This is a genomic window from Bacillus sp. FSL M7-1345, assembly GCF_038006985.1.
In the GTDB taxonomy this organism is placed as follows: Bacteria; Bacillota; Bacilli; order Bacillales; family Bacillaceae_G; genus Bacillus_A; species Bacillus_A cereus_U.
Map to the genome: position 1 here is coordinate 204370 of NZ_JBBOWG010000001.1, position 40631 is coordinate 245000.

Sequence of the window (40631 nt, forward strand, 5' to 3'; positions counted from 1 at the left end):
CAATTCCAAACCGTTTATCAGAAGGTGGAATCATCGGTCTAACGGTTGTTACTTATTATTTATTTGGATGGTCACCAGGAATTACGAATCTTGTTTTGAATGCAATTTTATTAGCTATTGGTTATAAATTTTTTGATAAGAAAACGATGGTTTATACAATTTTAGGGATTGTAGAAACATCTTTGTTTTTATATGTTACAGAACATATTCAGTATCAAGTAAACAGCGATACGCTATTAGCCGCTTTATTCGCGGGTGTATTTGTAGGTATCGGATTAGGGTGTATGTTCAAAGCTGGAGGTACATCAGGAGGATCAGCCATTTTAGCACAGTTAGCAAATCAATATTTAGGTTGGAGTGTTGGAAAAGGCGTACTTATTATTGATATTATTGTAATTGCTGGTTCTGTATTTATAATAGGACAAGAAAAGGCAATGTATACGCTTGTTGCTGTATTTGTCGGAGCGAAAGTGATTGATTTCATCGTGGAAGGTATGGATACAAAAACAGCTGTTACGATTATTTCAAATCAACCAGACTTAATTCGAGAGACTATTACGAAAAACATGACACGCGGTGTCACTGTATTAGAAGGACGCGGCGGATATACTGGTAAAAATAAAGAAGTATTATATGTCGTTATTAATAAACAAGAGCTTGTTAAGTTAAAGCAAGTTATTAGTAGAGTTGATGAAGATGCCTTCGTTGTCATTCACGATGTGCGTGATGTACTTGGCGGTGGCTTTAAAGCAAGCTAAAAGATGAACGAGAAAATTCGTTCATCTTTTTTTTATCCCGCATTAACGGGCAGTAGAACTCCCACCTCAAAATTCAGCTGGAGCAAAGAAGTTAGGTGGGAGATCAACTGCCCGTAAACGCCCGATTGGTTCAACTAATAATCAGTGGGGGGATGAACAAAACCCCCACTGATTAAAGTTTCACTTTATTCTTACAAAAATGTAAGGGTAATGTAATGGGATTGAATGGTAGATTAAATTCCTGCTCTTTAGAATGGATGTATAAGTATCCTGCAGAGGAGGAAGATCAGTATTATGAAGAAAAAAATGATTACTACTGTGATAGCTATGGTGACGATAGTAGTAGTATTGCTACCTACAAAACTTGGACCGGTTATCGATAAATATAATCCGCTTTATACGACGAAAGAATACTATACAATTGTGGATACGATTGGTCAGCATGTCGGTGATGAATGGTATGAATATGAATTTATTGCATTTGATGAACGTGGAAGAGAACAAAAAATAAAGAAAACTGTTAAACATATGTTAAAGAGAGACGAAGCGTTAAAGGTGTTCGCAAAAGGGCGTTACGGTGAGTCAATTGAAGAGATTGAGACTACAAGTATTCCTATAAATGCGAAGAGTAAACTTTTGGTGATGAGATAGCGAAAATATACCCCCATCTATTTTTTGTCGAAAGGAAAAATACTAGGTGGGGGTATATTTTTGACTCATAAAAAAACCCCCTAGTTCGTATAAACTAGGGGGTTTTTTATATAAAGGGGAAGGGGACACATTGCAGTAATAAAAATGAAAGTATAAGAAGATTGGGCTACCGGCAATGTAATTTGGTTATGTGAGTATGCTTCTTATTTGGCTTACTTTCTAACCTTATTGTACGAGATATAGGTAAGGGAAACTATCGAATTACATTACACATATCTTACAAACATGTAAGTATCCTGTAATGTAATTCGATAGTTAGAAGATAGTGAATATAATATATTATAACTAGAAAGTCTTACTGTATTACTTTCTGATTCGTAATGTTAATGAAGAACGAAAAACCAACTAACTTTGAATAGCCCTCATCTTAGCTTAAGGTGAGGGCTTTTTTTAAACCTTACAATATTGTAAGGTTTACGTAAGTTAATTCGATAGTAATTTTGTCATATTTTTTGCATAATAGATACAAATAGATAAAAAATAATTAGGGATATATTAAGAAGGGAGAAAACTGGGATGCGTAAAGAAGAAGTAGTGAAGTTTCCAATTAAAGATTTCTGTAGCTACTTTACTGTTGCCATAGTATGTATTGGATTATTTGATATAATAACAAATTTAATTGTTAACTAATATAGATGATAAAACAAGAAGGGAGACCCTTTCTTGTTTTTTTTATGGGGGCATAAAGATGAAATGGATTGATAGCCATATACATGTTGATCAATATGAGAATGAAGAGAAAAGTAGATTACTTATAGATGTGGAAAACAGTAAAGAGATACAAGGGCTTATTGCAGTATCTATGAATTATCAATCATGTCTAGAAACTCTATCTTTAGCAAAGCAATATCCTTTTATACATCCAGCAATAGGTTTTCATCCGGAACAGCCAATTAATAAAGCGGAATGTGAGAAAATTTATAAATTAATTGAAGATCATGTTGAGGGAATCGTTGCAATTGGTGAAGTGGGATTACCATATTACTTAAGGAAAGAAGATGAAGATATTGCTATAGATCCATACATAGTGGTGTTAAAAATATTTGTTGAACTAGCTAGTGAGTATGATTTACCGATTGTATTACACGCAGTTTATGAAGACGCTGATATTGTATGTGATTTACTTGAAGAATATAAAGTTGTACGTGCACACTTTCACTGGTTTAAAGGAAGTGAAGCGACAATGAAACGGATGATGAGGAACGGTTATTATATTTCTATCACACCGGATGTTTTACATAAGGAGAAAAGTAGAAAAATTGTTTCGTATTATCCTTTAAAATATATGATGGTAGAAACAGATGGGCCATGGGAATTTCAAGATGGTGTTATGACGCACCCTAAAATGATTAAAGATGTATTACAAGAAATTAGTGTAATAAAAAGAATGTCTGTAGAGAAAGTTGCAGAGCAAATATATGAGAATACGGTGCGATTTTATCAAGTTATTGAGTGATAGCAAAAAACACCAAGCATCTCGCTTGGTGTTTTTATTATGACTCTAATTTTTTCGCGCGTCTTAATAATAAAAGAAAGACAATTATAATGAACCCAATTATAAGGAAGAACCCATGTTGTTTTATATAATCAATTATGTCCTTCGCACTTGTTGGCTGTTCAGCATGAATGCCGTCTTTATTAGTAGTAATATGAATATCTTTCATTTTTACTTCATTCGTTTCTTTTTGTAAATCAATCCACTCTATGTTTGGAATACTTTCTAGTTCTTTTAATACTTCTTTTAATGGTGTAACGCCCAAGTAAGGATGATAAAATGCACCGATAATTCCATCGGATAATTTTTCGACAGATAAAGCACGTTCTTTCATTTTTGCTATAGCTTGTGGCTTATCTTCTTCAATAAAGCCAACAGTTTCAGGAATTAATTTCATCCCATGTAAAAATGAAGGTGTACTTATATAAGCCGGTGAGTGCATCGATTTCCAAGTTGTATCGTTTAGTTGTATTTGTCCTACATAAGTTGAAAAATATTGTGATAGTATTTCATATCCTTTTTGAGACATTGTATAGTGCGGAGCTTCAAAAGCAACTGGATACAATTTAGCTTCTACAAGCTCTGTAATCCCTTTTTCAATATGCTCTTTAATATACTTTTCTTCAAAGGCTTTTCCGTTTTTAACGTATTTATTATAGTCTTCTGTAGATTGGAAATCGTCTTTTGTTTTTGGTTTTTCATGGTTCGGTTGACGAATTGGTTGATCAGTTTTTACATCCCAAAATTCAAAACCTTCGCCAGTTTCACTATCATAAAACTGATGTGTGTAACCATGCATAACGATAGAGCCACCATTATCTTGCATAAAGCGTAAAACATCGATTAATTCAGAGTTATCCTTTAAATGTACTGTTTTTCCTGTGTCTGGATCTTTGTAAACAGGGATAACGGTAATCATATAAGGGAGCTTTTTCTCTTTTAGTAATTCAGCGATTTCTTTTAATTGCTTTACATCTACAGCTGGGTGAACGTCTTCAAGACGTAAATAAGCTGTAGTTTTATTTGTCATAGGCTTTTGTTCGAAGTAAGAAAATAGCATTTCACCGACGTAATGGGACATCCAATCAAAAAGGTTCGGAGTTGCAACATAATATGATGTTCCTTGCTGAACGATTAACGGATGGGTTCCATCGGCACTCAAGGCGTAAGCAAGAGCTGTTCCTTTTGTTTCAACCTTCTTCATTAAGCGTTCTTCATGTAATTCATTTTTTAACTGGTGAGTCGGATATTCTATAGTGTGAGTTCGTATATCGGTTTCTTTCGAGGTAATGAAAGAAAAACGATTAGATAATTGTTCAACATTTTGTCCTAAAACTAATACTGGACCCGAGAAGTTTTCTAGAAATTGTTTTGCTTTAGTAGAAAAATCTTCTTTTTTCTCTCCAATATAAACAATATGTGTATAAGAAGATGAGTTAGTAGTTTCATTCATTTCTTTTAAACTTTTTACTGTTATATTATTTGTAAAGTGTCCTAACTGAGTATTAAGGATTTGTACATTGTTTGTAATTTTGTTGTTTTCTGTACTATACAAAATAAGTACTTTTGGCTTGGATGATGTTTGTGCAGAGATATGTATAGGAAAGAGTAGTAAAATGCTAAAAAAGAGTAGTAGGAATTTTTTCATTTATATATGCTCCTAGTCTATATAGAATTCAATTTACAATTATATACAATAAATGAGTTGTAGTCCATGTAAGTTACATTTTTGTACGTATTTACCAACTGTTTTTTCGCAAAATCGGTCTAAAGCATGATGATAATATGTATAGTTATTTGCTATGATTGAAGGGTAAGAGAATGATAGAGTGTAGGTAATTGTAAAGGGAAGGCTGAAGGGGGACAAATTTCAGCGGAGAAAGAGGTAGAGGTAGTGAAGAAATTCTTTGTAGGATTTTTAGTTGTTCTTGGAGTGTATTTATATTTCCAAGGAAAGTCTGAAGGAATGGGTAAGCTAATGAATGAAACAAGCTATGTTGATTCAGAAGAAGTAAAACAGATGAAACAAATCATTATAGAGGAAGCAAAGAAAGTAAACCTTCCGGAATGGATACCTCTTACAATTGCCGAACATGAAAGTAGGTTAAATCCAAGAAGTGTTGGAGATAACGGAACTTCATTCGGATTGTTTCAATTACACCGCGGTGGTGGGCTTGCGCCAGATCATTTAACTGATGAAGAGCTGAAAGATCCACGTATAAATGCACAAATTGCAATGCCGCATTTAATGAAAGGTTATAAGCGCGGGGTGCAAAAAGGTTTGACTGATTTTGCATTACTGAAATATATAGCGAATACATCTGGATGGCCAGGGAATTTAGGACCAGAGTGGACGGATAACAATATGAAGTATAACATCGGATTAGAGGATGTATACTATCGAAATAAAGGTGTAATAAAAGAGTAGGTTTTCTATACCTACTCTGTTTTTTTATGAATAATTTCATCCTTTTCTCTCGTGAAATACTGCACTAGTTGTATTTTCACATCTTCTAGTTTTGTAGAAACTTGTGGTATTTTATATCCTACATACAACGGTGAAACTACAAATCTGGGAACAACTTTACAAATGATTTTCCTGTTTAAGTGATAGAAGAATAAGTTATAACTACTACACCCTTTGTGGAAATCTGTCAGTATGTAACGTACAGTTTGCTGAATATAATTTGCCATTTCATCTATAAATGCAATATCTTCAATGATGATATTAAATTCAGTAAAGCCGATAATAGGACGCTCTGAAATATTGAGTTCAATGCGTTCATTTTTTTGAACAATTACCCCTTGGAAATTTGCTTCCTCAATATTTTCAAGATAGTCTACATGTTTCATTCCGATAATTTGCATATGTGCATGATGCAAACTTCCGCCTGAAAATGGACCATGATTTTTGTATAAAATCACAGAAGTGAATTCTTCATTTTCCTGTAAGTTTAACCAATGGAGAATAGAGAAGCGAATTAGTTTTCTCATATGTTCTTCTGTATATGTTGCGATATGGTCTTCGCAATTATCTGTTTCGATTAGCACGGTTTGAAAGGTATCCTTTAATGTAGGAAATTTATTTTTTAACCAAATAATAGAGCCCTCAGTTGCTAAAATATCCGTTAAATTTTCTCTGTCACAAAAAGGACATGCAGCGCTTCTGTTCCGAATGCTTTCTGGTTTTTGTTTACCGATATCGTTTAAAAAATATAGTTGTTGTGTATCCATTTGTATATGCCCCTTTAAAATATATGTAAAAATCCCGCTTAATACATTCGGGAAAAGGAGAAGGAAATCCTTTAAAGGGAATAGGGAAAAATAAAAGACAAGATATCCTCATTGCAATAGGGTACCTTGTCTTTTATTTTTTCTTTAATAGTGTGTATGGATAATATAGAGCATTTTCATTTTGTTTCTTTTTTCTATTTTTTATTGTGTATAAGGCAATTGCTGTACTTGCGATTACAATAATGGCTTTCTTCATATTCATATACCCCTTTTTATTGTTGGTTTAATTCTTGGCTAACTGCTTTCGCATCAACTAAAGCATGTAAGATCATTTTTACCATGTTCATCATAGTTCTTTCCTCCTTTTTATAGTTCGTTTAGTTCTTTTACAACTGCTTGTCCGTTCACTAATACCTCAAAGATTGCTTTTACGATTTCTTTCATCATGATTGTTTCCTCCTTGTTTTTGTCTCTCTTGTTTACATCTTTATTGTATAGGGAGGCATCTTTTCGTACTATCGCTTTCCATTACGTGAACATAACAGTTTTGTAAGATTTGATGTCACTTATTGAAATGTTTAGTCTATCTTCATTATTTTCAGAAAAATGACTATTCAAACATAAATCGGGGAAGTATAATAAAGAAGTAAGTATTAAATTCCGTACGAAAGGAGTGAATGAGATGAAATGTTCTTTAGCTACGCGCGCAAAATTTTTAGATTATATCTATATTTGTCGTGCGATTTTTCATGATGCAGTTGTTAACGGGATACGTATGCCCTTTTTTAACAATTGCATAGTAGCTATTGAACGATAGAAGTCTCTTCACCCATTTTTGATAAACGTGTGAAAAGGGAGCTATTTGGCTTCCTTTTTCTATGACAAAAACCATGGGGAATGTTTCTTTCCCATGGTTTTTTATATTGAAAGGAGTACGGAAAATGACAATTTGTAGTGTAAATAATGTAAAGAAATCTTTTGGTGGAAACATCATATTTGAAAATATATCGCTTGAAATAAAGAATGGAGAACGTATTGGATTAGTTGGTCGTAACGGTAGTGGGAAGACAACTATCTTTCAGCTTCTAACAGGAATGGAGAGTTTGGATGCAGGAGCCATTCATATGAAGAAAGGTACATGCATCGGTCATGTAGCACAAATTCCAAAATTTAATAATGAAATGAATGTATATGATGTATTAAGCTCCGCTTTTAAAAAGGAAAAAGAGTTGGAGATAGAAATGCATGCTTTAGAAAAAAATATGGCGGAAGAACAGGAATCATCTGCTTTACAAAAATTGATGGAGAGATACGGAGTAATTCAAGAAAGGTACGCGTTTCTCGGTGGTTATGAAATAGAAGCGAATATTATGAAGGTAGCAAATGGTCTACAGGTGACGGAACTATTTCCAAGATCATTTATGGAGTTAAGTGGTGGAGAACAAACAAAAGTAAGCCTTGCGTATATGCTATTGCAGAAACCAGATCTACTTTTGTTAGATGAACCAACAAATCATTTGGACTTATTTGCAGTCGAGTGGTTAGAGCAATTTCTAAAAGAATATACAGGAACAGTTATGGTCATTTCGCATGATCGCTATTTCCTTGATGAAGTTGTAACGAAAATTTTTGATTTAGAAGATGGAGAAATTCACGTATATCATACGAACTATTCACAGTTTGTTGAGGAAAAGGAAGAAAGATTGCTTCAAGAATTTCAAGCGTATCAAGAACAGCAAAAGAAAATAAAGAAAATGAAAGAAGCAATTAAGCGCCTACGTGAATGGGCAAATCAAGCGAATCCGCCGAATGAAGGATTGCATAAGAGAGCGAGAAATATGGAACGTGCATTAGAGCGCATAGAGAAACTAAAGAGACCCATTTTGGATAGAAAACAGATGGGACTTCAGTTTGAAGGGCAAGAGAGAAGCGGGAAAGATGTTGTTGTAATGAAAGAAGTGAGTAAAGGATTTGCTGACAGATCTTTATTCGAGAAAGTAAATTTGCATATTCGTTTTCAGGAGCGCGCAGCTATCGTTGGACGTAACGGTACAGGAAAGACTACGTTATTAAAATTACTACTAGAAGAAATGAAGCAAGATACTGGTGAAATTCGGATTGGTAGTAGTGTGAAAATCGGTTATTTATCGCAACATGCGTACGGGAATATGAAGAACAATGTATTGGAAGCTTTTAGAGAGTGTGTAGCTGTAGCAGAGGGAGAAGCAAGACATATATTAGCTCGGTTTTTATTTTATGGTCCAGCTGTTTTTAAGAAAGTAACGCAACTTAGCGGTGGAGAAAAAATGAGGTTAAGACTCGCGCAACTTATGTATCAAGATGTTAACTTTCTCATTTTAGATGAACCGACGAATCATCTTGATATTGAATCAAGGGAAGTTTTAGAGGAAGCCCTTGAACAATATAACGGGACGATTTTAGCTGTTTCACATGATCGTTATTTCTTAAATAAATTGTTTGAAAAGACATATTGGATTGATGAGCACAAATTATTTGAGTTTGCAGGGAACTATGCATGGGCTCGTCAAAAGTGGGAAGAAAGAATTGAGAAACAAGTAGCAAAACAGAAGCAGCAACAGCAACAGCAACAGCAAGGGAATAGAGCGTTAGAAGTAATGCCTATAAAAAAGAAGAAGGCTAGGAATTTAGAGGAAGTTGAAAGCGAGTTAATGCATATAGAAGAAGATATATATGCACTTGAATGTAAAATGGAACATGTAGTTGATGTTGAAATGCTTGAACAATTGTATGAAGAAAAAACGAAAAAAGAGTTTTTACGAGCGGAGTTATATAATGAGTTAGAGAATATTGTGGAGTAAAGAGTAGAAAGCTAATTCCTTTCAGTTTTGCTGAAGGGATTAGCTTTCTTTTTTATAATAATATTTTACGTAAAGGATAAAGTGAAACTTTAATCAGTGGGGGGTGTTCATCCCCCACTGATTATTAGTTGAACCAATCGGGCGTTTACGGGCAGTTAATCCCCCATCTAATTTCTTTACTCCAGCCGAATTTTGAGGTGGGAGTTTTACTGCCCGTTAATGCGGGATAAATAAAAAATGTGTTTCACGTGAAACAGTAATTTTGATAAATCTTTGTTACGCAATTTTCATAGGTTGAGAAACATATGAAATGGTAAGAAGGAAAATAAACGTTACTAGAAGTGTTTTTGATAAGAGTAATTACAAAAGTATTGGCTAATTATTTCCCAAGACATAAGTGTGTGTAATAGAGACTTGGGGATTGAAGATAAAAAAGAAAGCAGAGTTACAGCTTTACGCGCTGAACTCTGCTTTCTTTTTGTGTGGTATCTTCCCTCGTTGAAATTATAATAGCGATCCCGAGCATAATAAAAAAAGCTAAAAAGAGGACGAACTTTGGGAAGAAAGGGAATAGTAATAACGCCCCGACTATCATGATTGTTAATAATACATAGTGCAGGACATATTGGAATAGGTTGTCCATATTTTCGCCCCCTTCTTGGTAGTTAATTGTTATTATTCTATGCGGGACTATTAGGTAATAGAAGGTGTTTTTTATTTTTTGAAAGAAATCAATTAGCCAGGATTGACATAACTAGTGAAAAGGAATAATCTTGAAATTAATTCATACTATTTTTATATGAAAAATAAGAATAGTTACAGAAAGGAGCTTTATGTTACTACTCAATTAGAAAATAGGAAAGTAAGGGTGAGAATTATGCGAAAGGTCTTTAAAGGGTTATTTGCTACGTTTCTTAGTACATCGGTTTTATTAGCAGGATGCGCTCAAGAAGAGACAAGTACAAATAAAGCAACAAAGATGCCAAAAGTGAAAGATGAATTTATTAAAGCGAGTGACAAAGTAAAAAGTCCAGCAAAGGCAAAGGAAAGAAAAGATACTTTTGTAATTGGAATGCCGAGCCCTGGCGGGATATTCCTTCCGCATTTCATGGAGAATGGATGGGATGGCAATATAACGCAAGCTATCTTTGCTCCTCTTGTTGGGCTGGATAAGGAAGGAAAACCAATCCCGATTCTAGCGAAGAAGTGGGATATTTCGGAGGATCAGCTTACATATACGTTACATTTGAAAGATGATGTAAAGTTTAGTGATGGTTCGCCGTTAACAGCGGACGATGTAGCATTTACATTAACGTTACTACATGACCAGACATATAGCGGAGCAACTGATATAAGTCAAACAGCAATAAAGGGTGGGCAAGCATATAAAGAAGGAAAGGCTACATCTATTGAGGGGATTCAAGTCATCGACCCGAAAACAATTACGATTACAACTGAAAAGGTAAATGCCCAAACATTATCATTAATTGGTGGAGAAGTTATATCAAAAGCTTATTACGGTAAAGAATATAAGCAAGGAAATTTAGAGTATTTAAAAGAGTTATACGGAAAACCGATGGGAGCAGGAGCTTATAAACTAGATAAATATATTCCAGGTCAAGAAGTTCGTTTTGTAGCAAATGAAAATTATTTTGAAGGTAAACCGAAGATTGAGCACTTTATTTATAAAATTACAAAAGGTGATACGAATTTGCAACAATTTCAAGCGGGAGAAGTAGATTATGATGGCTTCACGACAAATGCGGAAACGATTGAGCAATTAAAAGAGCTAGGTTTCGCTAATATTAATGTGTATACAGGAAGTTCTTACGGCTATATTAAAATGAATTATAAGAAGCCACACTTTAAAGATAAACGTGTACGCCAAGCGTTTATTTACGGATTAGAGCGCCAAAAAATAATTGATACGTATTTCCAAGGTTATGCTTCACTTGTTAATGTACCAATTACACCAGTTTCGTGGGCGTATACAGAAGAAGGAATCAATAAATACGAATATAATTTAGAAAAAGCGAAGAAATTGCTCGATGAAGCTGGCTGGAAAGCTGGGTCAGATGGTATTCGTGAAAAAGATGGCCAAAAATTGAAGGTAAGTTATTTTGCTTCTTCTGCAAGTAAAATCAATGATGTGATGATCCCCGTTATGAAAGAGGATTATAAAAAGATTGGGGTAGATTTCAACCCTGAATACATGGACTTTAATACGATGATTTCCAAGGTAATTAAAGGAAATTATGATTTAGCGATGGTCTCCACACCGATGATTGATGATCCGAGCGGAACAATTGAGGAGTTTGTTTCGACAAGTAAGCGTAATTATGATGGATATCATAATCCGAAAGTAGATGAATTAGCTAAGCAGGCATTAGAAACATTGGATATTGAAAAACGAAAAGAAATCTATAAAAAACTATATCAAGAGTTAAGTGAAGATCCACCTGTTATTTTCTTAAACAATAGTAAAGTCGTATCTGCACATAATGCACGAATTCAAGGATTACAAGAAGACAACTACAACGGTATTTTGTTAAGTTTACCTAAATTGAATATTGCTCAATAATTTTTGGAGAACTCTCAAAATATTTATATAGAAATAATTGACAAAATATACTGAAAGATATAAGCTAATAACCATAAAGTCTACCGGAAAGGTCGGAATAAGATTGTTACCCCTCAAAAACATCTGTTTTTTTACGTTGAAAACCGACTTTTCCGATTGGCTATAAAATGTTGCTGTGGGAGGCATACATAAGGCAAGCAGTTCATAAGGTGTAATTATTAAAAAAAAGTTAGGGTGGGGACAATGAAGAAAAAGACAAAAAAATGGGCTGGTTTATTTTCAGTATTACTGAGTAGTTCGTTTGTGTTATCTGCTTGCGGGGGACAGGAGGATACGGCTTCTACAGAACCAGTTAAACAGCAAGATTTAAAAAATATAAAAATCGAAAAGATTGCTGCTACAGATAAGACGAAAGTGCCTGACAAAGCAAAAAGTCGAAAAGACACGTTAGTTGTTGGGATTAGTAAACCAGGTGGTGTCTTTTTACCATACTTCCAGCAAAATGGCTGGGATGGAAATGTAACTTCTGTTATTTTTGCATCTCTTGTATCGACAGATAAACAAGGAAAACCAACTCCAGAATTAGCTGAGAAGTGGGATGTTTCCTCTGATCAGTTAACATATACATTCCATTTACGTAAAGATTTAAAATTTAGTGATGGTTCACCGTTAACAGCGGATGATGTAGCGTTCACATTGACGCTTTTACATGATAAGGCATATGAGGGTGAAATGGATATTTCTCAATATGCTGTTAAAGGCGGAAAAGAATATAAAGAAGGTAAAGCAACTTCTATTGAAGGAATTCAAGTTGTTGATCCACAGACAATTAAAGTTACGACTGAAAAAGTTAATTCCCAGACACTAACTGCTTTAGGTGGCCCAGTGTTATCAAAAGCTTATTATGGAAAAGACTATAAACAAAATACAAGTTTAGATTATTTAAAAGAGTTATATGGAAAACCGATAGCTGCGGGCCCATATAAATTTGAAAAGTATATTCCTGGTCAAGAAGTTCGATTTGTAGCAAATGAAAATTATTATGCAGGAAAACCGAAAATTCCAAACTTCATTTATAAAATTACTGCTGGTGATACGAAGCTTCAATTATTCCAAACAGGTGAGGTTGACTACACTGGCCTAGGTACTGGTGATGAAGTTCTTGAACAAGCGAAAGGTTTACAATTCGCGAATATTCAAATCGAAACAGCAGCATCATTTAGTTATATTTATATGAATAATAATAAGCCGTACTTAAAGGATAAAAAGGTTCGCCAAGCACTTATTTATGGGTTAGATCGCCAAAAGTATGTTGATACAGCATTAAAAGGGTACGGTACAGTAGCTAGTGTACCAATCCATCCAACTTCTTGGGCTTATACGGAAGAAGGAGTTAATAAATATGAATACGATAAAGAAAAAGCGAAAAAATTATTAGATGAAGCAGGGTGGAAAGTTGGTTCGGATGGAATTCGTGAAAAAGATGGTCAAAAATTAAAGCTTTCTTATTTCGGCCCAAGTTCGGCTAAGGATAGTGATTTATTAATTCCAATTGCGAAAGAGAATTATAAAGAGATAGGTGTAGAATTTAATCCGGAATTTATGGACTTTAATACTATGCTTTCGAAGGTAAACAAAGGTGACTATGATTTAGCTTCTGTTTCTACACCGATTACAACTGATCCGAGCGAGACTGTAGGTGAATATGTATCTGGTGTCAATGAGGCTAGTCTTGGTTATAAGAATACAAAAGTAGATGAGTTAATTAAAAAAGGTATTGAGACAGTTGATATTGAAAAACGTAAACCTATTTATAAAGAATTGTATAAAGAATTAAGTGATGACCCACCGGTCATTCTATTAAACTACCGTAGAACAATCACGGGTTATAACGGGAATATAAAAGGAATTGATCCTGAAAAATACAATAGTATTAGTGCAAACTTACCAGTATTATCATTTGAAAAATAACGATAAGAATGTATAAGTAGAAGGCATTTTTTCATCCGGCAATTAATAGTGCCGCTTTGAAAAAATGTTCTTCTATTTTAAGCATAAGATTGGAGAGAAAAAGGGTGAAAACATATATCATTCGTAGGTTGTTACAAATGATTCCTACATTGTTGGGTGCGTCAGTTATTATCTTTTTTTTGTTCGCGCTTCTTCCAGGTGACTATATTGATTCAAATCCAAAGATTACACCACAAAGAGCTGCGGAGCTTAGAGAGCTATATGGTTTAAATAAACCAATTGTTGAGCGATATTTCCACTGGCTAGGTAATGCATTGCAGGGGGATTTTGGTTTTTCTCTTCAATATCAAGAGCCTGTAACATCATTGTTAAATAAATTCATATGGAATTCATTTATTGTTGCGGTTATTGCATTGTTCTTTATTTGGCTAATTGCACTTATTATCGGTGTATTTTCAGCAACAAAGCAACATTCCTTATTCGATAAGCTTGTAACAATTGGTGTTTTTGCAGCGATGTCATTTCCTTCATTCTTTATCGGTTTGTTTTTAATTAAAGTGTTCGCGGTGGATTTAAAGTTATTACCGATAGGCGGGATGATTGATGTTGGCAGTAATTCGACTGGACTTGCTTACGTAATAGAGGTTTCAAAGCATATGGTTTTACCGGTGTTTATTTTAACTCTCCTTGGAGTAGGCTCATTAACTCGCTATTTTAGAACGAGTATGTTAGAAGTTGTACGGCAAGATTATATTCGAACGGCTAGAGCAAAAGGTTTAAAGGAGAAGACTGTTATTTATAAACATGCATTAAAAAATGCAATTTTACCGGCTATTACATTGCTTGCATTTGAGTTACCAGGATTGTTTTCAGGGGCAATTATTATTGAACAAATTTTCAACTGGCCAGGTATCGGCAATATTCAATTAGAAGCGCTTAATTTCCGTGATTATACAGTATTAATGGCATTTACGATGTTTCTTTCTTGTTTAACAATTTTTTCAAACTTTTTAGCGGATGTTGTATATGCAGTTGTTGATCCACGTATTCGGTTGAAGTAAGGGGGGAAAGAGATGGAAACTGTTACAGCAATTACAGAGAAAAAAGCAAAAAAGAAAAGACGGAATGAATCATCACCGTGGAGGCAAGCTTTTAAAAGGATAAAGAAAAATAAGATGGCACTTATAGGGTTTTATGCATTAGTTTTTATGTTTTTATTTTGTTTTATCGGTCCATTCTTTTCACCGTATGCATCCGGAAAAATACAAGTTGCGCTAATTAACAAACCACCTAGTTTTTCTCATTGGCTTGGTACAGATCAATTAGGAAGGGATATTTTAACAAGGCTTATGCAAGCGGGGCGGATTTCATTAACAATTGGCTTAGCTTCAATGGTTTTATCAGTTATACTAGGAGCTTTATTAGGAGCTATTGCAGGTTTTTATCGTGGCATCGTCGACAATATTATAATGCGTCTTGCAGATATTTTAATGTCGATGCCAGGATTACCCTTACTTATTATAATGGGAGCTATTTTATCAGAATGGAAAGTACCATCTGACTATCGTCTTTATGTCATTATGATTATTTTAAGTTTAGTAGGTTGGCCAGGGCTTGCACGTCTCGTACGAGGTCAAATTTTATCGCTTCGAGAACAATCGTTCATGCAGGCTGCTGATGTGTTAGGAATAAAAGATTACCGCAAAATTGTATATCATTTAATCCCAAATGTTTTACCAATATTAATTGTTGTATCAACATTAGGTGTTGCGGGTTCTATATTAGGAGAGTCTGCACTAAGCTATTTAGGTCTTGGTGTCGTTCCACCTACACCATCGTGGGGGAATATGATTAGCGCAGCAAACTCATTAATTGATTTCCAAAAGCGTCCTTGGTTATGGATTCCACCCGGTTTTGCAATTTTTATAACAGTTGTATCAATTAATTTACTGGGCGATGCACTTCGTGATGCATTAGATCCAAAGATGAAGCGGTAGGTGAGGAAGCATGAGTAAAGCAGTAGTAGAGATAAAGGATTTACAAACACACTTTCAGACGGAAGAAGGGACAGTAAAGGCTGTTAATCATGTTAGCTTTTCAGTTCGGGAAGGTGAAACAGTTTGTGTAGTAGGCGAATCAGGTTGCGGGAAAAGTGTAACGGCCTTATCTATTATGGGACTTATTGCTGAATCTGGCGGCATCGTTGGTGGCGATATTCTTTATGAAGGAAAAAGCCTTTTAGGAATGAAAGAGAAAGAACTTCGTAGTTTAAGAGGAAATGATATTGCGATGATTTTCCAGGAACCGATGACATCGCTTAATCCAGTCTTCACTGTTGGAGAGCAAATTGTTGAGACGTTAAGAGAGCATGAACTACTTAGCAAAAACGAAGCATACAAAAAAGCAATTGAATTAATTCGTAAAGTTGGTATTGCTCGTGCTGATGAAATTGTCCATTCTTATCCGCATGAACTGAGCGGTGGAATGTTACAACGTATTATGATTGCTGTTGCACTTAGTTGTAATCCAAAGTTATTAATTGCAGATGAACCGACAACAGCTCTTGATGTTACGATTCAAGCGCAAATATTAGACTTATTAAGACAAGTAAAAGAGGAATTTAAAACGTCTATCTTATTAATTACACATGATCTAGGTGTTGTAGCGGAAATGGCCGATTACGTTGTTGTTATGTATGGTGGTAAAGTCATTGAAGAAGCTCCAGTAGTAGAGCTATTTCAAAATCCTAAACACCCATATACGAAAGGGTTGCTAAAATCAAAACCAGTAATGGGGAAACGAACAGATAAACTTTATTCTATTCCAGGGCAAGTTCCAAATTTAGTTGGCTTAGATGAATTTTGCTACTTTAGTGGTCGATGTGAACATTGCATGGAAATATGCAAAAATGAAGCGCCAAATCTTAATGTGCATGATGAGGATCATAAAGTAGCTTGTTGGTTATATGAGGAGCGTGCTGGGCAATGAGTGAACCATTATTAGAAGTGAAGAACTTAAAAACGTATTTTCCGATTAAGGGCGGCGTATTTAGTAGGACGATTGGACATGTGAAAGCGGTAGATGGGGTAAGCTTTACAATTGATAAAGGAGAAGTGTTTGGCCTTGTAGGAGAGTCTGGAAGTGGGAAAACGACGATAGGGAAAACAATTCTCCGTCTCGTTCAAAAAACAGAAGGTGAAGTGAAATTTAAAGGTCAAGATGTTCATGCTTTCTCAAAAGAGGAGCTGAGAAAGCATCGTCCTAATATGCAGCTCGTCTTTCAAGATCCATTTAGCTCATTAAATCCAAGAATGAGAATTGGAGAAGCGCTTGGTGAGCCAATGTTGGCTCATGGGCTAGCGACGAAAGAAAATATCCGTGAAAAGGTGATAGAAGTATTGGAGTTATGTGGTTTAGCGCCGTATCATATTGACCGGTACCCTCATGAGTTTTCCGGTGGGCAACGTCAGCGTATCGTTATTGCAAGGGCAATGGTATTAGATCCAGAATTTATTGTGGCTGATGAGCCTGTCGCGGCGCTAGATGTATCTATTCAAGCGCAAATCATTAATTTGTTTAGTGAATTACAGGAGAAGAAGGGACTATCCTATTTATTCATTTCACATGATTTAAGTGTTGTAGAGCACTTATGTACGAAAATTGGAATTATGTATTTAGGAACGATTGTGGAAACAGCGCCGCGTGATGAGCTATTTGCAAATCCGCTTCATCCATATACAAAAGCATTATTATCAGCAGTACCAATACCTGATCCAACGGTTAAGCGGGAACGGATTATTCTAGAGGGGGATATTCCAAGTCCTGCAAATCCGCCATCAGGTTGCCGTTTTCATACACGCTGTCCGTTTGCTACAGATGTTTGTAAAACGAATGTACCAGAATTCCGTAATGTGGGCGAAGATCATTTTGTTGCTTGTCATCATGTGTAAAAAAAGGACTCTTTCAAAAAATGAAAGAGTCCTTTTTTTATTTACTAGATGAGGTTTGTTTCAATACAAATTGCTCGATTGCATGAGCAACACCATGTTCATTGTTTGTTAATGTTACAACGTCACATAGTTTTTTTACATCTTCTTCGGCATTTCCCATTGCTATAGATAAACCAGCAACTTGTAACATTGGCACGTCATTAAAGTTATCGCCGATTGCAACAGTATCTTCAATTGGTATATTGAAATAAGCTGCCATTTCTTGCAAACCATTGCCTTTATGACCATGCTTATCCATAATTTCTACATTAGTAGGAGCTGATGCCGTAACTGAAATGTCCGTATCTTCTTGTAAAGTTTGTAATAGCTGTGAACGATGAGCAGCATTAAATGTTAAAATGAAGAATTTAGATATTTCTAATTCTGGATTATTTACGACATCCTCTATTTTTTGGAAATCAGTAATTAAGTTAGATTTCTTTTGTTTTTCTGTAATTCTTTCAAGTTCCTCAAGTGTAACATCTAGTGTATGTTTATTTTCTTCGAATGCCTGCATGACTTGACCTTGCCATGTATAAGGAGAATAAACCCCTTTATTTGTGTACAACTTATATGGGAAACCTTCAGATTCTAGTAATTTTGCAAGCTTGTATACTTTATCATTTTGTAAACAACGCGAGTTAATTACTTTTCCGTCCACATAAACAATTGCCCCATTGCTTGCTCCAACTGGAAGAGATAGTTTATATTCTTCCAATAATTTCAAAGCATCCTCTTTCGCGCGGCCAGAACAAATCATTACAATATGACCAGCTTCTTTTGCGGTTTGGATAGCTTGTAAGTTCTCTTTGGAGATTTCAAGATTAGATGATAGTAGTGTACCATCCATATCTAGTGCGATTAATTTCAAAATGACCACCTCTTTGTTTCCATTATACATAGTTATATAGAGGAAACATATAAACTTATCTTGGAAAGATAGTATTTTATCCCGCATTAATTTGCCAGTAAAAGCTCGATTGGTGAGGGGGAATAATCAGTAGGGAATGGAACCCTTGCTGATTAAAGTTTCACTTTGTTTTGTAACAAAATAGAGATGAATAATATTATATTTCGCTTTATGACCGTAATGTTACACTAGTGTTACGAACATGATTGTAGTAGAAAACGCATTAAAACAAGGTTTTTGAGTGTTTATTTAAAAAAACGTAAAAAAAGCGTAATAAAATTTACGTAATTATATTGCAACGTAATAATACTTATGTTACATTAATGTTACAAACGTTACGTAATTAATTTCAATGTAACGTTAATATGAAAACTATGAACTAATCATTTCTTAGAAATTACATATAGATAACTTATAAAAAGGAGAATGAATGATATGAACAACGAGCAAGTATTAAACGTAACAAAAGGTGACTTCTTAGGATCAGCAAGCGGAGCAGTAGTATTAACAGCATTAATCGTATTTCTTTCAAGCGTATTAGTATAATAGAAGTTTTGTAACAAAAATAAGAGAAGGGAGAATGAAAATTATGAACAACGAGCAAGTATTAAACGTAACAAAAGGCGACTTCTTAGGATCAGCAAGCGGAGCGGTAGTATTAACAGCATTAATCGTATTTCTTTCAAGCGTATTAGTATAATAGAAGTTTTGTAACAAAAATAAGAGAAGGGAGAATGAAAATTATGAACAACGAGCAAGTATTAAACGTAACAAAAGGCGACTTCTTAGGATCAGCAAGCGGAGCGGTAGTATTAACAGCATTAATCGTATTTCTTTCAAGCGTATTAGTATAATAGAAGTTTTGTAACAAAAATAAGAGAAGGGAGAATGAAAATTATGAACAACGAGCAAGTATTAAACGTAACAAAAGGCGACTTCTTAGGATCAGCAAGCGGAGCGGTAGTATTAACAGCATTAATCGTATTTCTTTCAAGCGTATTAGTATAATAGAAATTTTGTAACAAAAACAAAAGAAGGGAGAATGAGGAATATGAACAAGGAACAAGTATTACAAGTAACAAAAATGGATATTTTAGTATCAGCAGGTGAAGCGGCTGTATTGACAGCGTTTATTATATTCCTTACAAATGTATTAGTATGATGAATATGGATAACAATAAGTTTTTATATACCGTACGTACCATTATTCTAAAAAAATAAAGACTCTAGCATATTAGTAAATAGTTAATATGTTGGGGTCTTTTTTGTTTTCCTCTCATATATCCCCTCAAGTATTAATGTTATCCCCTTATCCCGTAAAAGCCCGCTGATTAAAGTTTCACTGTATTTTAAAGAGAAAAAGGTCGAATTTTATATGTAAGAAAAAAAGAGGAATTTGACAGAAAAGATAGAAAATTTTAAAGGTCATAATTTGTTAGCTTGCTAACTAATTTCTATTAACGAACATTGGAAGCGTTTTCGGTTAGGTTTAATTATGAACCATTTAATCTATTTACAGGGGGATGAGGAATTTATGAAACAAAAGTCTATGGATACGCTAGCTGCACAAATGGAGGATTTTTTCCCGGTACGTGATGTAGATCATATAGAATTTTACGTAGGAAATGCAAAGCAATCAAGTTATTATCTTGCGAGAGCGTTTGGATTCAAAATTGTAGCTTATTCTGGATTAGAAACAGGAAACCGTGAAAAGGTATCTTATGTTCTTGTGCAAAAAAATATGCGTTTTGTTGTGTCTGGAGCTTTAAGTAGCGATGGCCGTATTGCAGAGTTTGTAAAGACTCATGGTGATGGAGTGAAAGATGTGGCTTTACTTGTTGATGACGTTGATAAAGCTTACTCTGAAGCGGTGAAGCGTGGCGCTGTTGCGATTGCTCCTCCTGAAGAGTTAACAGATGAGGAAGGTACCTTGAAGAAAGCGGTTATTGGTACGTATGGTGATACAATTCATACGCTTGTAGAGCGTAAAAATTATAAAGGAACATTCATGCCAGGATTTCAAAAGGTAGAGTTCAATATTCCATTTGAAGAATCCGGTTTAATTGCTGTAGACCATGTCGTTGGTAACGTTGAGAAAATGGAAGAATGGGTTAGTTATTATGAGAACGTCATGGGATTTAAACAAATGATTCACTTTGATGATGACGATATTAGCACAGAGTATTCGGCATTAATGTCAAAAGTTATGACGAATGGAAGCCGTATTAAGTTTCCAATTAATGAACCAGCAGATGGAAAAAGAAAGTCGCAAATTCAAGAATATCTAGAGTTCTATAACGGAGCGGGTGTACAGCATCTTGCTTTATTAACAAGCGACATTGTAAAAACAATTGAAGTACTTCGTGCGAATGGTGTTGAGTTTTTAGATACGCCAGATACGTATTACGATGAGTTAACTGCACGAGTGGGGAAAATTGATGAAGAAATTGATAAATTAAAAGAATTGAAGATTCTAGTAGACCGTGACGAAGAAGGTTATTTATTACAAATCTTTACGAAACCAATTGTAGATCGCCCAACTCTATTTATTGAAATCATCCAACGTAAAGGTTCTCGTGGATTTGGCGAAGGGAACTTTAAAGCGTTATTCGAATCAATTGAAAGAGAACAAGAGCGTCGCGGAAATTTATAAAATTTGTATCCACCAGCAAGAGTTCCTTTGTTGGTGGAAATTTCATTTTCATAGGGAGGAATCATGATGAAATTTGTTACATTTCGTCTCCCATCGAAAGAAATGCGAGCTGGATGGCTTGAAGGTGACAAAGTAATCGATATGAATCTTGCGAGTGATGGACAATTACCTTCTTCTATGTTCGCCTTTTTAGAGAAAGCAGATGAGTATGTAGAAGTATTGCGTAATATTAAGCATCCTGAAGAGGGTATATATTCCTTAGAGGAAGTTCAATTAGCAGCGGCAATTCCTAATCCGAGTAGCATTCGAGATTTTTATGCATTTGAACAGCATGTAAAAACAGCCCGCGGAAGAAGAGGGCTAGATGTTGTACCTGAATGGTATGATATCCCGGTTTTTTATTTTACTAACCACCGTGCTGTTATTGGACCAGATGATTTTGTTATTGGTCCGAAGAAGTCTAAAAAACTTGATTATGAGTTAGAGATTGCTTGCGTAATTGGGAAGGAAGGACGAAACATTTCTCGTGAGCAAGCAGAGGAATATATTTTTGGGTACTGTATTATGAACGACTGGAGTGCAAGGGACTTACAAGCAACAGAAATGAAAGTAGGGCTTGGCCCAGCGAAAGGGAAAGACTTTGCAACTTCATTAGGAGCGTATCTCGTTACGAAAGAGGAATTAGACGTTTATCGTAACGGTGATCGTTATGATTTAGAGATGACTGCTCATGTAAATGGGCAACTGTTATCAAAAGGGAATTTCCAAGATATTTATTATGCATTCTCTGAAATGATTGAACGTGCTTCGGAAGATGTCACGTTATATCCAGGGGATGTTATCGGGTCTGGAACAGTAGGAACAGGCTGTATTTTGGAGCTTGGTACGGAAGAGTGGCTGCAAGATGGAGATGTTGTAGAACTTACGATTACTGGTTTAGGTACATTACGTAATACGGTCAAAAAAGAGATGGAAGCAGGTGATGGGCATGTATTATCGTCACATGGGGGAGCTACCTCATAAACGACATGTACAATTCCGTAAAAAGGATGGATCGCTTTATCGTGAACAGGTAATGGGAACAAAAGGTTTTTCTGGTACGCAGTCTATTTTGTATCATCATTATATGCCAACGGAAGTAGGTCATGCGGCATTATCGCATTCTTGTCAGTTACAGTATGAAGAGGATGCCCTTCTTGCTCATCGTCACTTTCGCACGAAAGAAAATAAGAAAAATGGTGATGCAGTAAGTGGAAGAACCTTCATACTTGGAAATGAAGATTTGTTAATTGGAGTAGTGAGTCCGGCAGAAAAAATGGATTATTTCTATCGTAATGGTGATGGCGATGAAATGTTATTCGTTCATTATGGAACAGGAAAAATTGAGACGATGTTTGGAACGATTCACTATAGAAAAGGTGATTATGTAACGATTCCAATTGGAACGATTTATCGTGTTATTCCAGATGAGGGAGAGACTAAGTTTCTTGTTGTAGAGGCAAATAGCCAAATTACAACACCAAGTCGCTATCGCAATGAGTATGGGCAACTGTTAGAGCATAGTCCGTTTTGTGAAAGAGATATTCGTGGTCCGGAGAAATTGGAGACATATGATGAAAAAGGTGAGTTTGTCGTAATGACAAAGTCGAGGGGTTATATGCATAAGCATGTTTTAGGGCACCATCCGTTAGATGTTGTTGGCTGGGATGGCTATTTATATCCATGGGTATTTAATGTTGAGGATTTTGAACCAATTACAGGTCGTATTCATCAGCCACCACCAGTACATCAAACATTCGAAGGTCATAATTTTGTTATTTGCTCTTTCGTACCACGCTTATATGATTATCATCCAGAATCAATTCCGGCACCATATTATCATAGTAATGTGAATAGTGATGAGGTACTTTACTATGTAGAAGGTAACTTTATGAGCCGAAAAGGTGTGGAAGAAGGTTCTATTACGCTTCATCCGAGCGGGATTCCACATGGGCCGCATCCTGGAAAAACAGAAGCGAGTATAGGGAAGAAAGAAACACTTGAATTGGCTGTTATGATAGATACATTCCGTCCGCTTCGTATTGTAAAACAAGCACATGAGACGGAAGATGAAAAGTATATGTATAGCTGGATTGAAGAGGGTTCATATACTGTGAAATAAGTAAAAAGAGGCATGCTCAATAAAGGAGCATGCCTCTTTTTTGGAATCGACATGTATAATAATACCAAAAACAGTTATGAAAAGATATATAGATATGATTGTGTGAATCTTTTTATAGAAAGAATGATAAGGATATAGCGCGTATCTCGATAATTTTCTGTTTATTCCGACAAAAGTATTGACTAAAGAACATGCGGTGGGTAAAATGAAAAAAGTAAATTAAATTTTCAGACAACTAAAATCATGGAGGAGCACAGTATGAAGCAAATTTTTCAAAAGAAGCCGATTTCGACGTTACTGCAAGAAAGTAAACAAAAGACATTATCGAGAACGTTAGGGGCACTTGATTTAACAATGCTTGGAATCGGAGCAATTGTTGGAACTGGTATTTTTGTTCTTACTGGCGTTGTAGCAGCGAAACATTCTGGACCAGCTATTATATTATCATTTGCTATAGCTGCATTAGCTTGTGCCTTTGCTGCATTTTGTTACGCTGAATTTGCTTCTTCAGTTCCTGTCTCAGGGAGTGTGTACACGTACACGTATGCGACGATGGGAGAAGTATTTGCATTCTTAATTGGATGGGATTTAATGCTCGAGTATTTATTAGCTACATCTGCTGTAGCCAATGGATGGTCAGCGTATTTTCAATCGTTATTAAAGGGATTTGGGATTCATATTCCGACCATTCTCTCCTCGGCTCCTGGTACAGGAAAGGGTGGAATAATTGATCTACCTGCAGTTCTAATTATTCTAGTTATGACAGCTCTTTTATCTAGAGGTGTTCGTGAAAGTGCACGAATAAATAATATCATGGTATTTATTAAAATAGCGGTTGTTCTTATCTTTATCTTTGCTGGTTTTAATTATGTGAAACCTGAAAATTGGACGCCTTTTATGCCATTTGGTTTAGATGGTGTAATGGCTGGAGCTGCTACAGTATTCTTCGCATTCATAGGATTTGATGCAGTTTCAACAGCTGCAGAAGAAGTGAAACGTCCGCAACGTGATTTACCAATCGGCATTATCGCATCGTTATTAATTTGTACTGTTCTTTATATCGTTGTTTCACTTATTTTGACAGGAATTGTTCCATACGGACAGCTAAATATATCAGATCCAGTTGCCTTTGCACTTCAATTTATTGGACAAGATAGTTTAGCGGGAGTAATTTCGGTAGGAGCAATTACAGGGATTACAACTGTAATGCTAGTTATGATGTATGGGCAAGTTCGTGTTTCGTATGCGATGAGCCGAGATGGGCTTTTGCCGAAGCGTCTTGCTAAAGTTCATCCGAAATTTAAAACACCATTTTTAAATACATGGACAACTGGGATTATTGCAGCACTTATTTCAGGGCTAATTGATTTAAATGTTTTAGCACACCTTGTAAATATGGGGACATTGTCAGCCTTTGCACTTGTAGCAGTTGCGGTTATTGTCCTGAGAAGAACTCATCCTGACTTACCAAGGGCATTTAAGGCGCCTCTTGTACCATTTTTACCAGCGTTAACGGTAATTTTTTGTTTATACTTAATGCTTCAGTTATCCGGAACAGCGTGGATTAGTTTTGGGGTATGGATGGTTATTGGTATAGCAGTTTACTTTTTATATAGCCGAAAACATAGTGCTTTAAGTAATAGTAAAAAAGAAGAAGATGTAGCAAATTTATAAGTGGAAAAATCCATTCTAATTCTGTTAGAATGGATTTTTGTTTTGAAAATTTACATTTTTCTGAATTTGTTATAAGATAATTGTTGGTTAATTAAGGGGGGGGAAGTATGAAAAATACATGGCGTGAGCTAAGGGCGATGGATCGTAACGTATGGATTCGATTTATCGGTGAGACATTGAACGGAATTGCGATGATGATGTTAATGCCTTTTTTTGCACTATATTTAAAAGATAAGGTAGATTCTTTATTACAAGTTGGAATTATTATGGCGCTTTCTCCAATTGCTGCAAGCTTTGGCTCACTTATAGGCGGAAGAATAGCTGATATATATGGAAGAAAGCCAATTATGATATTTTCGATGGCGAGTAATGCATTACTAATGCTCGGTTTTTTATTTATAGAAGGGTTTATCCCATATGCTATTTTGTCTATTTTTTTAGGGTTAAGTAATTCTCTATTTCATCCAGCGGCATCAGCGATGGTTGCAGATGTGACGGCGCCAGAAAAAAGAACAGAGGCATATGGTTTATTGCGAATGGGACACAATATTGGTGCTGCAATTGGGCCGATAATGGGAGTATCAGTAGTTGTTTTATCGAAGAACCTTGTTTTTATTATCGCTTCGTCGACAATGCTATTTTATGCATTACTTGTATTAATTTTTATTCAGGAGACAATGCCAAAAGCCGCAGATAAAAAAGAAGAGAATGAAGAGAGGGAATCAGGTGCGGTTTGGAAAATTTTAATGAGAGATAAGGCGTTAATGATTTATTTGCTAGCGGGAATCATTATTTCTATGGGGTTTTCTCAAACAGAAGGCATGTTGCCGCTGCACTTTGATAACGAAATGAAGGGCATTAATAATCCATATCCATATTTAATGGCGCTAAATGGACTATTAGTTGTTTTATTTCAATTTCAAATTTCAAAATGGGCGGCAGATAAACCTGTCGGAAAGACGATGTTATACGGTGCGTGTTTGTTCGGAATTGGTTTGTTTTTTATAGGGTGGTTACCGAAGTGGTTTGGAGGATTAGATACAAATGCTACAATTATTTTAATAACGTTACTGCTCGTTTATGCAATATACACGTTAGGTGAGATGATTATGTCACCTGTACAGATGACGTTTGTAGCGAATTTGGCCCCTGAGCATTTGAGAGGAACATATATGGGAGCGGCCAGTTTGCAGTGGATCACAGGGGGGGCATTTGGTCCACTTCTTGGTGGTTTTCTATTGGATCGTTTGCTTGGTCACTTCTTATTTACAATTTTAGGTGTTGGATGTGTAGTTGCAGGCTTTGTATATGTTTCTTTAGATCGTCTTGTTGAGCAGAGGCAAAAAGATACGCTTACAAAACAGTCTTCTTAATGAAATGAAACTTTAATCAGTGTTTTTTCATTCTCCATAAATGGTAGGATAATATAGATGACATACACAAAAAGTGGATTTCTACATATTTTAGGTACATAACCAGATTAGATAGCAATCTTACTTTAAAGTTTAATTATGTTTAGGTGTGTAGAAAATTAAAGAGGAAAAGTGTAGAAAACCAATAAGTGGTGTCTTTTAATTATTTATGGAAGTTACATTTTATTTCAAATAGGAACTACCTATTTTTATAAAAAGTGCTAAAATAGAAAAATGAAAACAATTGGTTAGGGTGATTTCAGTGACAAAAATTAAATTAGGTTTATTATACGGTGGAAAATCAGCTGAGCATCAAGTTTCGTTACAAACGGCTCTTGCTGCTATTAAAGCATTAAATCAAGATAAATTCGAGATTCATCCAATTTATATTACAGAACAAGGTCAATGGGTACGCGGTGAGCGTATTGAAGGTGAAGTAACAGATGTTGAAACTTTAAAAATGAGCGGTGCAGAAAATGCGATTTCCCCGTTATCATTAAGCACAGAAATTATTCCGTCTGCAACTTCTCAAGAAGATGCGATTGACGTTATTTTTCCATTACTACATGGGCCAAACGGTGAAGATGGAACGGTTCAAGGATTATTAGAATTAATGAACATTCCTTATGTAGGTAACGGTGTATTAGCATCAGCTGCTGGTATGGATAAAGTCGTTATGAAAAATATCTTTGCAGAAGCTGGATTGAAACAAGCGAAATATGCATCTTTCATTCGTAGCGCATGGGAAAAAGATAGTGAAATAGCGTATGAAAAAGTAGAAGAAGTATTAGGATATCCTTGCTTCGTAAAACCAGCAAACCTTGGTTCAAGTGTTGGTATTAATAAGTGTAACGATCGTGAAGAGCTTGAGAATGCATTCGAAGAGGCATTCCAATTTGACCGTAAAATTATTGTAGAAGAAAATATTGTAGGTCGTGAAGTAGAAGTTGGTGTATTAGGTAATGATGAGCCGAAATGTTCTGTTGTAGGTGAAATTGTACCGAAAAAAGATTTTTATGATTACAAATCGAAATACATCGATGGTGATACAGCGTTAATTATTCCAGCTGAAATGACAGAAGAAGAGTCTAATGTAATTAAGCGAGATGCAATTATTGCATTCCAATCATTAGATGGTTCTGGCTTAACACGAGCTGATTTCTTCTTAACGAAAGATGGAGAACTATATATTAACGAAGTAAACACAATGCCAGGATTCACGCCGTTTAGTATGTTCCCGCTATTATGGCAACATACAGGGTTACCGTATCCGGAATTAATTGAAGAGTTGATTCGTTTAGCGATTGAACGTCACGAAGAAAAACAAAAAATTAAATATACAATCTAACAAAAAAGGAGGAAGCACTATTCGAAGGAATAGTGCTTCCTCTATGTAAGGAGTGTTTTTTTATGATTAAGCGAACGTTAAAACAAGTAGAGAAAATGGTAGATGGTACTGGATTAGCAGAGAAATATGAGGGAATTACTATACAAGGAGCATCTATTGATACGAGAAAGATTGAAAAAGGAAACTTATATGTTCCGATTCAAGGTGAACGTTTCGATGGACATGCTTTTGTAGATAAAGCTGTTGAAAACGGGGCGATTGCTACATTGTGGATGAAAGATGTAGAAAACCCACCTGAAAATCTTCCAGTTATTTTTGTGGAAGATACACTAGCAGCATTGCAAATGTTAGCGAAAAACTATCGTGATCAATTGGATGTAAAAGTTGTTGGTGTAACGGGTAGTAATGGTAAAACATCTACGAAAGATATTGTAACAAGTATTCTTGCGACTAAATTTAAAGTTCAAAAAACAGAAGGTAATTTCAACAACCATATCGGTTTACCTCTTACTATTTTAAATTTAGAGGAAAATACAGAAGTAGCTGTATTAGAAATGGGCATGTCAAGCCGAGGTGAAATTGAATTTCTATCTAAGTTAGCTCGTCCTAATGCAGCTATTATCACGAACATTGGTGAGGCACACTTAATGGATTTAGGCTCTCGTGAGGCAATTGCTGAAGCGAAGTTAGAAATTGTTACAGGTTTACAAGAAGGTGGAGTTTTCGTATATAATGGGGATGAGCCGCTATTAACAAATCGTGTTCCGGAAATGAATTTAGCAGCTGAAACAGTTACATTTGGTGATGCGAGAGCAAATGATTATTATCCAACTACTGTAACATTACAGGCGACTGGGACACATTTTAAGATGAATAGGGATGAAACTTTGTCATTCTATCTGCCAGTACTAGGAAAGCATAATGTATATAATACGCTTGCTTCAATGGCAATTGCAAAAAATTTTGGTGTAACGTGGGAAGAAATGAAAAAAGGTTTAGTAACACTTCAAATGACAGGTATGCGTATGGAAATTGTAAAAAAAGATAGTGGTTTAACAATTATCAATGATGCTTATAATGCTAGTCCAACAGCTATGGAGGCTGCGTTCCACCTAATGAATGGTTTAGATGGATTTGCTAAAAAAATTGTTGTACTGGGTGATATGTTAGAACTTGGAAATAAAGAAGTGCAATTTCATTATGAAGTAGGTAAATTAATTGATCCAGCAAAGATCTCATATGTATTCACATATGGTAGATTAGGGGCTCAAATTGCTGAAGGTGCAAAAATTAATTTCCCTAAAGACCGTGTAAAAGCGTATGATAGTAAAGAAGAGTTAATAAAAGAGTTGCAAGCAGTAGTTGATGCAAAAGATGTTGTGCTAGTAAAAGCGTCTCGCGGTATGAAATTAGAAGAAGTAATTACGATGTTGAAATAATTGGTGTATATAAATAGGGATGATAGCCACGAAAATAGTGGAAACTTATAATAAGCGCTTACAGTAAATGATAAAAAAATAAAAGTAAAGAAAAAAGCTCTGAATATGAAATAAGGTAACAGTTGGGGTTTGCTTTTTACACCTACAAAACTTATAATTGATAAAGTGTAATAACGTTTAGAAGTATTTTCGTGAAGAATATACGCCCGGTTATACGTCAGTATTCAGGAAAAGGGCTTTTCCGCAAGTTCGGAAAACGCCTTTTTTTAAATGATAAGTATAGGATAGAAAAGGAGAAGTAACATTGACAACATTTCGAGAATTAGGATTAAGTGAGTCTTTACTACAATCTGTTGAAAGTATGGGCTTTGAAGAGGCTACGCCGATTCAAGCTGAAACAATTCCATATGCATTGCAAGGTAAGGATATTATTGGGCAAGCGCAAACAGGTACAGGGAAAACAGCAGCATTCGGATTACCACTATTAGATAAAGTGAATACAAATAAAGAAGCAGTTCAAGGTATTGTTATCGCGCCAACGCGCGAATTAGCAATTCAAGTTGGAGAAGAGCTATACAAACTTGGTAAACATAAACGTGTTCGTATTCTACCAATTTATGGTGGTCAAGATATTAACCGCCAAATTCGTGCTCTAAAAAAACACCCACACATTATTGTTGGTACGCCGGGTCGTATTTTAGATCATATTAACCGTAAAACACTTCGCTTACAAAACGTAGAGACTGTTGTTCTTGACGAAGCGGATGAAATGTTAAACATGGGCTTCATTGAAGATATTGAAGCGATTTTAACAGATGTGCCAGAAACACATCAAACATTATTATTCTCAGCGACAATGCCAGATCCAATCCGTCGTATTGCTGAGCGTTTCATGACTGAGCCTCAACACATTAAAGTAAAAGCAAAAGAAGTAACAATGCCAAACATTCAGCAGTTCTATTTAGAAGTGCAAGAAAAGAATAAGTTTGACGTGTTAACACGCTTACTAGATATTCAATCTCCAGAGCTTGCAATCATATTCGGTCGTACAAAGCGTCGTGTTGATGAATTATCAGAAGCATTAAACTTACGTGGTTATGCAGCAGAAGGTATTCATGGTGACTTAACACAAGCGAAACGTATGTCTGTATTACGTAAATTTAAAGAAGGTGCTATTGAAGTTCTTGTTGCAACAGACGTTGCTGCACGTGGTCTTGATATTTCAGGCGTAACACACGTATACAACTTCGATATCCCACAAGATCCAGAATCATACGTTCACCGTATCGGTCGTACTGGCCGTGCAGGTAAAAAAGGTATTGCAATGTTATTTGTAACACCACGTGAATCAGGACAATTAAAAAATATCGAGCGTACAACAAAACGTAAGGTTGATCGTATGGAAGCACCGACACTTGACGAGGCATTAGAAGGTCAACAACGTTTAATCGCTGAAAAACTTCAAAGCACAATCCAAAATGAAAACTTATCATACTACAAGCGTATTGCAGAAGAAATGTTAGAAGAGAATGATTCTGTAACAGTAGTAGCTGCTGCTTTAAAAATGATGACAAAAGAGCCGGATACAACTCCAATCGCTTTAACATCAGAACCACCAGTTGTTTCAAGAGGTGGCGGTTCTAAAAAACGCGGTGGTAACGGAAGTGGATACCGTGATGGTAACCGTAATCGTAGTCGTGATGGACGTGGAAGCGGAAGTGGCGATGGTCGTAACCGTGATCGTAATCGTGATGGACGTGGAAGCGGAAGTGGCGATGGTCGTAACCGTGATCGCAATCGTGATGGTGGTAGTGGTAGCCGTGATGGTAACCGTGGTCGTAAAGGTGAAGGTCGCCCTGGATCTTCAAATGGACGCGGCGAAAGAAAACATCATAGCCGTCCACAAGCTTAATAAAAAAGAGAATGCCCTTTGCTGGCATTCTCTTTTTTTATTTCTGTAATTGTGCATACTACATAATAACTCGTATAGAAATGAGGTGCTATATGCTTGTAAGACTTGGGTATGTTGCGATGAGTGTGCATTTGAAGAATGCATCTCCATCTCAAACGATGACATATGCACAGTTTCAGCGGATTGATGATCGAGAGGCTGCGATTCGTAAACTCGAAAGAATCGCTAATTCGAATTTGGAAAATTGCTTACGATTATTAAAGCATAATAAAGGACATGATATATCTTTCTTTCGACTTAGTTCCAAGCTCATTCCTTTAGCGAATCATGAGGAGTTGTTAGATTGGAACTATATTCGTCCTTTAAAAGAAAATCTGAAAGAATTAGGTGAATATGCGATTCGTATGAATATGCGAATTGACTTCCATCCAGATCATTTTGTTGTACTAAATTCACCTGAGGAGAGTATTTTTAAACAATCTGTAAAGACATTGCAGATGCACAAAAAATTGTTAAAGGGTATGGGAATGGAACATAAGCAACGATGTGTATTACATGTGGGAGGAGGTTATAAAGATAAGGAGCTCGCATTAGAACGCTTTATAGAAAATTGGTCAACTGTTCCAAGAGGTATTCAAGAGATGATTATATTAGAAAATGATGACACGACCTTTTCTTTAGAAGAAACATTGTATTTAGGCGAGAAATTAGACATTCCAGTCGTGTTTGACTTGCACCATCATATGATGAATAATGACCAGGAAGATTGGCATGAAGATTGGGCGCGTGTTGTACATACGTGGGAATCGTCTTTATTACCAGTTAAAATGCACATCTCTAGTCCTAGAGATGGAAAAGATCCAAGAGCACATGCGGATTTTATTGATGTAGATACCTTCTTATCTTTTTTGAAAAAGATAAAGGGGAGTGTTCCGCAAATTGATTGTATGATTGAGGCGAAGAAAAAGGATGAGTCTTTATTTCAACTAATGAGAGAGTTAAGTAAACAAACAGATGTGGAAATTGTCGATGGTGCGAGCTTTTATATTAAATAAGCTCTGCGCCATCGGTTTTTTTTGTCCCGATTGGTGCGGGCTAATAATCAGTGGGGGATGGACAAAACCCCCACTGATTAAAGTTTCACTTTATTAAAAAAGGGGTGCACATGCCGCCGATGATCAGTCCTGTTAAATGGCTTATAGGATTGGCAGAGGGATTAAAGAAAGTAAATAGTAGTAATATAAGTATCATTATTGAAAAAATAGCGATGTCTCTTGGTTTTGAAGAACGATATCGACTATACAATAAAAATAATTGGGCGCCTAGTAATCCGAAAATACCACCAGATGCTCCGGCGTGAATATATTCAAAAGGCATAATAATATAAGAAGAAATATTCCCGAGAATGCCAGAAAGGAAAAAAATAATGATGAAAGAAAAGTGTCCTAGTTGTTTTTCAATAGAAGAACCAAGTACAAATAAACAAATACTATTAGAAAGAAAATGTTGTAAGTCTACGTGTACAAGTAAGGAAGTTATGACACGCCACCATTCTCCTTTAGCGATATATTCATTGTAGGCTGCCAGGTGAAAGAGGGAAAAGTCGCTCAATATAATCATGACTAATTGTATAAGAAGTAAAGAGATGATAATCGGTTGTAAGGAAATGCGAGTGGATGGTATTAGCATGTTGTTAGTATCACTCCTTTTGCATCAGAAAGATTCTCTGTTATTCTTACAATATGAATGAAGAAAGCTAAATAGAAGAAGGGGATTTTGAAATGATTGTAGGGATTGGAATCGATATTATTGAGTTAAATCGAATTGAAAAAATGCTAGATGGAAAGCTTAAATTTATGGAACGTATTTTAACTGAAAGAGAACGTGGTGTTGCCGAGGGGCTGAAAGGAAGTCGCCTTACAGAATTCGTAGCTGGAAGATTTGCAGCAAAAGAGGCGTATTCTAAAGCGGTAGGGACCGGTATCGGGAAAGAAGTGAGTTTTTTAGATATTGAAGTAAGGAATGATGATAGAGGTAAGCCGATTATCATTACAAATACAGAGCATATTGTTCATTTATCAATTAGTCATAGTAAAGAATTTGCCGTTGCTCAAGTTGTTTTGGAAAGCTCGTCACGCTAGTCTGCATATTTTATATCTTTGTCTCATATATTTGAGGTAGCGATAAGGAAGGCATACCTTCCATTCATTTATAGGGGCAAAGGGGCTGAAGTGATGAAAAGGCGTCTGTTTTTAGTTCTTGTCGGTTTGTTGACCGTTTTTGTGTTGGCGGGTTGTATGGAAAAGAAACAGGAAGATGTTGTGAGAGATTTAGAAGCGAAAGTTAAAAGTATGAAGAGTTATCAAGCTGAAGCGAAATTATCTATTAAAACAGGAAATGAGCCTCAGGAGTACAATGTAGAAATTTGGCATAAAGAACCTTCGTATTATCGTGTGAATTTGCAGAATGCGAAAAAGGATCAGAGTCAAATTATTTTAAGAAATGATGAAGGTGTATTTGTATTAACACCGGCGCTTAATAAGAGTTTCCGTTTTCAAAGTGATTGGCCGCAAAATAGTAGCCAGGCTTATTTATATGAATCACTTGTAAGAGATATTTTGCAAGATAAGAAAAATCTCTCTTTCGAGAAAACAGATAAGTATTATGTATTTAAAACAAAAACAAATTATCAACATCAAAATATGTTGCCGAAACAAGAAATTAAGCTGAATAAAAGTGATTTAACACCAGTTTCTGTGAAGCTGATGGATAATGACCAAAATGTCCTTGTAAAAGTAGATTTCACTAAAGTAAAGTTTGATGCAAAGTTTGATAAAGGTGCATTTGATACGAAACAAAATATGTCTAGAGCACAAGTGGATGTTCAGACGGCAGCGAAAGAAGACAAACCGTTTGCTATTTTGTATCCGCGTGATACGCCGCAAGGCATGACTTTGAAAGAGGAAGAAGAGTTGAAGACAGACAGTGGCAAGCGTGCAATACTCACATACACTGGAAGTAAGAAATCCTTTACTTTGATACAAGAAAAGGCAAAAGTTGCAGAGGCCTCATCGGCGGTAAGTGTAAGTGGAGAGCCGGTTGATCTTGGTTTCACGATTGGTGCATTGACGAAAGACTCTGTAACGTGGTCGCATAACGGAGTAGAATATATGCTCGTGTCTAAAGGTTTAGAGCCGAATGAGTTGTTGATGGTTGCTCGTTCGGTTACAGCGAAGCAGGTGAAGTAAACATCTTAGACGTGGTGATATATGTGCACCGCGTCTTTTCTTAGTTTGAAGGTGGATTTCATAAAAGAAGCATATAAAAGAATAAGCTTCGCATATCGTGTATAAGGAAGTGTATTTATGGAAGACGCACCGTTTTACCGTGACACCTGGGTGGAAGTGGATTTAGATGCAATTTACAACAATGTTACGCATATTAAAGAGTTCATTCCAAGTGATGTAGAGATTTTTGCTGTAGTTAAAGCGAATGCATATGGGCACGATTATGTACCGGTGGCTAAAACTGCATTAGAAGCAGGAGCGACAAGATTAGCAGTTGCTTTTTTAGATGAAGCTTTAGTGCTTCGGAGGGCTGGTATTACTGCACCGATTTTAGTATTAGGTCCTTCCCCGCCCCGTGATGTAAATGTAGCTGCTGAAAATGATGTAGCATTAACTGTTTTTCAAAAAGAATGGGTGGAAGAAGCGATAAAGCTCTGGGATGGTTCATCAATAATGAAATTCCATATTAATTTTGATAGTGGTATGGGGAGAATCGGAATACGTGAACGCAAAGAATTAAAAGGGTTCTTAAAGAGTTTAGAAGGTGCGCCATTTTTAGAGTTAGAAGGAGTATATACGCATTTTGCAACAGCGGATGAGGTTGAGACTTCTTACTTTGATAAGCAATATAATACATTCTTGCAGCAGTTAAGTTGGTTGAAAGAATTTGGAGTAAATCCTAAATTTGTCCATACAGCCAATAGCGCTGCAACGTTAAGGTTTCAAGGGATTACATTTAATGCGGTGCGAGTTGGTATTGCGATGTATGGATTATCCCCATCTGTAGAAATACGTCCTTTTTTACCATTTAAATTGGAACCGGCGTTGTCACTTCATACGAAAGTTGCTCATATTAAGCAAGTGATTAAAGGGGATGGAATTAGTTATAATGTCACATACCGAACGAGAACTGAAGAATGGATTGCGACAGTTGCAATTGGATATGCAGATGGCTGGCTTAGAAGATTGCAAGGGTTTAAAGTACTTGTAAATGGTGAAAGAGTACCGATTGTGGGTCGAGTAACAATGGATCAATTCATGATACATCTTCCTTGTGAAGTGCCACTTGGTACGAAAGTTACACTCATTGGGAGACAAGGTGATGAGTATATTAGTGCTACTGAGGTCGCTGAATATTCCGGGACTATTAATTATGAAATTATCGCAACGATAAGCTTCCGTGTACCGAGAATATTTATACGAAACGGTAAAGTTGTAGAAGTAATCAATTATTTGAACGATATATAGAAGAAGGTATTATCGCTCAGTATCTCGTCATTTAGGGGATTTTCGCTAATGGAAAATAGGCTCTTTTTTGCTAGGGAGCTTCTTTTTATAATTGTTATTAATATAAGTTACAATGAAATGTTGCGGGAAGAATTGCTTTATTTCTTGTTTGAAAGAGATGAAAAGTAAAAGAAGATGAATGTTTTGTATATGAATTGGAAAACATAAGCAGGGAATAAGGAAGTCTTTGCAACAGGCTCCATACAATGGTATTATTACAATAGGTGTCATATATATATTTGGGTGTGTAGTTGACGGTGGAGGTGTATTTTTGTGTCCGAATCAAGTGTAACTACTGAAATCGTGGTTCGGTTGCCAAAGCAAATGGTAACGGAATTGGACGGAATTGGAAAACAAGAGAATAAGAATCGCCATGAACTAATTTGCCAGGCAACACAACTGTTATTGCGTCAACATAAGACGAAGAAACGCTACCAACATGAATCAATGCGACGTGGGTACATTGAAATGGGAAAAATTAATCTTGGTATTGCATCTGAAGCTTTCTTAGCAGAGTATGAAGCAGCTCATACAGTAGAACGCTTAGTTAGCGGGGGGTAATATTTTGATTGTAAAACGCGGCGACGTGTATTTTGCAGACCTTTCCCCAGTTGTTGGTTCTGAGCAAGGAGGCGTTCGTCCGGTTCTTGTCATTCAAAATGACATCGGAAATCGTTTTAGTCCGACTGTGATTGTAGCGGCTATTACTGCACAGATTCAAAAAGCGAAATTACCCACTCATGTGGAAATTGATGCGAAAAAGTATGGTTTTGAGAGAGATTCTGTTATTTTACTTGAGCAGATTCGAACAATCGATAAGCAACGCTTAACGGACAAAATCACTCATTTGGATGAAGTGATGATGAGTCGTGTAGATGAAGCGTTACAAATTAGTTTAGGACTAATAGATTTTTAAATCGGCAGTTTAAGTTGCTCTCTTTACAGGGCAACTTTTTTTTATTATAGAGGAGGTTACGGTTGGATATGGAAATGGTAGATAATCGACAATGGTTAATGAAAATGTTAGTGAAAGAATTAGGCTTTACAGAAAAGCAAGTTCGTCATGTTATTCAATTAACAGAAGAAGGTAACACAGTTCCATTTATCGCTCGTTACCGAAAAGAATGGACAGGATCTCTAGATGAGGTGCAAATTCGTGCAATCTTAGAAAGATGGCAATATATGATGCAACTAGAAGATAGGAAAGAAGAGGTTCTTCGTCTTATTGGTGAAAAGGGTAAACTAACCGAAGAGTTGCGTCGTCATATTGTTGCTGCAAAAAAACTTCAGGAAGTAGAAGATTTATATCGTCCATATAAAGAAAAAAGAAGAACGAAAGCTACAATTGCTAAAGAAAAGGGATTAGAACCGTTAGCTGAGTGGCTATTGTTATATAAAAAAGAAAATCCAGCAGAGAAGGCTATGGAATTTGTTAATGCAGAAAAAGAAGTGGCGTCTGCAGAAGATGCGTTGCAAGGTGCGCAAGATATTATTGCGGAACTTGTTTCGGATAATGCGGCATATCGTAGTTGGATTCGCAATACTACTTTCCGACAAGGGATTATGTCTTCATCTGTAAAAGATAAAGAAAAAGATGAAAAGAATATATATGAAATGTATTATGGCTATGAAGAACCGTTGCAAAAAGTAGTGCCACACCGTGTACTAGCTATGAATCGTGGTGAAAAGGAAGACGTATTAAGAGTTTCTGTTATCACGCCAATTGAAGAAATCCTTCAGTTTTTACATAAAAAAATGATTCTTGATGAAGCTTCTAAAAGTGCGCATTATGTACAATTAGCGATGGAAGATGGATATAAGCGATTAATTCAACCTTCAATAGAAAGAGAAATTCGTAAAGAATTAATGGAAACGGCCGAAGAACAAGCGATTCATATTTTCTCTGAGAATTTACGTAATTTATTATTACAACCTCCGATGAAAGGGAAAGTTGTGTTAGCGGTAGATCCAGCGTATAGAACCGGTTGTAAATTAGCTGTAGTAGATGATACAGGAAAAGTTCTTCACATAGATGTTATTTATCCGCATCCGCCTGTTCGTAAATATGAGGATGCAAAAACGAAAATCCTTTCAATTATAGATAAATATGAAGTTGAAATGATAGCGATTGGAAATGGTACAGCTTCGAGGGAAACGGAAGAATTTATAGTAGATGTATTACAAAATGTAGAACGAGATGTATTTTACATTATTGTAAATGAAGCGGGTGCTAGTGTGTACTCAGCATCTGATGTAGCTCGCGAGGAGTTTCCGAATTTACAGGTTGAAGAAAGAAGTGCTGTTTCAATTGGGAGACGTCTGCAAGATCCACTTGCAGAGCTTGTGAAAATTGACCCTAAATCTGTTGGGGTGGGACAATATCAACATGATGTATCTCAAAAGAGATTAAATGAATCATTAACATTTGTAGTAGAGACAGCAGTTAACCGAGTTGGTGTTAATGTAAATACAGCTTCAGTTGCATTGTTGCAATATGTTTCGGGGTTATCAAAAACAGTTGCGAAAAATATTGTAGCTAAGCGTGAGGAAGATGGAAAATTCACGAAGCGTACTGAATTAAAGAAAATCCCGCGTTTAGGTGCAAAAACATATGAACAATGTATCGGGTTTTTACGTATATTAGAAGGAGCGAATCCGTTAGATCGCACAGGGATTCATCCAGAGCAATATAAAAATGTTGAATTGCTATTAAAGAGCTTAGGGTTATCGAAGAGTGATGTGGGGAAACCAAACTTGCAAAAGAGTTTAGAAGGAGTAGATATTTCTAAATTATCTCAAGAGACGGAGATTGGTGAGCCAACACTAGTTGATATTATGGATGCTTTAATTAGCCCGGAACGAGATATGAGGGATGAGTTGCCAAAGCCACTTTTGAAAAAGGGGATTTTAAAATTAGAAGATTTAAAGCGTGGTATGGAATTAGAGGGAACGATCCGCAATGTTGTTGATTTCGGTGCCTTTGTTGATATTGGTGTGAAGCAAGATGGTTTAGTGCATATTTCTAAACTAAGCAAACAATTTGTAAAGCATCCATTAGATATTGTATCCGTGGGACAAATTGTAAAGGTATGGGTAGATGATATTGATACGAAAAAAGGTCGTGTTGCATTATCAATGTTACCGATTGAATAGTAAGAAAAGAGAGCAGATGAAACTGCTCTTTTTTTATGAACTGGAAAGTTTAATTGATTATGAGCTTTGATGTATTTTACTATAATAAAACCAGCATTCATTTAGTAACTTGATTTGATACCGGTTTTTCTCAAAATATGCACGTTGCATTTGTTTCTTTAGCCACGTGGGCATAGGAATCCCTCCTTGTTTAATCCTGCTCTCAAAAAAGTAGCTCCTTTTAGTTAAGGTAACTTTGATGAGAGGTTGGTGAGTGGATTTCTAGCAATGCTGCATTTTTAGAAATCACGCTTCTTGAATGAGGATGGGTATATGTACTATTTACTATATGTATAAGAAGAGAGAAAAGTGTAAAAATATTTTTTAGTTTAGGAGGAATGAGAATGGATGAGCAAGAAATTCAACGGTTAGTGGAAGAGGTATCGTTACAATGCTTTGGAATGCCGTTTTTACATAAAGCAATGTTTAATAGTAGGTTACGTACAACTGGTGGGCGCTATCTATTGAAGAATCATAATATAGAATTGAATTATCGATATTACGAAATATATGGTAAAGAAGAGTTAGTCGGGATTGTTAAACATGAACTTTGTCATTATCACTTACATATCACAGGAAAAGGGTATAAGCACCGAGATAGAGATTTTCGTGAGTTATTAAAGAAAGTAGCTGCACCACGTTTTTGCAAACGAATGATTAGTGAGGAGGAAACGAAAGTTTCTATGTATGAATGTATGGGGTGTTCATTTCAATATGTAAGAAGACGTCAAATAAATACACAAAGATATGTATGTGGAAAGTGTAAAGGACAACTAAAACTGGTAGTGAAAACATCTTGACAGTGAAAACGCAATCCAGTATATTATAAACATGTCCCGTTTGCGCAAGACGTTGTGAAAAAACTTCTTGACTTACGATGAGAAATTTTATAAGATACAAATTGTCTTTATTATTCCGCAGTAGCTCAGTGGTAGAGCTATCGGCTGTTAACCGATCGGTCGTAGGTTCGAGTCCTACCTGCGGAGCCATATACAGAGAAGTACCCAAGTGGCTCAAGGGGCTCCCCTGCTAAGGGAGTAGATCGCTAACGCGGTGCGAGGGTTCGAATCCCTTCTTCTCTGCCATATATATTGGCCCGTTGGTCAAGTGGTTAAGACACCGCCCTTTCACGGCGGTAACACGGGTTCGAATCCCGTACGGGTCACCACTTCGGAGGATTAGCTCAGCTGGGAGAGCACCTGCCTTACAAGCAGGGGGTCGGCGGTTCGATCCCGTCATCCTCCACCATATAAATTATATAAATAATATTATCGCGGGGTGGAGCAGTACGGTAGCTCGTCGGGCTCATAACCCGAAGGTCGCAGGTTCAAATCCTGTCCCCGCAACCAAATGGTCCCGTGGTGTAGTGGTTAACATGCCTGCCTGTCACGCAGGAGATCGCCGGTTCGACCCCGGTCGGGACCGCCATTTTAACTTCTGCTATATGGCAGTTGTTTTTTATTGGACATTATGGTACAATAAAATTTGTCTTTGAAAAGAAGATAACTATTTCGATGGGCTATAGCCAAGCGGTAAGGCAACGGACTTTGACTCCGTCATGCGCTGGTTCGAATCCAGCTAGCCCAGCCATTTACGAGCCATTAGCTCAGTTGGTAGAGCATCTGACTTTTAATCAGAGGGTCGAAGGTTCGAATCCTTCATGGCTCACTTTTGTTTTTTCCGCGCGGTCGTGGCGGAACGGCAGACGCGCTAGGTTGAGGGCCTAGTGGGGGAAACCCCGTGGAGGTTCAAGTCCTCTCGGCCGCATCAAAAAATC

At 36.2% G+C, this 40631-nt stretch carries 40 protein-coding genes and 9 tRNA genes (1 of these 49 running past the window's edge); 42 read left to right on the forward strand and 7 right to left on the reverse strand.

What is annotated here, in order from left to right; all coding sequences use genetic code 11:
* From MHB76_RS01185 to MHB76_RS01195, 3 genes are all read left to right on the forward strand, one after another.
* Positions 1-758, forward strand: partial view of a YitT family protein gene (locus MHB76_RS01185; protein ID WP_016103344.1) — the 3' portion only. 79 nt of this gene lie to the left of the window's left edge; the window shows 758 of its 837 coding nt (coding positions 80-837); its start codon lies off the left edge, out of view; the stop codon is at positions 756-758.
* Positions 759-1052: 294 nt separating this feature from the next.
* Positions 1053-1409: a YxeA family protein gene (locus MHB76_RS01190; RefSeq protein WP_078173586.1), complete on the forward strand. Its 357-nt coding sequence runs from the start codon at positions 1053-1055 to the stop codon at positions 1407-1409.
* Between the two features lie 748 nt (positions 1410-2157).
* On the forward strand, positions 2158-2925 hold the full coding sequence (locus tag MHB76_RS01195) for a TatD family hydrolase (RefSeq protein ID WP_078173587.1): 768 nt from the start codon (positions 2158-2160) through the stop codon (positions 2923-2925).
* A gap of 37 nt (positions 2926-2962) precedes the next feature.
* On the opposite strand, the gene MHB76_RS01200 is transcribed toward MHB76_RS01195, so the two are convergent.
* Positions 2963-4612: a DUF2334 domain-containing protein gene (locus MHB76_RS01200; protein ID WP_078173588.1), complete on the reverse strand. Its 1650-nt coding sequence runs from the start codon at positions 4610-4612 to the stop codon at positions 2963-2965.
* Positions 4613-4858: 246 nt separating this feature from the next.
* On the opposite strand from MHB76_RS01200, the gene MHB76_RS01205 reads away from it, so the two are divergent.
* A complete protein-coding gene (locus MHB76_RS01205; RefSeq protein ID WP_002159554.1) occupies positions 4859-5392 on the forward strand; it encodes a transglycosylase SLT domain-containing protein in 534 nt (177 codons plus the stop codon).
* 11 nt (positions 5393-5403) lie between these two features.
* Here the strand turns inward: MHB76_RS01205 and MHB76_RS01210 are convergent, their stop codons facing one another.
* Both MHB76_RS01210 and MHB76_RS01215 read right to left on the reverse strand, forming a co-directional pair.
* A complete protein-coding gene (locus tag MHB76_RS01210; RefSeq protein WP_016103348.1) occupies positions 5404-6198 on the reverse strand; it encodes a DUF4931 domain-containing protein in 795 nt (264 codons plus the stop codon).
* Between the two features lie 133 nt (positions 6199-6331).
* Positions 6332-6460: a hypothetical protein gene (locus tag MHB76_RS01215; protein WP_002029408.1), complete on the reverse strand. Its 129-nt coding sequence runs from the start codon at positions 6458-6460 to the stop codon at positions 6332-6334.
* Between the two features lie 420 nt (positions 6461-6880).
* On the opposite strand from MHB76_RS01215, the gene MHB76_RS01220 reads away from it, so the two are divergent.
* Both MHB76_RS01220 and abc-f read left to right on the forward strand, forming a co-directional pair.
* Positions 6881-7015 (forward strand): RAxF-45 family protein, encoded by a 135-nt coding sequence (locus tag MHB76_RS01220; protein WP_000650295.1) that lies wholly within the window; start codon positions 6881-6883, stop codon positions 7013-7015.
* A 124-nt stretch (positions 7016-7139) separates the two neighbouring features.
* Positions 7140-9038 (forward strand): ribosomal protection-like ABC-F family protein, encoded by a 1899-nt coding sequence (gene abc-f, locus MHB76_RS01225; protein ID WP_078173589.1) that lies wholly within the window; start codon positions 7140-7142, stop codon positions 9036-9038.
* Positions 9039-9483: 445 nt separating this feature from the next.
* On the opposite strand, the gene MHB76_RS01230 is transcribed toward abc-f, so the two are convergent.
* A complete protein-coding gene (locus MHB76_RS01230; protein WP_000369259.1) occupies positions 9484-9681 on the reverse strand; it encodes a hypothetical protein in 198 nt (65 codons plus the stop codon).
* Between the two features lie 234 nt (positions 9682-9915).
* On the opposite strand from MHB76_RS01230, the gene MHB76_RS01235 reads away from it, so the two are divergent.
* The 6 genes from MHB76_RS01235 to MHB76_RS01260 all read left to right on the forward strand — a co-directional run bounded on the left by MHB76_RS01235 (position 9916) and on the right by MHB76_RS01260 (position 17540).
* Positions 9916-11619 carry an ABC transporter substrate-binding protein gene (locus MHB76_RS01235; RefSeq protein ID WP_033714552.1) on the forward strand — a complete coding sequence of 568 codons (1704 nt, stop codon included), beginning with the start codon at positions 9916-9918 and terminating at the stop codon, positions 11617-11619.
* A 243-nt stretch (positions 11620-11862) separates the two neighbouring features.
* Entirely contained in the window at positions 11863-13590 is a 1728-nt protein-coding gene (locus MHB76_RS01240) for an ABC transporter substrate-binding protein (protein WP_002159549.1), read from the forward strand.
* Between the two features lie 104 nt (positions 13591-13694).
* Entirely contained in the window at positions 13695-14651 is a 957-nt protein-coding gene (locus MHB76_RS01245) for an ABC transporter permease (protein ID WP_016095122.1), read from the forward strand.
* Between the two features lie 12 nt (positions 14652-14663).
* The gene (opp4C, locus tag MHB76_RS01250; protein ID WP_002063509.1) at positions 14664-15587 is read left to right on the forward strand and encodes an oligopeptide ABC transporter permease; all 924 of its coding nucleotides are present in this window, start codon (positions 14664-14666) and stop codon (positions 15585-15587) included.
* A gap of 10 nt (positions 15588-15597) precedes the next feature.
* Positions 15598-16578, forward strand: coding sequence for an ABC transporter ATP-binding protein (locus MHB76_RS01255; RefSeq protein ID WP_016103352.1), 981 nt, complete (start codon positions 15598-15600; stop codon positions 16576-16578).
* A complete protein-coding gene (locus tag MHB76_RS01260) occupies positions 16575-17540 on the forward strand; it encodes an ABC transporter ATP-binding protein (protein WP_340985497.1) in 966 nt (321 codons plus the stop codon). The genes MHB76_RS01255 and MHB76_RS01260 overlap by 4 nt, the downstream gene beginning before the upstream one ends.
* 37 nt (positions 17541-17577) lie before the next feature.
* Here the strand turns inward: MHB76_RS01260 and MHB76_RS01265 are convergent, their stop codons facing one another.
* A complete protein-coding gene (locus MHB76_RS01265) occupies positions 17578-18450 on the reverse strand; it encodes a Cof-type HAD-IIB family hydrolase (RefSeq protein ID WP_002113410.1) in 873 nt (290 codons plus the stop codon).
* A gap of 474 nt (positions 18451-18924) precedes the next feature.
* Between MHB76_RS01265 and MHB76_RS01270 the strand changes: the two genes are divergently transcribed.
* From MHB76_RS01270 to uvsE, 14 genes are all read left to right on the forward strand, one after another.
* Positions 18925-19035 (forward strand): DUF3948 family protein, encoded by a 111-nt coding sequence (locus MHB76_RS01270; protein WP_001058532.1) that lies wholly within the window; start codon positions 18925-18927, stop codon positions 19033-19035.
* A gap of 34 nt (positions 19036-19069) precedes the next feature.
* Complete coding sequence (locus MHB76_RS01275; protein ID WP_002074222.1) at positions 19070-19189, forward strand: DUF3948 family protein; 120 nt, start codon at positions 19070-19072, stop codon at positions 19187-19189.
* 43 nt (positions 19190-19232) lie between these two features.
* Positions 19233-19343, forward strand: coding sequence for a DUF3948 family protein (locus MHB76_RS01280; protein WP_001058532.1), 111 nt, complete (start codon positions 19233-19235; stop codon positions 19341-19343).
* A 34-nt stretch (positions 19344-19377) separates the two neighbouring features.
* Positions 19378-19497: a DUF3948 family protein gene (locus MHB76_RS01285; protein ID WP_002074222.1), complete on the forward strand. Its 120-nt coding sequence runs from the start codon at positions 19378-19380 to the stop codon at positions 19495-19497.
* Positions 19498-19540: 43 nt separating this feature from the next.
* Entirely contained in the window at positions 19541-19651 is a 111-nt protein-coding gene (locus MHB76_RS01290) for a DUF3948 family protein (RefSeq protein ID WP_078175175.1), read from the forward strand.
* 372 nt (positions 19652-20023) lie between these two features.
* Positions 20024-21142: a 4-hydroxyphenylpyruvate dioxygenase gene (hppD, locus tag MHB76_RS01295; RefSeq protein ID WP_002113414.1), complete on the forward strand. Its 1119-nt coding sequence runs from the start codon at positions 20024-20026 to the stop codon at positions 21140-21142.
* A gap of 66 nt (positions 21143-21208) precedes the next feature.
* On the forward strand, positions 21209-22165 hold the full coding sequence (locus MHB76_RS01300) for a fumarylacetoacetate hydrolase family protein (protein WP_078175176.1): 957 nt from the start codon (positions 21209-21211) through the stop codon (positions 22163-22165).
* Positions 22131-23303 carry a homogentisate 1,2-dioxygenase gene (locus tag MHB76_RS01305; protein ID WP_016103359.1) on the forward strand — a complete coding sequence of 391 codons (1173 nt, stop codon included), beginning with the start codon at positions 22131-22133 and terminating at the stop codon, positions 23301-23303. Before MHB76_RS01300 ends, MHB76_RS01305 begins: the two co-directional genes overlap by 35 nt.
* A gap of 258 nt (positions 23304-23561) precedes the next feature.
* Complete coding sequence (locus MHB76_RS01310; RefSeq protein ID WP_002159541.1) at positions 23562-24977, forward strand: amino acid permease; 1416 nt, start codon at positions 23562-23564, stop codon at positions 24975-24977.
* A 107-nt stretch (positions 24978-25084) separates the two neighbouring features.
* Positions 25085-26350 carry an MDR family MFS transporter gene (locus tag MHB76_RS01315; RefSeq protein ID WP_078175177.1) on the forward strand — a complete coding sequence of 422 codons (1266 nt, stop codon included), beginning with the start codon at positions 25085-25087 and terminating at the stop codon, positions 26348-26350.
* Positions 26351-26651: 301 nt separating this feature from the next.
* Complete coding sequence (locus tag MHB76_RS01320; RefSeq protein WP_002159539.1) at positions 26652-27737, forward strand: D-alanine--D-alanine ligase; 1086 nt, start codon at positions 26652-26654, stop codon at positions 27735-27737.
* A gap of 62 nt (positions 27738-27799) precedes the next feature.
* Positions 27800-29176 (forward strand): UDP-N-acetylmuramoyl-tripeptide--D-alanyl-D-alanine ligase, encoded by a 1377-nt coding sequence (locus MHB76_RS01325; RefSeq protein ID WP_078175178.1) that lies wholly within the window; start codon positions 27800-27802, stop codon positions 29174-29176.
* Between the two features lie 304 nt (positions 29177-29480).
* Complete coding sequence (locus MHB76_RS01330; protein WP_002159537.1) at positions 29481-31088, forward strand: DEAD/DEAH box helicase; 1608 nt, start codon at positions 29481-29483, stop codon at positions 31086-31088.
* Positions 31089-31180: 92 nt separating this feature from the next.
* Positions 31181-32143 (forward strand): UV DNA damage repair endonuclease UvsE, encoded by a 963-nt coding sequence (uvsE, locus tag MHB76_RS01335; protein ID WP_002159536.1) that lies wholly within the window; start codon positions 31181-31183, stop codon positions 32141-32143.
* Positions 32144-32228: 85 nt separating this feature from the next.
* Here the strand turns inward: uvsE and MHB76_RS01340 are convergent, their stop codons facing one another.
* Positions 32229-32777, reverse strand: coding sequence for a rhomboid family intramembrane serine protease (locus MHB76_RS01340; RefSeq protein WP_002159535.1), 549 nt, complete (start codon positions 32775-32777; stop codon positions 32229-32231).
* A gap of 92 nt (positions 32778-32869) precedes the next feature.
* Between MHB76_RS01340 and acpS the strand changes: the two genes are divergently transcribed.
* The 6 genes from acpS to MHB76_RS01370 all read left to right on the forward strand — a co-directional run bounded on the left by acpS (position 32870) and on the right by MHB76_RS01370 (position 38815).
* Positions 32870-33229 (forward strand): holo-ACP synthase, encoded by a 360-nt coding sequence (gene acpS / locus MHB76_RS01345; RefSeq protein ID WP_002009969.1) that lies wholly within the window; start codon positions 32870-32872, stop codon positions 33227-33229.
* Between the two features lie 156 nt (positions 33230-33385).
* Positions 33386-34336, forward strand: coding sequence for a LolA family protein (locus MHB76_RS01350; RefSeq protein ID WP_002151402.1), 951 nt, complete (start codon positions 33386-33388; stop codon positions 34334-34336).
* 117 nt (positions 34337-34453) lie between these two features.
* Positions 34454-35623, forward strand: a complete 1170-nt coding sequence (gene alr / locus MHB76_RS01355; RefSeq protein WP_002159533.1) for an alanine racemase — start codon at positions 34454-34456, stop codon at positions 35621-35623.
* Between the two features lie 312 nt (positions 35624-35935).
* Positions 35936-36223, forward strand: a complete 288-nt coding sequence (locus MHB76_RS01360; protein ID WP_000004570.1) for an antitoxin EndoAI — start codon at positions 35936-35938, stop codon at positions 36221-36223.
* A 4-nt stretch (positions 36224-36227) separates the two neighbouring features.
* The gene (ndoA, locus tag MHB76_RS01365) at positions 36228-36578 is read left to right on the forward strand and encodes a type II toxin-antitoxin system endoribonuclease NdoA (RefSeq protein ID WP_000635965.1); all 351 of its coding nucleotides are present in this window, start codon (positions 36228-36230) and stop codon (positions 36576-36578) included.
* Between the two features lie 68 nt (positions 36579-36646).
* Positions 36647-38815 (forward strand): Tex family protein, encoded by a 2169-nt coding sequence (locus tag MHB76_RS01370; protein WP_078175179.1) that lies wholly within the window; start codon positions 36647-36649, stop codon positions 38813-38815.
* 57 nt (positions 38816-38872) lie between these two features.
* Here the strand turns inward: MHB76_RS01370 and cmpA are convergent, their stop codons facing one another.
* Positions 38873-38989, reverse strand: a complete 117-nt coding sequence (gene cmpA, locus MHB76_RS01375; RefSeq protein ID WP_001143642.1) for a cortex morphogenetic protein CmpA — start codon at positions 38987-38989, stop codon at positions 38873-38875.
* Positions 38990-39198: 209 nt separating this feature from the next.
* On the opposite strand from cmpA, the gene MHB76_RS01380 reads away from it, so the two are divergent.
* From MHB76_RS01380 to MHB76_RS01425, 10 genes are all read left to right on the forward strand, one after another.
* Entirely contained in the window at positions 39199-39654 is a 456-nt protein-coding gene (locus MHB76_RS01380) for a SprT family protein (RefSeq protein WP_002159531.1), read from the forward strand.
* Between the two features lie 114 nt (positions 39655-39768).
* Positions 39769-39843, forward strand: a tRNA-Asn gene (locus MHB76_RS01385).
* A gap of 5 nt (positions 39844-39848) precedes the next feature.
* Positions 39849-39939: transfer RNA gene (locus MHB76_RS01390), tRNA-Ser, on the forward strand.
* Positions 39940-39947: 8 nt separating this feature from the next.
* Positions 39948-40022, forward strand: a tRNA-Glu gene (locus MHB76_RS01395).
* A gap of 4 nt (positions 40023-40026) precedes the next feature.
* Positions 40027-40102, forward strand: a tRNA-Val gene (locus MHB76_RS01400).
* A gap of 24 nt (positions 40103-40126) precedes the next feature.
* Positions 40127-40203: transfer RNA gene (locus MHB76_RS01405), tRNA-Met, on the forward strand.
* Between the two features lie 3 nt (positions 40204-40206).
* A tRNA-Asp gene (locus tag MHB76_RS01410) sits at positions 40207-40282 on the forward strand.
* A gap of 87 nt (positions 40283-40369) precedes the next feature.
* A tRNA-Gln gene (locus MHB76_RS01415) sits at positions 40370-40444 on the forward strand.
* Between the two features lie 5 nt (positions 40445-40449).
* Positions 40450-40522, forward strand: a tRNA-Lys gene (locus MHB76_RS01420).
* Between the two features lie 16 nt (positions 40523-40538).
* Positions 40539-40621: transfer RNA gene (locus tag MHB76_RS01425), tRNA-Leu, on the forward strand.
* The last annotated feature ends 10 nt before the right edge of the window (positions 40622-40631 follow it).

Coding starts and splice junctions, on each gene's coding strand:
- hppD (WP_002113414.1), top strand. CDS start 20,024: ATGAAACAAAAGTCTATGGATACGCTAGCTGCACAAATGGAGGATTTT.
- MHB76_RS01305 (WP_016103359.1), top strand. CDS start 22,131: ATGTATTATCGTCACATGGGGGAGCTACCTCATAAACGACATGTACAA.
- MHB76_RS01285 (WP_002074222.1), top strand. CDS start 19,378: ATGAAAATTATGAACAACGAGCAAGTATTAAACGTAACAAAAGGCGAC.
- MHB76_RS01370 (WP_078175179.1), top strand. CDS start 36,647: ATGGAAATGGTAGATAATCGACAATGGTTAATGAAAATGTTAGTGAAA.
- MHB76_RS01310 (WP_002159541.1), top strand. CDS start 23,562: ATGAAGCAAATTTTTCAAAAGAAGCCGATTTCGACGTTACTGCAAGAA.
- MHB76_RS01290 (WP_078175175.1), top strand. CDS start 19,541: ATGAACAAGGAACAAGTATTACAAGTAACAAAAATGGATATTTTAGTA.
- opp4C (WP_002063509.1), top strand. CDS start 14,664: ATGGAAACTGTTACAGCAATTACAGAGAAAAAAGCAAAAAAGAAAAGA.
- cmpA (WP_001143642.1), bottom strand. CDS start 38,989: ATGCCCACGTGGCTAAAGAAACAAATGCAACGTGCATATTTTGAGAAA.
- MHB76_RS01270 (WP_001058532.1), top strand. CDS start 18,925: ATGAACAACGAGCAAGTATTAAACGTAACAAAAGGTGACTTCTTAGGA.
- MHB76_RS01325 (WP_078175178.1), top strand. CDS start 27,800: ATGATTAAGCGAACGTTAAAACAAGTAGAGAAAATGGTAGATGGTACT.
- MHB76_RS01200 (WP_078173588.1), bottom strand. CDS start 4,612: ATGAAAAAATTCCTACTACTCTTTTTTAGCATTTTACTACTCTTTCCT.
- MHB76_RS01275 (WP_002074222.1), top strand. CDS start 19,070: ATGAAAATTATGAACAACGAGCAAGTATTAAACGTAACAAAAGGCGAC.
- MHB76_RS01350 (WP_002151402.1), top strand. CDS start 33,386: ATGGAAAAGAAACAGGAAGATGTTGTGAGAGATTTAGAAGCGAAAGTT.
- MHB76_RS01340 (WP_002159535.1), bottom strand. CDS start 32,777: ATGCTAATACCATCCACTCGCATTTCCTTACAACCGATTATCATCTCT.
- MHB76_RS01255 (WP_016103352.1), top strand. CDS start 15,598: ATGAGTAAAGCAGTAGTAGAGATAAAGGATTTACAAACACACTTTCAG.
- MHB76_RS01220 (WP_000650295.1), top strand. CDS start 6,881: ATGAAATGTTCTTTAGCTACGCGCGCAAAATTTTTAGATTATATCTAT.
- MHB76_RS01215 (WP_002029408.1), bottom strand. CDS start 6,460: ATGAATATGAAGAAAGCCATTATTGTAATCGCAAGTACAGCAATTGCC.
- alr (WP_002159533.1), top strand. CDS start 34,454: ATGGAAGACGCACCGTTTTACCGTGACACCTGGGTGGAAGTGGATTTA.
- acpS (WP_002009969.1), top strand. CDS start 32,870: ATGATTGTAGGGATTGGAATCGATATTATTGAGTTAAATCGAATTGAA.
- MHB76_RS01315 (WP_078175177.1), top strand. CDS start 25,085: ATGAAAAATACATGGCGTGAGCTAAGGGCGATGGATCGTAACGTATGG.
- abc-f (WP_078173589.1), top strand. CDS start 7,140: ATGACAATTTGTAGTGTAAATAATGTAAAGAAATCTTTTGGTGGAAAC.
- MHB76_RS01190 (WP_078173586.1), top strand. CDS start 1,053: ATGAAGAAAAAAATGATTACTACTGTGATAGCTATGGTGACGATAGTA.
- uvsE (WP_002159536.1), top strand. CDS start 31,181: ATGCTTGTAAGACTTGGGTATGTTGCGATGAGTGTGCATTTGAAGAAT.
- MHB76_RS01210 (WP_016103348.1), bottom strand. CDS start 6,198: ATGGATACACAACAACTATATTTTTTAAACGATATCGGTAAACAAAAA.
- MHB76_RS01260 (WP_340985497.1), top strand. CDS start 16,575: ATGAGTGAACCATTATTAGAAGTGAAGAACTTAAAAACGTATTTTCCG.
- MHB76_RS01230 (WP_000369259.1), bottom strand. CDS start 9,681: ATGGACAACCTATTCCAATATGTCCTGCACTATGTATTATTAACAATC.
- MHB76_RS01300 (WP_078175176.1), top strand. CDS start 21,209: ATGAAATTTGTTACATTTCGTCTCCCATCGAAAGAAATGCGAGCTGGA.
- MHB76_RS01240 (WP_002159549.1), top strand. CDS start 11,863: ATGAAGAAAAAGACAAAAAAATGGGCTGGTTTATTTTCAGTATTACTG.
- MHB76_RS01195 (WP_078173587.1), top strand. CDS start 2,158: ATGAAATGGATTGATAGCCATATACATGTTGATCAATATGAGAATGAA.
- MHB76_RS01380 (WP_002159531.1), top strand. CDS start 39,199: ATGGATGAGCAAGAAATTCAACGGTTAGTGGAAGAGGTATCGTTACAA.
- MHB76_RS01280 (WP_001058532.1), top strand. CDS start 19,233: ATGAACAACGAGCAAGTATTAAACGTAACAAAAGGCGACTTCTTAGGA.
- MHB76_RS01235 (WP_033714552.1), top strand. CDS start 9,916: ATGCGAAAGGTCTTTAAAGGGTTATTTGCTACGTTTCTTAGTACATCG.